General features: G+C 72.2%; 57 protein-coding genes and 1 tRNA gene (2 of these 58 running past the window's edge). 25 read left to right on the forward strand and 33 right to left on the reverse strand.

Going from position 1 to position 54,668, the window contains the following annotated elements; translation table 11 throughout:
* Both ABME02_RS04535 and ABME02_RS04540 read left to right on the forward strand, forming a co-directional pair.
* Positions 1–397, forward strand: the 3' end of a protein-coding gene (locus ABME02_RS04535; protein WP_353814090.1) for an MFS transporter. Its footprint begins 764 nt before the window's first position; 397 of the gene's 1,161 nt are visible here — the last part of the coding sequence; the start codon falls outside the window, past its left edge; it ends in the stop codon at positions 395–397.
* A 58-nt stretch (positions 398–455) separates the two neighbouring features.
* On the forward strand, positions 456–1,328 hold the full coding sequence (locus ABME02_RS04540) for a DUF3097 domain-containing protein (RefSeq protein WP_353814091.1): 873 nt from the start codon (positions 456–458) through the stop codon (positions 1,326–1,328).
* A gap of 9 nt (positions 1,329–1,337) precedes the next feature.
* Here the strand turns inward: ABME02_RS04540 and ABME02_RS04545 are convergent, their stop codons facing one another.
* The gene (locus ABME02_RS04545; RefSeq protein ID WP_353814092.1) at positions 1,338–2,456 is read right to left on the reverse strand and encodes a VIT1/CCC1 transporter family protein; all 1,119 of its coding nucleotides are present in this window, start codon (positions 2,454–2,456) and stop codon (positions 1,338–1,340) included.
* Between the two features lie 193 nt (positions 2,457–2,649).
* Positions 2,650–3,126 carry an Lrp/AsnC family transcriptional regulator gene (locus ABME02_RS04550; protein WP_353814093.1) on the reverse strand — a complete coding sequence of 159 codons (477 nt, stop codon included), beginning with the start codon at positions 3,124–3,126 and terminating at the stop codon, positions 2,650–2,652.
* A 108-nt stretch (positions 3,127–3,234) separates the two neighbouring features.
* Between ABME02_RS04550 and ABME02_RS04555 the strand changes: the two genes are divergently transcribed.
* A complete protein-coding gene (locus tag ABME02_RS04555; protein ID WP_353814094.1) occupies positions 3,235–4,470 on the forward strand; it encodes a trans-sulfuration enzyme family protein in 1,236 nt (411 codons plus the stop codon).
* Here ABME02_RS04555 and ABME02_RS04560 read toward each other — a convergent pair.
* The 3 genes from ABME02_RS04560 to ABME02_RS04570 are packed head-to-tail and all read right to left on the reverse strand — an operon-like array spanning position 4,416 to position 8,326.
* Complete coding sequence (locus tag ABME02_RS04560; RefSeq protein WP_353814095.1) at positions 4,416–5,816, reverse strand: MFS transporter; 1,401 nt, start codon at positions 5,814–5,816, stop codon at positions 4,416–4,418. The two genes, ABME02_RS04555 and ABME02_RS04560, sit on opposite strands and share 55 nt — an antisense overlap.
* A 43-nt stretch (positions 5,817–5,859) precedes the next feature.
* Entirely contained in the window at positions 5,860–7,692 is a 1,833-nt protein-coding gene (locus tag ABME02_RS04565) for a DEAD/DEAH box helicase (protein ID WP_353814096.1), read from the reverse strand.
* 52 nt (positions 7,693–7,744) lie between these two features.
* The gene (locus tag ABME02_RS04570) at positions 7,745–8,326 is read right to left on the reverse strand and encodes a TetR/AcrR family transcriptional regulator (protein WP_353814097.1); all 582 of its coding nucleotides are present in this window, start codon (positions 8,324–8,326) and stop codon (positions 7,745–7,747) included.
* Positions 8,327–8,460: 134 nt separating this feature from the next.
* Here ABME02_RS04570 and ABME02_RS04575 point away from each other — a divergent pair, with 134 nt between their 5' ends.
* Together ABME02_RS04575 and ABME02_RS04580 are read left to right on the forward strand one after the other, a co-directional pair.
* Positions 8,461–9,243 (forward strand): hypothetical protein, encoded by a 783-nt coding sequence (locus ABME02_RS04575; protein WP_353814098.1) that lies wholly within the window; start codon positions 8,461–8,463, stop codon positions 9,241–9,243.
* 43 nt (positions 9,244–9,286) lie between these two features.
* Positions 9,287–10,090, forward strand: coding sequence for an SGNH/GDSL hydrolase family protein (locus ABME02_RS04580; protein WP_353814099.1), 804 nt, complete (start codon positions 9,287–9,289; stop codon positions 10,088–10,090).
* Between the two features lie 30 nt (positions 10,091–10,120).
* Here the strand turns inward: ABME02_RS04580 and ABME02_RS04585 are convergent, their stop codons facing one another.
* Both ABME02_RS04585 and ABME02_RS04590 read right to left on the reverse strand, forming a co-directional pair.
* Positions 10,121–11,428 (reverse strand): D-alanyl-D-alanine carboxypeptidase family protein, encoded by a 1,308-nt coding sequence (locus ABME02_RS04585; protein ID WP_353814100.1) that lies wholly within the window; start codon positions 11,426–11,428, stop codon positions 10,121–10,123.
* Between the two features lie 23 nt (positions 11,429–11,451).
* Positions 11,452–12,249 carry a TrmH family RNA methyltransferase gene (locus ABME02_RS04590; protein ID WP_353814101.1) on the reverse strand — a complete coding sequence of 266 codons (798 nt, stop codon included), beginning with the start codon at positions 12,247–12,249 and terminating at the stop codon, positions 11,452–11,454.
* A 154-nt stretch (positions 12,250–12,403) separates the two neighbouring features.
* Here ABME02_RS04590 and ABME02_RS04595 point away from each other — a divergent pair, with 154 nt between their 5' ends.
* Complete coding sequence (locus tag ABME02_RS04595; RefSeq protein WP_353814399.1) at positions 12,404–13,183, forward strand: Sir2 family NAD-dependent protein deacetylase; 780 nt, start codon at positions 12,404–12,406, stop codon at positions 13,181–13,183.
* A gap of 29 nt (positions 13,184–13,212) precedes the next feature.
* Here the strand turns inward: ABME02_RS04595 and ABME02_RS04600 are convergent, their stop codons facing one another.
* Together ABME02_RS04600 and ABME02_RS04605 are read right to left on the reverse strand one after the other, a co-directional pair.
* On the reverse strand, positions 13,213–14,313 hold the full coding sequence (locus ABME02_RS04600; protein ID WP_353814102.1) for a glycosyltransferase family 4 protein: 1,101 nt from the start codon (positions 14,311–14,313) through the stop codon (positions 13,213–13,215).
* Positions 14,310–15,218 (reverse strand): alpha/beta fold hydrolase, encoded by a 909-nt coding sequence (locus ABME02_RS04605; protein ID WP_353814103.1) that lies wholly within the window; start codon positions 15,216–15,218, stop codon positions 14,310–14,312. Before ABME02_RS04605 ends, ABME02_RS04600 begins: the two co-directional genes overlap by 4 nt.
* A 61-nt stretch (positions 15,219–15,279) precedes the next feature.
* On the opposite strand from ABME02_RS04605, the gene ABME02_RS04610 reads away from it, so the two are divergent.
* The gene (locus tag ABME02_RS04610; protein WP_353814104.1) at positions 15,280–15,981 is read left to right on the forward strand and encodes an exonuclease domain-containing protein; all 702 of its coding nucleotides are present in this window, start codon (positions 15,280–15,282) and stop codon (positions 15,979–15,981) included.
* Positions 15,982–16,034: 53 nt separating this feature from the next.
* The gene (locus ABME02_RS04615; RefSeq protein WP_129233275.1) at positions 16,035–16,517 is read left to right on the forward strand and encodes a hypothetical protein; all 483 of its coding nucleotides are present in this window, start codon (positions 16,035–16,037) and stop codon (positions 16,515–16,517) included.
* A 46-nt stretch (positions 16,518–16,563) separates the two neighbouring features.
* Here the strand turns inward: ABME02_RS04615 and ABME02_RS04620 are convergent, their stop codons facing one another.
* The 3 genes from ABME02_RS04620 to glgA form a co-directional block, all read right to left on the reverse strand.
* Complete coding sequence (locus ABME02_RS04620; protein ID WP_129233276.1) at positions 16,564–16,812, reverse strand: type B 50S ribosomal protein L31; 249 nt, start codon at positions 16,810–16,812, stop codon at positions 16,564–16,566.
* A gap of 108 nt (positions 16,813–16,920) precedes the next feature.
* Positions 16,921–17,709: an ABC transporter ATP-binding protein gene (locus tag ABME02_RS04625; RefSeq protein ID WP_353814105.1), complete on the reverse strand. Its 789-nt coding sequence runs from the start codon at positions 17,707–17,709 to the stop codon at positions 16,921–16,923.
* A 51-nt stretch (positions 17,710–17,760) separates the two neighbouring features.
* Positions 17,761–18,951: a glycogen synthase gene (glgA, locus tag ABME02_RS04630; RefSeq protein WP_353814106.1), complete on the reverse strand. Its 1,191-nt coding sequence runs from the start codon at positions 18,949–18,951 to the stop codon at positions 17,761–17,763.
* Positions 18,952–19,052: 101 nt separating this feature from the next.
* On the opposite strand from glgA, the gene glgC reads away from it, so the two are divergent.
* The 3 genes from glgC to ABME02_RS04645 all read left to right on the forward strand — a co-directional run bounded on the left by glgC (position 19,053) and on the right by ABME02_RS04645 (position 21,996).
* On the forward strand, positions 19,053–20,300 hold the full coding sequence (glgC, locus tag ABME02_RS04635) for a glucose-1-phosphate adenylyltransferase (RefSeq protein ID WP_353814107.1): 1,248 nt from the start codon (positions 19,053–19,055) through the stop codon (positions 20,298–20,300).
* Positions 20,297–20,959, forward strand: coding sequence for a phosphoserine phosphatase SerB (gene serB / locus ABME02_RS04640; RefSeq protein ID WP_353814108.1), 663 nt, complete (start codon positions 20,297–20,299; stop codon positions 20,957–20,959). The genes glgC and serB overlap by 4 nt, the downstream gene beginning before the upstream one ends.
* A gap of 83 nt (positions 20,960–21,042) precedes the next feature.
* Complete coding sequence (locus ABME02_RS04645) at positions 21,043–21,996, forward strand: SMP-30/gluconolactonase/LRE family protein (protein ID WP_353814109.1); 954 nt, start codon at positions 21,043–21,045, stop codon at positions 21,994–21,996.
* A 16-nt stretch (positions 21,997–22,012) separates the two neighbouring features.
* Here the strand turns inward: ABME02_RS04645 and ABME02_RS04650 are convergent, their stop codons facing one another.
* Complete coding sequence (locus ABME02_RS04650; RefSeq protein ID WP_353814110.1) at positions 22,013–22,723, reverse strand: beta-ketoacyl-ACP reductase; 711 nt, start codon at positions 22,721–22,723, stop codon at positions 22,013–22,015.
* A 192-nt stretch (positions 22,724–22,915) separates the two neighbouring features.
* On the opposite strand from ABME02_RS04650, the gene ABME02_RS04655 reads away from it, so the two are divergent.
* The 3 genes from ABME02_RS04655 to ABME02_RS04665 are packed head-to-tail and all read left to right on the forward strand — an operon-like array spanning position 22,916 to position 24,482.
* Positions 22,916–23,314: a DUF3099 domain-containing protein gene (locus ABME02_RS04655; protein WP_353814111.1), complete on the forward strand. Its 399-nt coding sequence runs from the start codon at positions 22,916–22,918 to the stop codon at positions 23,312–23,314.
* Positions 23,311–23,583: a hypothetical protein gene (locus ABME02_RS04660; protein ID WP_436408237.1), complete on the forward strand. Its 273-nt coding sequence runs from the start codon at positions 23,311–23,313 to the stop codon at positions 23,581–23,583. The genes ABME02_RS04655 and ABME02_RS04660 overlap by 4 nt, the downstream gene beginning before the upstream one ends.
* Positions 23,580–24,482, forward strand: a complete 903-nt coding sequence (locus tag ABME02_RS04665) for an SURF1 family cytochrome oxidase biogenesis protein (protein WP_353814112.1) — start codon at positions 23,580–23,582, stop codon at positions 24,480–24,482. The genes ABME02_RS04660 and ABME02_RS04665 overlap by 4 nt, the downstream gene beginning before the upstream one ends.
* Here ABME02_RS04665 and ABME02_RS04670 read toward each other — a convergent pair.
* Positions 24,479–24,847, reverse strand: a complete 369-nt coding sequence (locus ABME02_RS04670) for a DUF2200 domain-containing protein (protein WP_353814113.1) — start codon at positions 24,845–24,847, stop codon at positions 24,479–24,481. The genes ABME02_RS04665 and ABME02_RS04670 overlap by 4 nt on opposite strands.
* Positions 24,848–24,941: 94 nt before the next feature.
* Between ABME02_RS04670 and ABME02_RS04675 the strand changes: the two genes are divergently transcribed.
* Positions 24,942–25,649, forward strand: coding sequence for a VOC family protein (locus ABME02_RS04675; protein ID WP_353814114.1), 708 nt, complete (start codon positions 24,942–24,944; stop codon positions 25,647–25,649).
* 168 nt (positions 25,650–25,817) lie between these two features.
* Entirely contained in the window at positions 25,818–27,581 is a 1,764-nt protein-coding gene (ggt, locus tag ABME02_RS04680; RefSeq protein ID WP_353814115.1) for a gamma-glutamyltransferase, read from the forward strand.
* 74 nt (positions 27,582–27,655) lie between these two features.
* Here the strand turns inward: ggt and ABME02_RS04685 are convergent, their stop codons facing one another.
* Entirely contained in the window at positions 27,656–29,254 is a 1,599-nt protein-coding gene (locus ABME02_RS04685) for an ABC-F family ATP-binding cassette domain-containing protein (protein WP_353814116.1), read from the reverse strand.
* A gap of 113 nt (positions 29,255–29,367) precedes the next feature.
* Between ABME02_RS04685 and ABME02_RS04690 the strand changes: the two genes are divergently transcribed.
* Entirely contained in the window at positions 29,368–30,486 is a 1,119-nt protein-coding gene (locus tag ABME02_RS04690; RefSeq protein WP_353814117.1) for a winged helix DNA-binding domain-containing protein, read from the forward strand.
* A gap of 170 nt (positions 30,487–30,656) precedes the next feature.
* Here the strand turns inward: ABME02_RS04690 and ABME02_RS04695 are convergent, their stop codons facing one another.
* Positions 30,657–31,223, reverse strand: a complete 567-nt coding sequence (locus tag ABME02_RS04695; protein WP_155843072.1) for a YceI family protein — start codon at positions 31,221–31,223, stop codon at positions 30,657–30,659.
* 74 nt (positions 31,224–31,297) lie between these two features.
* Complete coding sequence (locus ABME02_RS04700; protein WP_353814119.1) at positions 31,298–32,482, reverse strand: glycoside hydrolase family 3 N-terminal domain-containing protein; 1,185 nt, start codon at positions 32,480–32,482, stop codon at positions 31,298–31,300.
* 61 nt (positions 32,483–32,543) lie between these two features.
* Between ABME02_RS04700 and ABME02_RS04705 the strand changes: the two genes are divergently transcribed.
* From ABME02_RS04705 to ABME02_RS04725, 5 genes are all read left to right on the forward strand, one after another.
* Positions 32,544–33,386 (forward strand): oxygenase MpaB family protein, encoded by an 843-nt coding sequence (locus ABME02_RS04705; protein ID WP_353814120.1) that lies wholly within the window; start codon positions 32,544–32,546, stop codon positions 33,384–33,386.
* On the forward strand, positions 33,383–33,877 hold the full coding sequence (locus ABME02_RS04710) for an Lrp/AsnC family transcriptional regulator (protein WP_353814122.1): 495 nt from the start codon (positions 33,383–33,385) through the stop codon (positions 33,875–33,877). Before ABME02_RS04705 ends, ABME02_RS04710 begins: the two co-directional genes overlap by 4 nt.
* Positions 33,878–33,986: 109 nt before the next feature.
* The gene (gene pdhA / locus ABME02_RS04715) at positions 33,987–35,123 is read left to right on the forward strand and encodes a pyruvate dehydrogenase (acetyl-transferring) E1 component subunit alpha (RefSeq protein ID WP_353814123.1); all 1,137 of its coding nucleotides are present in this window, start codon (positions 33,987–33,989) and stop codon (positions 35,121–35,123) included.
* The gene (locus ABME02_RS04720; protein WP_353814124.1) at positions 35,120–36,148 is read left to right on the forward strand and encodes an alpha-ketoacid dehydrogenase subunit beta; all 1,029 of its coding nucleotides are present in this window, start codon (positions 35,120–35,122) and stop codon (positions 36,146–36,148) included. The genes pdhA and ABME02_RS04720 overlap by 4 nt, the downstream gene beginning before the upstream one ends.
* Entirely contained in the window at positions 36,145–37,692 is a 1,548-nt protein-coding gene (locus ABME02_RS04725) for a dihydrolipoamide acetyltransferase family protein (protein WP_353814125.1), read from the forward strand. The genes ABME02_RS04720 and ABME02_RS04725 overlap by 4 nt, the downstream gene beginning before the upstream one ends.
* An 87-nt stretch (positions 37,693–37,779) precedes the next feature.
* Here ABME02_RS04725 and ABME02_RS04730 read toward each other — a convergent pair whose 3' ends face one another.
* Positions 37,780–38,286, reverse strand: a complete 507-nt coding sequence (locus ABME02_RS04730) for a hypothetical protein (RefSeq protein WP_353814126.1) — start codon at positions 38,284–38,286, stop codon at positions 37,780–37,782.
* A 120-nt stretch (positions 38,287–38,406) separates the two neighbouring features.
* Between ABME02_RS04730 and ABME02_RS04735 the strand changes: the two genes are divergently transcribed.
* On the forward strand, positions 38,407–38,622 hold the full coding sequence (locus tag ABME02_RS04735) for a hypothetical protein (RefSeq protein WP_353814127.1): 216 nt from the start codon (positions 38,407–38,409) through the stop codon (positions 38,620–38,622).
* Between the two features lie 100 nt (positions 38,623–38,722).
* On the opposite strand, the gene ABME02_RS04740 is transcribed toward ABME02_RS04735, so the two are convergent.
* The 10 genes from ABME02_RS04740 to rplU all read right to left on the reverse strand — a co-directional run bounded on the left by ABME02_RS04740 (position 38,723) and on the right by rplU (position 45,853).
* A tRNA-Ala gene (locus ABME02_RS04740) sits at positions 38,723–38,795 on the reverse strand.
* Between the two features lie 92 nt (positions 38,796–38,887).
* The gene (gene rsfS, locus ABME02_RS04745; RefSeq protein WP_129235833.1) at positions 38,888–39,295 is read right to left on the reverse strand and encodes a ribosome silencing factor; all 408 of its coding nucleotides are present in this window, start codon (positions 39,293–39,295) and stop codon (positions 38,888–38,890) included.
* A gap of 53 nt (positions 39,296–39,348) precedes the next feature.
* On the reverse strand, positions 39,349–40,071 hold the full coding sequence (locus ABME02_RS04750; RefSeq protein WP_353814128.1) for a hypothetical protein: 723 nt from the start codon (positions 40,069–40,071) through the stop codon (positions 39,349–39,351).
* 569 nt (positions 40,072–40,640) lie between these two features.
* On the reverse strand, positions 40,641–41,240 hold the full coding sequence (gene nadD, locus ABME02_RS04755; RefSeq protein WP_353814129.1) for a nicotinate-nucleotide adenylyltransferase: 600 nt from the start codon (positions 41,238–41,240) through the stop codon (positions 40,641–40,643).
* A gap of 16 nt (positions 41,241–41,256) precedes the next feature.
* Entirely contained in the window at positions 41,257–41,478 is a 222-nt protein-coding gene (locus ABME02_RS04760; protein ID WP_353814130.1) for a hypothetical protein, read from the reverse strand.
* 69 nt (positions 41,479–41,547) lie between these two features.
* Positions 41,548–42,828, reverse strand: a complete 1,281-nt coding sequence (locus tag ABME02_RS04765) for a glutamate-5-semialdehyde dehydrogenase (RefSeq protein ID WP_353814131.1) — start codon at positions 42,826–42,828, stop codon at positions 41,548–41,550.
* A gap of 46 nt (positions 42,829–42,874) precedes the next feature.
* Positions 42,875–43,660 (reverse strand): glutamate 5-kinase, encoded by a 786-nt coding sequence (proB, locus tag ABME02_RS04770; RefSeq protein ID WP_353814132.1) that lies wholly within the window; start codon positions 43,658–43,660, stop codon positions 42,875–42,877.
* Positions 43,657–45,192: a GTPase ObgE gene (gene obgE / locus ABME02_RS04775; protein WP_353814133.1), complete on the reverse strand. Its 1,536-nt coding sequence runs from the start codon at positions 45,190–45,192 to the stop codon at positions 43,657–43,659. The genes proB and obgE overlap by 4 nt, the downstream gene beginning before the upstream one ends.
* 73 nt (positions 45,193–45,265) lie before the next feature.
* Entirely contained in the window at positions 45,266–45,523 is a 258-nt protein-coding gene (gene rpmA, locus ABME02_RS04780) for a 50S ribosomal protein L27 (RefSeq protein WP_353814134.1), read from the reverse strand.
* Positions 45,524–45,544: 21 nt separating this feature from the next.
* Entirely contained in the window at positions 45,545–45,853 is a 309-nt protein-coding gene (gene rplU / locus ABME02_RS04785) for a 50S ribosomal protein L21 (protein ID WP_166548834.1), read from the reverse strand.
* 238 nt (positions 45,854–46,091) lie between these two features.
* On the opposite strand from rplU, the gene ABME02_RS04790 reads away from it, so the two are divergent.
* Positions 46,092–46,373 carry a DUF4031 domain-containing protein gene (locus ABME02_RS04790; protein ID WP_353814135.1) on the forward strand — a complete coding sequence of 94 codons (282 nt, stop codon included), beginning with the start codon at positions 46,092–46,094 and terminating at the stop codon, positions 46,371–46,373.
* Here ABME02_RS04790 and ABME02_RS04795 read toward each other — a convergent pair.
* Positions 46,359–49,136 carry a ribonuclease E/G gene (locus tag ABME02_RS04795; RefSeq protein ID WP_353814136.1) on the reverse strand — a complete coding sequence of 926 codons (2,778 nt, stop codon included), beginning with the start codon at positions 49,134–49,136 and terminating at the stop codon, positions 46,359–46,361. The genes ABME02_RS04790 and ABME02_RS04795 overlap by 15 nt on opposite strands.
* A gap of 273 nt (positions 49,137–49,409) precedes the next feature.
* On the opposite strand from ABME02_RS04795, the gene ABME02_RS04800 reads away from it, so the two are divergent.
* Positions 49,410–50,033 (forward strand): vitamin K epoxide reductase family protein, encoded by a 624-nt coding sequence (locus ABME02_RS04800; protein ID WP_353814137.1) that lies wholly within the window; start codon positions 49,410–49,412, stop codon positions 50,031–50,033.
* 96 nt (positions 50,034–50,129) lie between these two features.
* Here the strand turns inward: ABME02_RS04800 and ndk are convergent, their stop codons facing one another.
* The 4 genes in view from ndk to ileS are tightly spaced (each overlapping or abutting the next) and all read right to left on the reverse strand, a layout consistent with a single transcriptional unit that may run on beyond the window.
* On the reverse strand, positions 50,130–50,552 hold the full coding sequence (gene ndk, locus ABME02_RS04805; RefSeq protein ID WP_353814138.1) for a nucleoside-diphosphate kinase: 423 nt from the start codon (positions 50,550–50,552) through the stop codon (positions 50,130–50,132).
* On the reverse strand, positions 50,549–51,034 hold the full coding sequence (locus tag ABME02_RS04810) for a DUF4233 domain-containing protein (protein WP_353814139.1): 486 nt from the start codon (positions 51,032–51,034) through the stop codon (positions 50,549–50,551). The genes ndk and ABME02_RS04810 overlap by 4 nt, the downstream gene beginning before the upstream one ends.
* Positions 51,031–52,404, reverse strand: coding sequence for a bifunctional folylpolyglutamate synthase/dihydrofolate synthase (locus ABME02_RS04815; protein ID WP_353814140.1), 1,374 nt, complete (start codon positions 52,402–52,404; stop codon positions 51,031–51,033). Before ABME02_RS04815 ends, ABME02_RS04810 begins: the two co-directional genes overlap by 4 nt.
* Positions 52,401–54,668, reverse strand: partial view of an isoleucine--tRNA ligase gene (gene ileS, locus ABME02_RS04820; protein ID WP_353814141.1) — the 3' portion only. Its footprint extends 1,059 nt past the window's final position; only the last 2,268 of its 3,327 coding nucleotides appear in the window; the start codon falls outside the window, past its right edge; it ends in the stop codon at positions 52,401–52,403. The genes ABME02_RS04815 and ileS overlap by 4 nt, the downstream gene beginning before the upstream one ends.

The raw sequence follows: 54,668 nt of genomic DNA on the forward strand, positions 1-54,668 counted from the left end.
CCGGATCGCGTTCGCCCGGGTCCCCGATCGACTCCCGTCGCTCCCGCTCGCCGCCGCATCGCTCGTCGTCATCGGGATCGGCCTCGTCATCGCGGCCGCATGGCAGGACTGGGTCGGGCTGCTCGTCGCCGTCGTCTTCATGGGAGTCGGCATCACCTTCACGACGCCAGCCTTCTTCGCCGCGGTCTTCGCCACCGCCACCCCGTCCGAACGCGGCATCGCGTCGGGCACCGCCAGCGCCGCGCTCGACCTCGGCCTCGGAATCGGTCCCATCGCCCTCGGTCTCGTCGCGGCGCCGTTCGGCATCCCGTGGGCGTTCGCGCTCGCCGCGGCCATCGCGTTCGCGGGCGCGGCGTGGACGGCGGGCCTCGTACGGCGGTCCCCGGCACGCACGTGAGTGGCGATCCCCGTCGTGTCGAGCCGGGTGGTCGCGATCGATTCGCTAGCCTCGCCGGGTGCCCCCAGCCTCGAACGACCGATTCAGCCCCGATCGCTACGGCCAGGACGTGCTCGCCGGTGACTGGCGTGCCGCCGGACGGCGCGCGATCCCGGAGGTCCCGGCGACGCGCGACCTGGTGGTCGAACTCGCGGCCGACGGGTACTGCGGAGCCGTGGTCGGCGTCGAGAAGCAGACGGTGACCCTCGAAGACCGCCATGGCCGCACGCGCATGTTCCCGCTCGGCCACGGCTTCCTCGTCGACGGCGAACCCGTGCGGCTCATCGCGCCGAAGGCGACCGCGCCGCAGGGGCGAGTCCGCACGGCGTCCGGGTCGTTCGCCGTCGAGCCCGGCCGGCCGGCGAAGGTGGCCCTGCCGAGCCGCATCTTCGTCGAGGGCCGGCACGACGCCGAGCTCGTCGAGAAGATCTGGGGCGCCGACCTGCGGGTCGAGGGCGTCGTCGTCGAGTACCTCGAGGGCATCGACGACCTGGCGGCGATCCTCGACGAGTTCGAGCCCGGACCGCGTCGGCGCGTCGGCGTGCTCGTCGACCACCTGGTCGCCGGGTCGAAGGAGCAGCGCATCGCCGACGCCGTCATGCGCGGGCGCCATCGCGGTCACGTGCTCGTGGTGGGTCATCCGTTCATCGACGTCTGGCAGGGTGTGAAGCCCGCCCGGGTCGGGCGCGAGGCGTGGCCCGTCATCCCCCGCGGGACGTCGTGGAAGCACGGCGTCTGCGCGGCGTTCGGCTGGCCGCACGAGGACCAGTCCGACATCGCCCGGGCGTGGCAGCGCATCCTCGGACGGGTGCGCGGCTACGGCGACCTGGAGCCCGCCCTCCTCGGCCGCGTCGAGGAGCTCATCGACTTCGTCACCGCCCCGGAGGGCTGACCACCGTCGCTACGCGATGGTGGCGCCGAACGCGAGGCCGAGCACATACGTGACGGCGGCCGCGCCCAGGCCGATCGCGAGCTGGCGCATCGCCCGCCGCAGCGGCGGCGCCCCGGAGAGCAGGCCGACGGTCGCTCCCGTCAGCAGCAGCGCGATGCTCACGAGCACGGTCGCCGTGATGGTGGCGGCGAGTCCGGACATCCCGAGCATCCACGGGACCACGGGGATGAGCGCGCCCGACGCGAAGAACAGGAAGCTCGAGATCGCCGCGCTCATGCCGGTGCCGACGGCCTCGTCGTCGTGTTCCATCGTGCCGATCGCATCGGTGGGCGCCGGCTGTCGCTCGGCGGCCTGCACGCGCGCGAGCACGAGTGCCGCCTGGTCGACGGCCTCGTCCTGGGCCATCCCCCTCGCCCGGTAGACGAGCGCGAGCTCGTTCGCATCGAGGTCGAGGTCGCCGAGCGCGTCGCGCGCGCCGGGGTCGGGAGCGGACGCCTCGAGCAGCTCGCGCTGCGAACGGACCGAGACGTACTCGCCCGCACCCATCGACAGTGCGCCGGCGAGGAGGCCGGCGATGCCCGTGAAGAGCACGACAGGCGCGGGGACCCCGGTCGCCCCGATGCCGAGGACCAGGGCGAGGTTGGAGACGAGCCCGTCGTTCGCGCCGAACACGGCCGCCCGGAACGTGCCGGCAAGGCGTCGGCGGCCCCGCGCGGCGAGACCCCGCACGACCTCGCCGTGGATGCGCTCGTCGGCGGCCATCGCCGCGGTCGCGTGCGGGTCGGTCGAGTAGGGCGATCGGGCCTCCGCGCGCTGCGCGAGCGCGAGCACGAAGATGGATCCGAACCGGCGGGCGAGCGCGCCGAGCATCCGGGTGCGGATGTCGGCGCGCGGCACACCCGTCTCGTCGCCGCCGAGGAGCCGCAGCCAGTGCGCCTCGTGGCGTCCCTCGGCGGCGGCGAGGGCGAGCAGGATCTCGCGCTCCTCGCCGTCGCGTCGCGCCGCGAGTTCGCGGTACACGGCGGCCTCGGCGCGCTCGTCGGCGAGGTACCGCCGCCATCGGTCGCGGTCGGCCGCGGTCCCTCGTGGCTCCCCGTCGGGCTGGCGCGCTGCGTCTTCGGCGGTCATGGTGTGTGCTCCATCGGTTCGCAGACCCCGTGCCGCGGTGCGTCGGCGGTGTCGGGCGCCTGCGTCGTCGCGTGTCTCGACCCGGAGTGGGTCGTGCGAAAGGCTAGCGGCGCGGATGCCCCGGGGTCGTGCCGCGGGACCGGATTGGCAGCATTTCGGACCGCCGAACGGCGACGGCGACGGCGACGCGAGCTCAGCCGACGAGCTTCTGCCAGCCGTCGCCCTCGGCGTGCTCGAAGATGAGGTTCGTCTCGGTGTGGGCGACGGCCGGGTGACCCGTGAGGTGGGCGAGCACGAACTCGCGCAGCTCCTCCGCGTCGCGGGCGGCGACGTGGAGCAGGTAGTCCTCGGCGCCGGCCATGTGGAACACGCCGATCACGCCGGGCAGGTGCGGCACCGCGTTGCGGAAGGCGTCGATCTCGCTGCGGTCGTGCTTGACCAGCCGGATCGCGATGAGCGCCTGCAACGACACGCCGAGTGAGACGAGGTCGACGTCGACCCGGTAGCCGCGGATGGTGCCGAGGCTCTGCAGCCGGCGCAGTCGCAGCGACACCGTGGACTCGGCCACGCCGACCTCGGCGGCGAGGGCCGCGCCCGACGCGCGCGCGTTCTTCGAGAGGGCGGTGAGCAGCGCCCGATCGACTCGGTCGAGTTCCGCTTTCTGCACCATGGTCGAGATCCTCTCGGTCGAGCACGAACCTTCTTCGCCGATTCTCTCGCTTTTGCAAGCTTCTTCGCAAGACACCCGAATGAGTGACAGATTCTGTAATCTGCTCGCATGCTGACACCGTCGTCGAACCTCGAGACCCGTGCCGTCCACGCTGGAATGGAAGGGGTGGGCGAGGAGGGTTCCCACGTTCCCACCATCGATCTTTCCACGACGAACCCGCTCGGCGACGTCGAGAACGGCGGAATGTCCTACGAGGAGCTCGCGACCGGCGGCTGCCTCACCGAGGGTCGCTCGGCGGTCTACCAGCGACTCTGGCAGCCCGGGGTCGCCCGCTTCGAGACCGCGCTCGCCGACCTCGAGGGGGCCGACGGCTCGGTCGCGTTCGCGAGCGGCATGGCCGCGCTCGCCGCGACGCTCATCGCCGCGACGACGGCCGGCACGCCCCACGTCGTCGCCGTGCGACCGCTCTACGGCGGAAGCGACCACGTCCTCGAGAGCGGGCTGCTCGGCACGAGCGTCACCTGGACCGACGTCGACGGCATCGCCGCGGCCATCCGCCCCGACACCGGCCTCGTGATCGTCGAGACCCCGGCGAACCCGACGCTCGAACTGCTCGACCTCCGACGGGTGGCGGATGCCGCGGGCCGCGTGCCGCTCCTGGTCGACAACACGTTCGCGACCCCGGTCCTGCAGCGTCCGCTCGAGCACGGAGCGACGCTCGTACTGCACAGCGCGACGAAGTACCTCGGCGGGCACGGGGACGCGATGGGCGGCGTCGTCGCCGGCCCGACCGAGTGGGTCGAGCGTCTCCGTCGTGTTCGCGCGCTCACGGGCGGCCTCCTGCACCCGATGGGCGCATACCTCCTGCACCGCGGCATCCGCACCCTTCCGATCCGCGTCCGGGCGCAGCAGGAGACGGCCGGCGAACTCGCACGTCGTCTCGAGGCGCACCCCGCCGTCGCGCGCGTGCGCTACCCCGGCCTCCCCGGCCAGGACCCGCAGGGCCTGATCGGCCGCCAGCTCGCCGGCGCCGGGTCGATCATCGCGATCGAACTCGCGGGCGGCTACGACGCGGCCTGCCGGTTCACCGAGGCATGCCGGCTCGTGACGCACGCCGTCTCGCTGGGCGGCGTCGACTCGCTCGTGCAGCACCCCGCATCACTCACGCACCGACCCGTCGCCGCCCACGCCAAGCCCGACGGCGGCGTCGTGCGGCTCTCGATCGGGCTCGAGCACGTCGACGACCTGACCGCCGACCTGATGGCCGCGCTCGACGCTGCGGCGGACGCTCAGGACCTCGGACGCTCGTCCGAGCTCGCCGCGTCGGCCGACGCGCTGGGCTGATCGGGCGCACCCGGGTTCCGGATCCCGATCCACGACACCAGGCCGCCGACGACGAGGAGCGCCGCGATCACGACCGCCGTGCGGCGGTAGCCGTCGACGTCGAGGTCGCCCGCGACGATGACGCCGATCGACGCGACTGAGACGAGACCCGCGATCCGGGCGACGGCGTTGTTCACCGCTGAGCCGATCCCGGCTCGCGACGGGTCGACGGCCCCGAGGATCGCGGAGGTCAGCGGCGCGACGGTCATCGCCATCCCGAGGCCGACCACCACCATGCCCGGGAAGACCTGCCACCAGTACTGCACGGGCACGTCGACGACCACCGTCAGCAGATAGCCGACGCCGACGACGATCGGTCCCGCCGTCATGAAGAACCGCGGACCGAACTTCCCGCCGAGCGTGCCGAACCAGGAGCCGAGGAGCACGAGCAGCACCATCGGCGGCAAGGTGGCGAGTCCGGCCAGCGTCGCCGGGAATCCGCCGACCTCCTGCAGGAAGATCGGCAGCGCGAACAGGCCCAGCATGAACGCGGCGTAGATGAACCAGGTGGCGAGGTTGCCCGCGGCGAAGTTGCGCGCCCGGAACAGCGACAGCGGCAGCATCGGCGTGGGCGCGCGCCGCTCCCACGTCACGAACGCGACGAGCGCGACGACGCCCGCCGCCGCCGGGACGAAGACCAGGGGGTCGGCCCAGCCGAGGCGGCCCTGCTCGATGAGTGCGAAGACCAGGCCGCCGAGGCCGACGACGCCGAGGGCCGCACCGAGCCAGTCGACGCGCGCGCGATCCGGGTTCGGCTCATCGCGGCCGAGCGGGCGCATCATGATCAGGGCGACGGCGATCGGCAGCACGTTGATCGCGAAGACGAGTCGCCAGGACACGAGGTCGACGAACGCGCCGCCGAGGATCGGACCGACCAGGAACGCGCTCGTGGTCCACGCCGTCCATCGGCCGATCGCCCGGCCCTGCTCGTCGGAGGAGAAGTTGGCGATGATGAGGGCGAGCGAGCTCGGGACGAGCAGCGCGCCGGCGGCACCCTGGAGCGCGCGCGCCACGATGAGCACCGTGCCGTCCATCGCGATCGCGCACGCGACCGAGGTGACGCCGAAGCCGTAGAGCCCGATCCGCAGGATCCGCAGCCGACCGAAGGAATCCGAGAGCGACCCCGCCAGCAGGATCAGCGAGCCGAGCGTGAGCAGGTACGCGTCCACGGCCCATTGTTGGAGGGTGAGCCCGCCGCCGAGGTCGGCCTCGATGGCGGGCAGCGCGATGTTGATGACAGCGCCGTCGAGGAACGCGATGAACGCGACGACGATCGCGATGACGAGCACGCGCGTGCGTCGGTCCATGCGCGCCATGCTACGCCCGGCCTCCGTCGACGTCGGCGGCCGGTCAGCGTCCGGAGAGCCGCTTCCGCAGCATCTCGATGCGCGACTGCAACTGCGTCACGGTGGCGTGGGCGACCTCGGGGCCGCCGCACGCTCGCCGCAGCTCGGCGTGCACGAGCGAGTGCGCCTGCCCCGTCTGGCGGGCGTAGAGCCCGACGAGGCTGTTGAGCAGCGAACGCTGCTCCTTGAGCGTGCGGTACAGCGCGACGGGCTCGGCGCGCTCCTCGCCGTCGGTGCCGTCCGCTTCGCCCGCGGCGAGCGCGTGCTTGCGCCGGTCCGATGCGCGGCGGGCCTGGCGCGCCTGGCGATGGCGGAGCAGCTCGTGGACCTGCTCGGGCTCGAGGATGCCGGGGATGCCGATGAAGTCGAGCTCCTCGTCGCTGCCGGGCTCGGCGAACGTGCCGAAGTCGGTGCCGTCGTACACGACGCGATCGAAGGTCGCGTCGGAGCCGAGGGCCTGCCAGGTGAACTCGTCCTGGAGCTCGTCGGACCCCTTCTCCTCGCGGTTGGCGGCCTCGAGCAGCCCGTCCTCGAGGCCGGGGTCGTCGTCGCCGTCGCCGCTCCGTCGGTCGAGGGCGTGGTCGCGCTGGCGCTCGAGCTCGCCGGCGAGCGACATCAGCACGGGCACGTTCGGGAGGAACACCGACGCCGTCTCGCCGCGTCGGCGGGCCCGCACGAAGCGCCCGATGGCCTGCGCGAAGAACAGCGGCGTCGACGAGCTGGTCGCATAGACGCCGACCGCGAGGCGCGGCACGTCGACGCCCTCGGACACCATGCGCACGGCGACCATCCAGCGGCTCGTGCCCTCCGAGAACTCCTCGATGCGGCTCGAGGCCTCCTTCTCGTCGGAGAGCACGACGGTGACCTTCTCGCCGCACACGCGCTCGAGGATCTCGGCGTAGGCGCGCGCGGTCGACTGGTCGGTCGCGATCACGAGGCCGCCGGCGTCGGGAATCGCGTGGCGTACCTCGGTGAGCCGCCGGTCGGCGGCCTGCAGGACCGATGGGATCCACTCCCCCGTCGGCTCGAGCGCGGTGCGCCAGGCCGCCGAGTGGATGTCCTTCGTCGCGTCCTCGCCGAGGCGCGCCTCCATCTCGTCGCCGGCCTTCGTGCGCCAGCGCATGCTGCCCGCGTAGACCATGAACAGCACGGGTCGGACGACGCCGTCCTGGAGGGCCCGGCCGTACCCGTAGTCGTAGTCGGTCCGGGAGAGGCGCACGCCCTGCTCGTCGGGCACGTAGTCGACGAACGGGATGGGCGCGGTGTCGCTGCGGAACGGCGTGCCCGTGAGCGAGAGCCGTCGCGTCGCGGGCTCGAAGGCCTCGCGGATCGCGTCGCCCCACGAGAGCGTGTCGCCGCCGTGGTGCACCTCGTCCAGGATCACGAGCGATCGCCCCGACATGGTGAGCTCCCGGTGCAGCGCCGGGCGCACGGCGACCTGCGCGTACGTGACTGCGACGCCGTGGAAGTGCCGGGCCGATCGCCCGTGGGCGTTCCGGAAGCCGGGGTCGAGCCGGATGCCGACTCGCGCCGCGGCATCCGCCCACTGGCGCTTCAGGTGGTCGGTGGGGGCGACGACCGTGATGCGGTCGACCGTGCGCCGGGCGCGCAGTTCGGCGGCGAGGCGGAGGGCGAAGGTCGTCTTGCCGGCGCCCGGCGTCGCGGCGGCGAGGAAGTCGCGCGGCTCGGAGGCGAAGTACTGCTCGAGCGCCTCGGCCTGCCAGGCGCGGAGCTTCGACGCGGTTCCCCACGGCGCGCGGGCCGGGAACGAGGGTGAGAGGTGTTCGGCGGCCGAGGTGCCGGGCAGGTGGCTGCCGGTGGGGGTCGCGTTACTCACTCTGCAGCACTGTAGTCGAGTCGACCGACACGGATGTCGCGTCCGCGGGCCGTCAGGCCACAGCGGCCGCCATCACCGGGCGCAGGATCCGATACGCCTCGCGCGGTGGGACTCGGGCGAACGGTTCGAGCCTCAGGATGTACCGGCTGAAGATCAGCCCGATGACGACCTGCACCGCGGCGTGGGCTCGAGTGCGGGCGCGATCGTCGGGAAGGTGGTCGGCCAGTGCATCCACGACCTCGTGTTCGATGTACTCGCGGAACGAGCGCAGGAGCTCCGGATCCGTCATCGCGGATTCGATGAACGTCCGCATCGACGAACTCAACGCGGGGTTCTCCCACGTCAGCAGCACCGCGCGAAGGAGACGATCGGCGATCCGAGCCGGGTCGTGGCCAGCCACGCCTCGTACGACGCGCGCAGGTCGGAGTTCGAGCGCGAGCGCAGCGGCGAACAGGTCGCGCTTCGAACCGAAGTAGTAGCTGACGAGAGCGACATCGACATCTGATGCGGTGGCGATCGCCCGCATCGTCGCCCCGTGGTACCCCCGATCGAGGAACGCGGTACGCGCTTCGCTCAGGATGCGCTCGCGTCGGCTCGGACCGCCCCCGATCGGGCGCCCCCTCGATCTATTCATCGGATCCACCGTACTGTGCGCTCGACCCCCGCCCGGCCGTGGAGCACGACCAGTCCCCGAATTTCAACGCAGTTGCAGCGAGTCGGCCGACGCATCCACGCTTGAGCCCTACCGAAGACGGAGAGGTACCCACGATGACCGCTGAGATCCCCACATCCTGGACGACTGCTCGCCTGGTCGAGCCATCCGCGAACGGCTTCCTGTATGTCGGGATCAGCTCCGGCCGATGGCCGATCCCGCCGGCACTGCCCTCGAAGCGACGTCTGGCGGCCCTGGCCCGATTGCACGAGCTGCGAGCGCTGTTCGCCACCGACGATCGCGTGCGACGCGCCGACGTGTTCCGCGCGACGCTGGTGCCGCCCGGAGCCAGTCGCGGGTTCGAGGGGCAGTACTCGGATCAGGCCGTGTACGACGCCGTGCTTCTCGTGGAGAGCGGCTCCGTCGATGACGCCGCTGCGCTCGCCGCCCACCCCGCCGTCGCCGCGCTCGGCGAGGCGTTCCCGACTCGGTTGACGTTCGCCGCGAGGAACGTGCGCCGGATCAACCCGGTGGACCACGAGCGGCCCGGGGTGTTCCTGTTCAACTACTTCACCGCGGACGACGTCGCCGGCAACCTGCACGCCTGGCAGTACACGGCGGGCTGGTTCCAGGACGAGACCGCCCTCGACAACTCGACCGTCCTGGAGCCGGTCGACGGGGCGAACTTCACGCTCGTGAACCATTGCCGGTGGGACCACTACCGGGACATCATTCCCGCACTCGTCACCCGACGCAGCTTCCGGAGCTTCGTTCTGCGGACGTTCGCCGACAGTCGAGTCGCGCCGAGGCCGGTGCTCTACGCACTCGACCGATCGCGGCACTCGCCCGCTCGGCCCACGGTCGATGGGGCGACACCCGCACGACCATCGCGTGGATGAGCGCCCGAGCGATCGCCGGTCGGCGCACGTGCAGAATGGGAGGATGGTCACCCAGCAGCATCCCTGGTCGAGATATGTCGCGATCGGCGACTCGTTCACGGAGGGCATCGGCGACCCCGAGCCCGGCGTCCCCGGCGGCCACCGCGGCTGGGCCGACCGTGTCGCCGAGGTGCTCTCGCAGGGCGCCGACGACTTCGCCTACGCGAACCTCGCGATCCGGGGCCGGCTCATCCAGCAGATCATCGACGAGCAGGTCGAGCCCGCGGTCGAGCTGCGGCCCGACCTCATCACGATCTCGGCCGGCGGCAACGACGTCATCCGTCCTCGGACGGACCCGGACGAGATCTCCGCCCGCTTCGAGTACGCGATCGAGCGCCTCGCACGCGACCGGGCGACGATCGTGATCTTCACCGGCGTCGACGTCGGCTTCTCCCCCGTGTTCCGCGGCATCCGCGGCAAGGTCGCGATCTACAACGAGAACCTTCGCGCGATCGCGCAGAAGCACGACTGCCTCGTGGCCGACCAGTGGGCGCTCGCGGAGATCCAGGACCAGCGCATGTGGGACCGCGACCGCCTGCACCTGAACGCGCTCGGCCACCACACCGTCGCCCGGATGGTGCTGCAGGCGCTCAACGTCGAGAACGACCTCGAGCCGATGAAGCCCGAGCCGCTGCCCGAGCGGTCGTGGCGCGAGGCGCGCACCGAGGACCTCTCGTGGGCGCGCGAGTACCTCGTGCCGTGGGTGATCCGTCGCATCCGGCACCAGTCGTCGGGCGACCTCGTGACACCGAAGCGACCGGCGGCCGGCCCGTATGCATCGCGTCCGGAGGCGACGCCGGGCGACTGAGCCCGGCGAGCCGGCCCGGCCGCGGCGGGCTCAGCCGGCGGGCGGCTCGGCGACGACGCCCTCGTCGAGCGCGCCCGGGTTCGACAGGCGCCACCAGGCGCCGGGGTCGCTGAGCGTGCCGTCGACCACGAGCGGCACCTCGATCACCTGCGAGCCGGCCGTGACGGTCGCGACGCCGACCTCCTCGCCGTCGCCGACGAGCCGGAGCGCGTCGGCCTCGACGGCGACGTCGACTGGCGTGTCCGACCACACGACGACGGTCGCGCCCTCGCTCGCCCTCGCCTCGGCCGAGTCGCCCCACGGCGTCGCGTAGGCGGCCAGCGGCCGGCCGGCCTCGAGGGCGACGACCTCGTGGAACCCTGGTCCGATCGAGTCGACGAGCCCGGCGACGGCCTCGCGCACGATCGCGTGCGTGTCGCCGCCGAGCACCACGCCGACGAGGGTGACGGATGCCTTGCCGACGGCGACGTCGGCGGAGAACAGCAGGTTCGCCGCGTCATCCGTCGTGCCCGTCTTGATGCCGTCGATCCCGTGCGTGCCGAGCAGGCGGTTGGAGTTCTCGATCGTGCCGAGTTCGGGGATGTCGACCGACTGCGTTGCGACGATCTCGGCGAGCATCGGGTTCTCGAGGGCGATCTCGCCGAGCCTGACGAGATCGGCGGCGGTGCTGACGTCGTCGAGGGAGAGCCCGCTCGTGTCGACGACACGGGTCTCGGTCAGGCCGTGCTCGTCGAGCCAGGCGGTCGCCCGCCCGACGTAGGCGTCGACCGAGCCGAACGCCCAGTTCGCGATCGAGATGCTGTAGTTGTTGCCCGACGGCAGCATCATCGCCTCGAGGCTCTCCTTCAGAGAGAGCTCGGAGCCCGCGACGACGGGCGCGACCGAGCCGTTCTGGGCGACCATGTCCCAGTAGATGTCGATGTCGGCGTCGGTGTAGGCGATCTGCGGGCCGCCCTCGCCCTCGGGGATCGGGTGCTCCTCGAGCACGACGAGCGCGGTGATGACCTTCGCGATGCTCGCCATCGGCATCGACGCGTCCTCGTCGCCCGCGGCCACGAGTCCGTCGAAGCCGACCGCGCCGACCGCCCACGTGCCGAACCCGGGCTGGTCGACGGCCTGCGCCTCGGCGACGACGGGCGCCGGGTCGTCGATCGCGGGCTCGGCGACCGGGATCGGCGCTCCGAGCGCCGACGAGGTGTAGATCCCGCCGCTGACGAACAGGCCGAGGAGGACCGCGAGGACGGCGACCGCGACGATCCGTCGACGTCGGTACACCGCGGCCGACGGTTTCGAGGGTCGGGTCGGAGTGGGCGGGGCCGGGTCGAGCGTGCGAGACATCCGTTGCAGGATACCCAGCCGGCCTATGCGAGTGCGTACAGCGCCACGGCGGCCGCGGCCGCGACGTTCAGCGAGTCGACGTCGTGCGCCATCGGGATCGTGACGATCGTGTCGGCGGCGGCGAGCGCCTGACGCGAGAGGCCGTCGCCCTCGGCGCCGAGCACGAGCGCGAGCCGCTCCGGCGGGTCGGCCGCGAGTTCCCGGAGCGTGACGGCGTCGTCGGCGAGGGCGAGGGCCGCGACCCGGAACCCCTGCGCCGTGAGGAGCTCGCGCGCCTCGGCCCATTCGGGCAGCCGAGTCCAGGGCACCTGGAAGACCGTGCCCATGCTCACGCGCACGCTCCGCCGGTAGAGCGGGTCGGCGCACCGCGGCGTCACGAGCACGGCGTCCGCACCGAGGGCCGCGACCGACCGCAGGATCGCGCCGACGTTCGTGTGGTCGACGATGTCCTCGAGGATGACGACCCGCCGGGCGTCCCCGAGGAGGTCCGCCGGGTCGGGCAGCTCGGGCCGCTCGAACGCGGCGAGCGCGCCCCGGTGCACCCGGTACCCGGTGATGGCCTCGAGCCCCGCGGGGTCGGCGAGGTGCACGGGGATGTCGAACGGCGCCAGGTGCGGTTCGAGGTCGGCGAGCCACTTCTCCTCCATGAGCACGGAGCGCGGCGTGCAGCCGGCCGCGATGGCGCGCCGGATGACCTTGGCGGACTCGGCGATGAACACGCCCCGCTCGGGCTCGGTGATGCTCCGGAGCGCGACGTCGGTGAGGCGGGCGTAGTCGGCGACGGCGTCGGATGCCGCGTCGGTGACGTGTTCGATGCGCATGGGGGTCCTTCCCGGGTCGGTCCGCGTCATCCGGAAACATTCCGGTAAAGCCGCATGTCTAGAATCGCAGCACCGTCGAAGGGAGACGCGCGTGGTCACTGGGCTCGAGGCACCGGCGCCGTCCGACGTGCTGCTCGACGAGGCGATCCGCCTCATGCACGGGTCGCGGGTCGCCGTGCTGACGGGCGCCGGCGTCAGCACCGACTCGGGCATCCCCGACTACCGGGGCCAGGGTGCGCCGGTGCGCACGCCGATGACGATGCAGACGTTCGTGGCCTCCGAGACGGCGCGCAAGCGCTACTGGGCCGGCAGCCACCTCGGCTGGCGCACCTTCGGCACGGCGCAGCCGAACGACGGGCATCGGGCCCTCGCCCGGCTCGAGGAGGCGGGCGTCGTCTCCGGGGTCGTGACGCAGAACGTCGACGGGCTGCACCGGCGCGCGGGGAGCTCCCACGTGGTCGAGCTGCACGGCGCGTCCGACCGCGTGGTCTGCCTGTCGTGCGGCCAGGTGTTCGCGCGGCAGTCCATCGCCGACCGCCTCGCCGACCTGAACCCGCACATCGACCTCGACGTCGCGATCCGGCCCGCCCCCGACGGCGACGTGGAGGTCGACGACGTCGAGTCGATGGTCATCCCCGCGTGCACCGTCTGCGGCGGCACGCTGAAACCCGACGTGGTGTTCTTCGGCGAGTTCGTGCCGACGCCGGTGTACCGGCAGGCCGCGGCGCTCGTGCAGCGGGCCGACGTGCTGCTCGTGGCCGGTTCGTCGCTCGTCGTCAACTCCGGGGTGCGCCTGCTCGAGATCGCCCGCCGCCGGCGCGTGCCGATCGTGGTCGTCAACCGCGGCATCACCAAGGGCGACAGCCGTGCGACGGTGAAGCTCGACGCGGGCGCGACCGAGACGCTCACCGCGATCGCGGCCGCGCTCGCCTGAGACGCAGCCGGGCCCCGGGTCGCGGTGCCTCAGCGCCGCCCGCGAGCGTGCGCCGCACGCCGATTGGTCCCGCCGACCTCGACGAGCACCTCGAGCAGTCGCTCCGCCGATGCGCTCCACGTGAATCGGCGTGCGACCTCGACGGATGCTGCCGACCGCCGCTCCCACTCCCCCGGCTCGTCGAGCGCGGCGATCGCGCGGGCCGCGGCATCCGCGTCGTCGACCGCGAAGTAGGTCGCCGCATCGCCGCCGATCTCGCGGAAGATCGGGATGTCGCTGACGACGACGGGCGTGCCGAGGCGCATGGCCTCGACGAGCGGGATCCCGAAGCCCTCCGCCTTGGAGGCCGTCACGAGCGCGGTCGCGCCGGCGAGCACCTCCGCGTACTCCTCGTCGGTGGCCCCGCCGTGGAAGACCAGGCGCGCCTCGGGCGCCACGCGGGTCAGGCGCCGCCGCTGCTCGTCGGACACGCGGCTCATGAGGTGCAGCTCGTGGTCGGGGAGCTGCGCGACGGCCCGCACGAGCGTCTCGACGCCCTTGTACGACATGAACGAGCCCATGTAGACGAGCCGGCCGCCCTCCGGACGGGCCCGCGGCAGGTCGGGCGTGCCGATCTCGTCGGCGGCATTCTGGACGACGGTGAGCGGCCGCTTCGTGAGGCGGTGCTTCCGGATCAGGCCGGCGCTGGTCTCGGAGACGGTGACGACGGCGTCGGCGCGATTCAGCAGCATCCGCTGCGGCCACCACATCAGGTGGTAGAGGCGCCACAGTACGCGCACGAAGGCCGGAAGGTCGCGAGGCGGGGTCCGGTTCTCGTAGTAGATGAGGTCGTGCAGGGTGAGCACGAGGCCGTAGTCGCGGCCCCACGAGCCCATGGTCTGCATGGGCGAGAAGACGACGTCGGGCCGCAGCTTGCGCACCTGGCGGGCGACCCACGGCTCGCGCACGCTCGTCGGGCCGCTGACAAGCTCCCACGGCAGGGCGGGCAGCTTGTCGAGCTGGCGGTGGTCGCTGATGAGCATCGTGAGCGGATGCCGCTTCGCGAGCTCGGCGACGATGCCAGCGGTGAACCGGCTGATGCCGTCGTGGTGGTCGACGCGGACGTACCGGCAGTCGACGACGAGCCTCACGCCCGCTCACCCTCGACGAAGACGCGGATGTGGCCCGCCGCCTCGCCGGGCGTCTCGTAGTGGATCAGGTGCCCGACATCGGGGATGACGGCGAGCGTCGCGTCCTCGAACAGCGGCCGCAGGCGGTACTGCGCCTCGAGCGGCGTGACGTCGTCCTCCTCGGCGACGACGAGCAGCGTCGGCGTCGCGATGGCCGGCGCGTACTCGCGCACGTCGTGGCCGACGGATGCCTCGAACGCCTGGAGCACGGCGTCGCGGTCGTCGAACGCGGAGAAGTACCGGTCGTGCTGGTCGTGGATGAACCGGCGCAGCTGCGGGTCTCGGGTCTTCGCCATGGTGACGCTCATGACCCGCACGATGGCGCGGTTGCGGAGCAGGGCGAAGCCCGCGCGATCGGGCAGCGCGGCGGCGGCGCGGTAGTAGGCGACGGCGAGCCGCGTCATGATCGCGCGCGGCCCCTCGAGGGCGGGTGCGCCGATCGGGTTCAGCAGGATGAGCCGGTCTGGCACGAGACCGGCTGCCGCCGCGGCGCTCGTGATGATCGACCCGAACGAGTGGCCGAGCAGCGTCCATTCGACGCCAGCGGCCGCGGCATCCGCCACGCCGACCTCGTCGATGAACGCGACCAGCCAGTCGGCGTACGCGTCGATGTCGTGGGGTCGGTCGGCGAACGTCGAGGATGCGCCGAACCCGGGCAGGTCGGGGATGATCACCCGGTAGCCGGGGAGCTTCGCCACGATCGGCTCGAGGCCGTGGTGGTCGCCCCGGAAGCCGTGCACGGCGACGATGACGGGGGCGTCCTCCGGTCCGTACTCCCACCAGGCGGTTTCGCTGCCCGTGACGAGGGCGCGGTGCTCGCGGACGGGGATCCGCTCGAGGTCGACGGCGTACGGTGAGGCGATCATCCCCAGCATCCTACGGCGCGCCACCTGGGCACTGTCGGAGGCCGTCGGTACCGTGACCGGCATGGAGCCCTCCCCCGTCGCATCCTGGGCCGACACTCTCGCGGTGTTCGACCTCGAGACCACCGGCATCGACATCGACACGTGCCGCATCGTCACCGCCCACGTCGGCGTGATCGGGTCCGACGGGGCCGTGCTCGAGCAACGCCAATGGCTCGTCGATCCCGGCGTCGAGATCCCGACGGCGGCGACCCTCATCCACGGCGTGACGACCGAGCGGGCGCGCCTCGAGGGGCAGCCGGCCGCGCAGGCGGTCGCCGAGATCATCGGTGCGCTGCGCGAGGCCGCGGCTCGCGGCTACCCGATCGTCGCGTACAACGCCGCCTACGACCTCTCGGTGCTCCACCGTGAGGCCGAGCGGTACGCGCACGAGGCGTTCCGCGGCCCCGGGTTCGTGATCGACCCGCTCGTGATCGACAAGGCCGTCGACCGCTTCCGGCGCGGCAAGCGCACGCTCACCGCGGCGTGCGAGCACTACGGCGTCGAGCTCACCGCGGCGCACGACGCCGGCGCCGACGCGATCGCCGCGGGTCGGGTGGCGCAGGCCATCGCCCGATCGTTCCCCGAGGTCGCCGCGACCGCGATCGCCGAGCTGCACGCGAGCCAGGTCGACTGGTCGCGCGAGCAGGCCGAGAGCTACCAGGAGTGGCGGCGGATGAACGGCGAGCCCGAGTTCACCACGTCCGGGGCGTGGCCCCTCCGCTGAATCCGGGCCGGAAGTCCGTCGCGCCGCAGCGCCCGAAGTGGGAGCCTTGAGCCATGGCGGAACGACTCCCCGAACGCCCAGCGACCGACGCGCTCGTCGAGTCGAGCGCCCTCTGGATCCTGGGCGACAGCCCGCCCGGCTTCCTCGTCGACGCGGCCGTCGAGGCGACCGTCGCCGGGCTCGACTCTCCCGCACTGCACGAGCTCGCCGGCATGTCCGACGCGGACTCGCCGTGGGACCTCAGGGAGGCACTCGGACGCGCGCTCTCCGAGCTCGGGACCGCCGTGCCCGACCCGCGGGACCCGGCCACGCTGCGGCTCGCTCTCCGCGAGCTCGCGGCGCAGTTCCTGCACGAGCGCATCTCGATCCGCGAACTCGTCGACCGCGCGCGCTCGGTGATCGACGAGGGCACGGGCACGCCCCACGAGGCGGCGGCACTGCTCGCCGCGGGCGAGGCGCTCGATGCCGGGCGCATCACCGCGCATCAGGCGCAGCTCGACGCGCTCGATTGGGCCGCGGGGCTCACCCGGGCATGACGAAGGGGCGGACGACCGGAGTCGCCCGCCCCTGTCGAGGAGCGTCTTACGCGCCGAAGCCCTTGAAGCGCTTGTTGAACTTCTCGACGCGACCCGCCGAGTCCATGATGCGCTGCTTGCCCGTGTAGAACGGGTGCGAGGCCGACGAGATCTCGACGTCGATCACCGGGTAGGTCTCGCCGTCGAGCTCGATGGTCTTGTCGCTCGTGACCGTCGAGCGGGTGAGGAACGTCTCGCCCGAGGCGAGGTCGCGGAAGACGACGGCGTTGTACTCGGGGTGGATGTCGGTCTTCATGAGAATCCTTGCTTGATCGGATGTTGGGGTCGCCCCGCCTCGAGGGCAGGGAAGCGTGTCGGCCTTTGGCCAAAACACGATTCTAGCAGAGCCGAGCGCTCCGGCGCGTCACCGGGCGGCGCGCGCCGTGTAGCGCCCGTCGCGCTCGGTCAGCTCGATCGGCATGCCGAACGTGTCGCTGAGCGTCTCCGAGGTGAGGGCCTCGGCGATCGGTCCGGCGGCGCGGATCGCGCCGTCGGCGAGGAGCAGCGCGTGCGTGAAGCCCTCGGGGATCTCCTCGACGTGGTGCGTGACCATGACGATCGCCGGTGACGACTTCGACGAGGCGTAGCCGCCGAGGAGCGCCACCAGCTCCTCGCGAGCGCCGAGGTCGAGGCTTGCGGCCGGCTCGTCGAGCAGCAGCAGCTCGGGGTCGGTCATGACCGAGCGCGCGATCTGCACGCGCTTCTGCTCGCCGTCGGAGAGGCTGCCGAAGCGGCGCTCTGCGAAGCCGTCGAGGCCCCACTCCTTGAGCACGCGCTGCGCGCGCCGGTCGTCGATCGACTCGTACTCCTCGTTCCATCGGCCGGTGACCGAGTACGCCGCGGTGAGCACGGTGTTCAGCACGCTCTCGTTCCGCGGGATGAGCCGGGCCATCGCCGTGGAGGCGAAGCCGATCATCGGACGCAGCTCGAAGACGTCGACCTTGCCGAGCGCCTCCTGCAGCACCTCGACGGACCCCTTCGTGGGGTGCATCGCGGCGGCCGCGATCTGCAGCAGCGTGGTCTTGCCGGCGCCGTTCGGCCCCAGGATCACCCAACGCTGGTCGGACGCCACGTCCCAGTCGATGCCGTCGAGGATCGTGTTGCCGTCGCGAACCACCGACACATGCTGGAACTGCAGAACCGTAGACGCCATGGTCTCCAGCCTAGTGGGACTCGATGGGCCGGCCCGCGCACGCGGAGGGCGTCAGCGCCCCGCGAGCACGCGCTCGTAGAGCGCCCTCGTGTCGGCCGCGATGGCGTCCCAGGCGAAGTGCTCCTCCGCGCGCCGGCGGCCGGCGGCCCCCATCTCGCGAGCCCGGGCGGGGTCTGCGACCACGCGGTCCAGCGCCGCGGCGAGGTCGGCGACGAAGCGGTCGGGATCGAGCGGCGTGCCGGTGCCGTCGTCGTGCTGCTCGATCGGGACGAGCACGCCCGTGACGCCGTCCTCGACGACCTCGGGGATGCCGCCCGTCGCCGTGCCGACGACGGCCGCACCGCACGCCATCGCCTCGAGGTTCACGATCCCGAGCGGCTCGTACACGGACGGGCAGACGAAGCAGGTCGCCGCGGTGAGGAGCGCGGTGAGCTCGCCCCGCGGCAGGTGCCGGTCGATCCAGACGACGCCCTGGCGGGTCGCCGCGAGCTCGTCGACGAGCCCCGAGACCTCGGCCATGATCTCCGGGGTGTCGGGGGCGCCGGCGCAGAGCACCAGTTGCACGTCCTCGGGCAGCGAGCGCGCTGCGCGGAGCAGGTACGGCAGGCCCTTCTGGCGGGTGATCCGGCCGACGAAGACGATCGAGGGGCGGTCGGGGTCGAGGCCGAGCGATCGCGCCAGGTCGGGGTCGTCGTTCGCGTGCCAGTCGGTCAGGTCGATGCCGTTGTAGACGACCGAGACCTTCGCGGGGTCGATGTCGGGGTACGAGCGGAGGATGTCGCGTCGCATCCCGTCGCTCACCGCGATCACCGCGTCCGCGTCCTCGAACGCGGTGCGCTCGACCCAGCTCGACACGCGGTAGCCGCCGCCGAGCTGCTCGGCCTTCCACGGCCGGAGCGGTTCGAGGCTGTGGGCGGTCACGACGTGCGGGATCCCGTGGAGCGCCTTGGCCGTGAAGCCCGCGAAGTTCGCGTACCAGGTGTGCGAGTGGACGAGGTCGGCGCCCGCGGCATCCTGCGCCATCAGGAGGTCGACGCCCATCGTCGAGAGGGCCGCGTTCGCGCCCGCGAACTCGGCGGGCGTCGCGTACGCGGTGGTGCCCGCCTCCTCGCGCGGCGCGCCGAAGCAGCGCACCTGCACGTCGATGTCGCGGCGGAGCGCGCGGACGAGCTCGGCGACGTGCACCCCGGCCCCTCCGTAGATCTCGGGCGGGTACTCGCGCGTGAGCAGGTCGACTCGCATGCGGCCACGTTAGTCCGAGTCGGTCGCGTGCCGTCAAGACTTCCGGTCACGCGCCGTCAACCACCTGTCGTCGGCGGCCCCCTGCTGACTACGCTGGGCACATGGCTACGCGGAAGATCTTCGGAATCGTGCTCGCGGGCGGCGAGGGCAAGCGCCTCATGCCCCTGACCGAGGACCGTGCCAAGCCGGCGGTGCCGTTCGGCGGGCAGTACCGCCTGATCGACTTCGCCCTGTCGAACCTCATCAATTCGGGCCTCCAGCAGATCGTGGTCCTCACCCAGTACAAGTCGCACAGCCTCGACCGGCACGTGTCGCAGACCTGGCGCCTCGACGGCATGCTCGGCTCGTACGTGGCCTCGGTGCCGGCGCAGCAGCGCCTCGGCAAGCGCTGGTTCTCGGGCTCGGCCGACGCGATCCTGCAGAGCCTCAACCTGATCTACGACGAGCAGCCCGACATCATCGTCGTGGTCGGCGCCGACCACGTCTACCGCATGGACTTCAGCCAGATGATCCAGGCGCACATCGAGTCCGGGGCCGAGGCGACGGTCGCCGCCATCCGCCAGCCCATCTCGCTCGCGAACCAGTTCGGGGTCATCGAGGTCGACGCGACCGCGCCCGACCGCATCCACCGCTTCCTCGAGAAGCCGAGCGACCCCGAGGGCCTGCCCGACTCCCCGAGCGAGGTGCTCGCCTCGATGGGCAACTACGTCTTCAACGCCGACGCGCTGATCGACGCCGTACTCCGCGACGGCGAGCGCACCGACTCGAGCCACGACATGGGCGGCGACATCATTCCCGCGTTCGTCGCGCAGGGCAAGGCCGGCGTCTACGACCTCAAGGGCAACGACGTGCCCGGCTCGACCGACCGCGACCGCTACTACTGGCGCGACGTGGGAACGATCGACTCGTTCTTCGAGGCCCACCAGGACCTCATCTCGGTGCTGCCCGTGTTCAACCTGTACAACCAGGAATGGCCGATCTTCAGCCAGCAGGTCAACTCGCCGCCCGCGAAGTTCACGCGCGACGCGCGCGGTTCGCTCGGCACCGTGATCGACTCGATCGTCTCGCTCGGCTCGGTCATCTCGGGCGCGCACGTGGAGCGCAGCGTGCTCGGGCCGTGGGCGATCGTCGGCTCGGGCGCGAACGTGTCCGACTCGATCCTGTTCGACCGCGCCCGCATCGAGGCGGGCGCCACCGTGCGTCGCGCCATCCTCGACAAGGAAGTCGTCGTCGAGGCGGGCGCGCACATCGGCGTCGACCGAGCCGAGGACCGCGCGCGCGGCTTCGTCGTCACCGACAGCGGCATCACCGTCGTGGGCAAGGGGTCCCACGTGCGGAAGCACGCGTGACGCGCGGCACCACCGGCCGCGAGGGCGGCCTCCTCGTCGTGCTCGACGCCGATTCGACCCTGATCCGCGAGGAGGCGATCGAACTGCTCGCCGAGGCGGCCGGCAGCCTCGACCACGTCGCCGCGGTCACCGAGCGCGCGATGCGCGGTGAACTCGACTTCGCGGCGAGCCTGCGCGAGCGCGTGGCGACGCTCGCTGGGCTGCCGGTCGCCGACGTGCTCGCCGCACGCGAGCGACTGACGCCCACGCCGGGCGTGCAGGAGCTCATCGACGGCGTGCACGCCGCGGGTGGGCGCGTCGGAGTGGTCTCGGGCGGCTTCCACGAACTGCTCGACCCGCTCGCCGAGCGACTCGGACTCGACTTCTGCCGGGCGAACCGCCTCGAGGTCGAGGGCGACCGGCTCACCGGGCGCGTGCTCGGCGACATCGTCGACGCCGAGGCGAAGCGGCGCGCGCTCGAGGAGTGGGCCGCGGCATCCGGCACGCCGCTCTCGCGCACGATCGCGGTCGGCGACGGCGCCAACGACCTGCGCATGCTCGACCGCGCGGCACTCGGCGTCGCGTTCTGCGCGAAGCCCGTGGTGCGAGCGCAGGCCGATGTCGCGATCGACCGCGTCGACCTCGGCGGGGTGCTCGCGCTCGCGGGCCTGCGCGGCTGATCGCGGACACGGCGCCCGGGGCGGGGCTGGGAGTCGCATCCGAACCCCTCGCGGCATCCGCCGGATGTGCCTAGCCTGACCCCATGGCCAGCCGCAACGTCGCACGCTCGTCCGCCGTCGGCGCGTTCGCCGCGCTCCTCCTCGTCTCGGTCGCCTCGCCGGCCGTTGCGGGGCCGCAGTCCTCGGCGGGCGGTGGTGCCGTCGAATCGATCATCGAGCTGCCCGACGGCTTCCGGCCGGAGGGCATCGCGATCGGCCCGGGTGGCACCGCGTACTTCGGTTCGCTCGCCGACGGCGACATCTACGCGGCCGACCTCCGGAGCGGCCAGGGCGCCGTGGTCAGCGAGGGGCCGGGCACGCCGTCGGTCGGACTCGACCTCGACGCGCACGGGCGGCTGTTCGTCTCGGGCGGCACCGCCGGCGATGCGCGGGTGATCGACCCGGCGACCGGCGACGTGCTGGCCTCGTACCAACTCACGGCCGGACCCGCGTTCATCAACGACGTCATCGTGACGAGGGATGCCGCGTGGTTCACGAACAGCTTCGCCGGCGAGCTCTACCGGCTTCCGCTCGGGCCCGGCGGGGTGCTCCCCGACCCGTCCGAGGTCGAGACCGTCCCACTCGGCGGCGACTGGGTGCAGCAGGGCGGCTTCGATGCGAACGGCATCGTGGAGACGCCCGACCATCGGGCGCTGCTGGTGATGCAGAGCTCGACGGCGACGGTGTATCGGGTCGACCCGGCCACCGGCGACGCGACCGCGGTCGATCTCGGCGGCGCCAGCCTGCCGAACGGCGACGGGATGCTCGTCATCGGCCGCACGCTCTACGTCGTGCAGAACCAGCTCAACCAGGTCGCCGAGGTCCGGCTCGACCCGTCGGCGACCTCGGGTGAGCTCGTCGACACGCTCACGAGCCCCGACTTCGACGTGCCGACCACCGTCGACTCGTTCGGCGACGGCCTGTACCTGCCGAACGCGCGCTTCTCGACGCCGCCGACGCCGACGACGACCTACCAGGCCGTGCGGATCGACCGCTGAGGCGACCCCGTGGTGGTCAGTGCCCCATTCCGAGGCCGCCGTCGACCGGGATGACGGCGCCGGAGATGTAACCGGCGTCGTCGCCCGCGACCCAGGCGACGACCTTGGCGACCTCCGACGGCGTCGCGAAGCGCCCGGCGGGGATGCTCTTCTTGTACTCCGCCTGCTGCGCCTCGGGCAGCGCGTCGGTCATGTCTGTCTCGATGAAGCCCGGGGCGATGACGTTCGCGGTGATGTTGCGGGCGCCGAGTTCGCGCGTGATCGAGCGGGCCATGCCGACGAGGGCGGCCTTCGACGACGAGTAGTTGACCTGGCCGGCGCCGCCGTAGAGTCCCACGACGCTCGAGATGAGCACGATGCGGCCGAAGCGCGACTTGAGCATGCCCTTCGAGGCGCGCTTGACGACGCGGAACGCGCCGGTGAGGTTGGTGTCGACGACGCTCGTGAACTCCTCTTCGCTCATCCGCATGAGGAGCGTGTCGCGCGTGATGCCCGCGTTCGCGACGAGCACCTCGACCGGCCCGAGCTCGGCCTCGATCTCGGTGAACGCCCGGTCGATCGACTCGGCGTCGGTCACGTCGGCACGCACCGTGAGCGTGCCCGCGGGGCCCTCGCCGGAACGCGCCGTCACGGCCACGCGGTGGCCCTGCGCGACGAACTCCTCGGCGATCGCGTAGCCGATCCCCCGGTTGCCTCCGGTCACCAGCACCGTGCGGCTCGTGGTCATGGCGGGACTCCGTCTCTGTCGGGGGAAGTGGCGGCCGACGCGCGGGATTCCGGCGTGCTCATCTGGCCAGGCGCGCGACAGGGGGTGCGCGCGACCCGTCCCAGCATAGAGGTTGCCGAGTTCGCGGCATCCGTCGCCCGCAGCGGACGTAGGCTTGAGGTGAGGAGTGCGCCGCAGTCCACGGCGACCACCATGAAGCACCAACCCCTGCAGTCGATCACGTCGCTGCCTCCGTCGCCCGAGGCGGAACGGCGTTCGCGCATGGTCAAGTACACCGTCATGATGTCGATCCGTGTCGCCTGCATCGTCGCCCTGCTGTTCGTGCAGGGCTGGTGGCTGCTGGTGTTCGCGCTCGGCGCGGTGTTCCTGCCGTACTTCGCGGTCGTCGTCGCGAACGTGGCGACCACGAGGCGGTCCGAGGTCGAGAGCCCCGGAGGAATCGTGCCGCTCCCTCGCGCGGACGGCGGGACGGACTGGACCACGGCGGACGACGCCGGCGGCGCGCAGTCGCCGGCATCCGACGACTCCGGCTCGACGGCCGCGCCCGGCCCGGCCGAGCGCCCGACCGACGACCGGGAGGGCGACCGGTGATCGGCCTCTCCTCCGCCGCCCCGCAGGGCGGCTGCTCCCGCGCGGGATGCCGCGAGTCGGCGACCTGGCGCATCGACTGGCGGAACCCGAAGATCCACTCGGAGGGCCGCGTGAAGACCTGGCTCGCGTGCGACGAGCACGTCGAGTACCTGCGCGACTTCCTCGCGTCGCGTTCGTTCCCGGTGCGAGTCGAGGCGTTCGACCGGGCGGATGCCTCGCCCGCCGCCCCGATCGGACGTGACGCCGGATCGGGCGGTGACGGCGCATGAACCGGTGGCGGTTCCTCGCATCACCCCGCTGGGCGGGCTACCTCGCGCTCGTCATCGTGTTCGCGATCGCATGCTCGGCGCTCGGCACGTGGCAGCTCAACCGTCGCGCGGAAGCGCTCGCCGAGGTCGCCCGCATCGACGCGAACTACGACGCCGACCCGGTCCCGCTCGCCGAGGCGCTCCCGGAGCTCGACGGGTTCGACATCGACCAGCGCTGGCAGGTCGTCGCCGCGACCGGCGAGTACCTTCCGTCGGAGGAGGTCGTCGTGCGCAATCGCCCGTACGGCGGCAGCACGGGTTTCGAGGTGATCACCCCGTTCCTCCTCGCCGATGGGACCGTGTTCATGGTCGACCGCGGCTGGATCCCGCAGGACTCCGACGGCCGTCCGTCGGAGGTCGCGGCGCCGCCCGCCGGCGAGGTCGAGATCACGGCGCGCCTGAAGGCGGGCGAGGGGCGGATCGCCGGCCGCACGTCTTCGGGCGCGGAACTCGCGACCATCGACCTCGACGAGCTCGCCGATCGAGTCGGCGCGCCGTCGTACACGGGCGCCTACGGCATCCTCATCCAATCGGGCGCCGCCGTGAGCGAGCCGCCCGTCGCCCTCCCCCGGCCGGTCCGCGATGAGGGCCCGCACCTCTCGTACGCGCTGCAGTGGTTCGTGTTCGCGCTGCTCGCGTTCATCGCGCTGGCCTGGTTCGCGAACCAGGAGCGCAAGGTGCTCGAGGCGGATGCCGCGGGCGCCGGCGCGGCGGAGGCGGAGGCCGGTCGCGTGGCCGCCGCGCCCTCCGCTCGTGACGCGGACCGAGCGCGTCGACCGGCACCGGGACGACGCCCCGCGAAGGCGGACCGCCCCAGGTCCGACGCCGACGTCGAGGACGAGATCCTCGACCGGAGCTAGACGCCCGCGACCTGCGAACCGCGCAGGATCGACGTCATCTTCTTGCCGCGCGCGACCTCGTCGACGAGCTTGTCCATGTACCGGATCTTCTGCATCAACGGCTCCTCGATCTCCTCGACCCGGACGCCGCAGATCACCCCCGTGATGAGTGCCGCGTTCGGGTTGAAGGCCGGGGCATCGGCGAAGAACGCCTCGAGGCTGCGCCCGTCGGCGATCGCCTCGTCGAGGCCTGCGTCGTCGTAGCCGGTGAGCCACGTGAGGACCCGGTCGAGTTCGGCCTTCGTGTGGTCCTTCCGCTCGACCTTCTGCACGTACAGCGGGTAGATGCTGCCGAAGCTCATCCCGTAGATCCGGTGTCCGGCCACGCGCATCTCCTCTGATCGAAGCGGATCGTACTCCTCGGTTCCAGCCTATGTGACCCCTCCCCTCGCCCGACGTCCGCGTCTAGGGTCGGCGGGTATGGACATGCTGAGGGGCCACGAGATCGCCGAGGCCGGCCTGGCCGACTGGCGCAAGCTGGCGCAGGGGCTGCACGCCCGCTACCTGGTCGACGACTTCGGGACCGGCGCACGGTTCGTGGTCGCGGTCGGCGAGGCGGGCGACTCGATCGGTCACCACCCGACCGTGTCGATCGGCGACGGCCACGTCGACCTCGAGCTGGTCAGCGACGACGCCGTCTACCGTGACGACGAGGGCACCGAGCACGTCGTCGAATGGGTGACCCGGCAGGACGTGGACCTCGCGCGACGGATCACCGAGATCGCCGCCGACCACGGGCTCGTCGCCGACCCGGCGGCGGTCAGCGTCATCGAGCTCGGCCTCGACACGGCGCGCTCCGCGACCATCGCCCCGGTGTGGGCCGCGCTGCTGACGGGGACGGCCGAGGCCCAGGGCCACGGCTCCCCCAGCGACGAGATCCGCGATCCCGCGGGCCGGGTTCCGAACCTGTGGTTCGGCGACGCCGACGACGACGCGGCGCCGCGTCAGCGGTTCCACGTCGAGGTCTACGTGGCGCCCGAGGTGGCCGAGGCGCGCATCGCCGCGGCACTCGCCGCAGGCGGGACCGTCGTCGACGATCGTGAGGCGCCGTCGCTCACCGTGATCGCCGACCAGGACGGCAACACGGGAGTCATCTGCATCGATGCCTCCGTCGCATCCGAGCGCTGATCCTCGGCGGGTCGGGGGTGCCGGCGCGACTGCGCCGAGTCGGCCGCCCTGCACCATGCCGCTGCTGCCGCGGGCTCACCGACGCTCTGGTCTCGCGGGCTCGAGTCTGCAAGACTCGCCCCGGGGGAAGGTGCAGCGACGAGGCTGCGCGGCGACAGGGGGTCTGCCATGTTCCGGAAGGTGTTCGCATCGATCGCCGCGGTAGGTGCGGCGACCCTGGTGGTGGCGGGTGCGGCGTCCGCCGACGTGCCGGCCTTCGAGTCGACCGCGACCTCACGCGAGATGGTCGTCACCGCGAATCCGCTCGCGACGGAGGCCGGCGAACGGGTCCTCCGATCCGGCGGCAGCGCGGTCGACGCGATGATCGCGGCGCAGACCGTGCTCGGCCTCGTCGAACCCCAGTCCAGCGGCATCGGCGGCGGTGCCTTCGTGGTCTACCACGATGCGGCGACCGGAACGACGACCACCTTCGACGCCCGCGAGAAGGCCCCGTCGGCCGCGACCGAGGACCGCTTCCTCGGCCTGGGATTCTTCGCCGCCTGGCAGAGCGGGCTCTCGGTGGGCGTGCCCGGCGTGCCACGGCTCCTCGAGGACCTGCACGAACGGTACGGCGAGCGGCCGTGGCAGACGCTGTTCAACCCGGCCAAGGCCCTCGCCCAGGACGGCTTCGCGCTCACTCAGCGGACCTCGTCCCAGGCGGCGAGCCTGCTCGCGCTCAACGCGTCCTGCTCCGACCGGCTCTTCTTCCGCGACCCCGCCGCGCTCGCCTACTTCGCCGACCCGGCGACCTGCGAGGCGAAGCCGGCCGGCACGATCGTCACCAACCCCGAGTACGCCGACGTGATGAAGGCCCTCGCCAAGGACGGCGCCGACGCCTTCTACGAGGGGCCGATCGCCACGGCGATCGCCGACGCGGTCCAGTCCGACCCGGCAATCCCCGGCGACATGACGACCGCGGATCTCGCGGCCTACGACGTGATCGAGCGCGACCCGGTGTGCCTGGACTACCGCGGCCACGAGGTCTGCGGGATGGGCCCGCCCTCGTCCGGCGGCCTCGCCGTCGGCCAGATCCTCGGGATCCTCGAGGGCTTCGACCTGGCCGGCGCCGGCGCTGGCGACCCGCTCGACGACGAGGTCGTCCACCTGTTCACGCAGGCGGGCCGACTCGCCTTCGCCGACCGCAACCTGTATGTCGGCGACCCCGACTTCGTGACCGTGCCCTCGGCCGGAATGCTCGACGAGGCCTACCTCGCCTCGCGAGCCGCGCTCATCTCCGCCCTGGACATGGGTATCGCCGCCCCAGGCACACCGCCGGGCGAGTTCGACCCCACCGCACCCGACACGACCACCGCGTCGAGCGGCACGAGCCACATCTCGATCATCGACCGCTGGGGCAACGCCCTCTCGATGACGACGAGCGTCGAGAGTTCGTTCGGCAACGGCGTCATGGTCCACGGGTTCCTGCTCAACAACCAGCTCACGGACTTCTCGTTCGCTCCGACCGCGGCTGACGGCACGCCGATCGCCAACCGCGTCCAGCCCGAGAAGCGCCCGCGCAGCTCGATGTCGCCCACCATCGTGTTCGACGACACGGGCGCCGTCGAGCTGGTCACCGGATCGCCCGGCGGCTCGCGGATCATCGGCTACACCGCCCAGTCCATCGTCAACCACGTCGACTTCGACCTCGACCCGCAGTACTCGATCGCCGTCCCGCACTACCAGAACCGCAACGGGGTGACCGAGATCGAGCTGCCGGTGCCCGGCATCACGCTGGACTACGACGCGGCGGCGCTCGCCGCGGAACTCGAGGCCCGCGGCCACCCCGTGTCGATCGCGACGATGGAGAGCGGACTCTCGGTCATCGAGGTGACCCCTGAGGGCCTCCTGGGCGGCGCCGACCTCCGGCGTGACGGGACGGTCGGCGGCCGCTGAGCCTCCGACCGGTGTGTGAGGACGTTCCCTGCGCCACACGCAGCACTGCGCGCGGTCGCACCCGCGCCCTCGCGCTACGCGAGCTCGATGAGCTCCTGATACTCGCGGCTCCAGTGGTCCTCGACGCCGTCGGGCATGATGAGCACGCGCTCGGGGTTCAGCGACTCGACCGCACCGGGGTCGTGCGAGACGAGCACGACGGCGCCCTCGTAGTGCGCGAGCGCGTCGAGGATCTCCTCGCGGCTCGCGGGGTCGAGGTTGTTCGTCGGCTCGTCGAGGAGGAGCACGTTCGCGCCGGAGACGACGATCGTCGCGAGTGCGAGGCGGGTCTTCTCGCCGCCGGAGAGCACGCCGGCGGGCTTGTGCACGTCGTCGCCGGTGAAGAGGAACGAGCCGAGGACCTTGCGCGCTTCGGTCTCGGTGAGGTTCGGTGAGGCGCTGACCATGTTCTGCAGCACCGTCCGCGAGACGTCGAGCGTCTCGTGCTCCTGCGCGTAGTAGCCGATCCGCAGACCGTGACCGGCGTCGACGACACCCGTGTCGGGTCGGTCGACGCCCGCGAGGATGCGGAGCAGCGTGGTCTTGCCGGCGCCGTTCAGGCCGATGATGACGACCTTCGAGCCGCGGTCGATCGCGAGGTCGACGGCCGTGAAGATCTCGAGCGAGCCGTAGCTCTTCGACAGGTCGGCCGCGGTCAACGGGGTGCGTCCGCAGGGCGCGGGGGTCGGGAACCGCAGCTTCGCGACGCGGTCGACCGTGCGCACCTCCTCGAGCCCGGAGAGGAGCTTCTCGGCGCGGGCGACCATCTGGTGCGCGGCGGCGGCCTTCGAGGCCTTCGCCCCGAAGCGCGCGGCCTGCTGCTGCAGGGCGGATGCCTTCTTCTCGGCGTTCGCGCGCTCCTTCTTGCGGCGCTCCTCGTCGGCGGCGCGCTGGCGGAGGTAGTGCTTCCAGCCCATGTTGTAGACGTCGATGATCGACCGGTTCGCGTCGAGGTAGAAGACGCGGTTCACGACCTCGCCGACGAGTTCGACGTCGTGGCTGATGACGATGACGCCGCCCTTGTAGTTCTTCAGGAACTCGCGGAGCCACACGACGGAGTCGGCGTCGAGGTGGTTCGTGGGCTCGTCGAGGATCATCGTGTCGGCGTCGGAGAACAGGATGCGCGCGAGCTCGATGCGTCGCCGCTGGCCGCCGGAGAGGGTCTTCAGCGGCTGGTCGAGGATCCGGTCGGGCAGGTTCAGGTTCGACGCGATCGACGCCGCCTCGGCCTCGGCCGCGTACCCGCCGAGCGCCGTGAACCGGTCGGTGAGCGTGCCGAAGCGCTTCATCGCCTTCTCGGCGACGACCGGGTCGTTCGAGCCCATCCGCTCGGACGCTTCCCGCATGCCGACGACCAGCGAGCCGAGCCCGCGCGCATCGAGGATGCGCGTGCGCGCCAGCATCTCGGGGTCGCCCGAGCGTGGGTCCTGCGGCAGGTACCCGATCTCGCCGGAGCGGTCGATGCGGCCGCCGGTGGGCAGCGTCTCCCCCGCCAGCGTCTTCGTCAGCGTCGTCTTGCCGGCGCCGTTGCGCCCGACGAGGCCGATCTTGTCGCCCGAGGAGACGCGGAAGCTCACGTCCTCCATGAGCAGGCGCGCGCCGACGCGGATCTCGAGGTCGTGGACGGCGAGCACGGTGACCTCCGGGGCCGGGAACGGGGTGGGTGGGCGTGCCGAGCGGCACAGCCCTCCAGTCTAGCCTCGGGCGACGGATGCCGCGTGTCGGCGGTGCGCGGCAGACTGGCCTCATGCCGACCGGTTCGTCCCAGCTCGCGCGCGCGGTGCGCCTGCACTCGCATGGATTCCGCGCGCCGGCCGACGACGTCGTGAGCGTGGTCGAGCGTCTCGGTGCGATCCAGGCGCAAGACCTGAGCGCCGCGAAGTGGGTCATCGGGTCGCGGATGTCGCGGCCGACGCCCGACGCGGTCGATGCGGCGCTGGCCGAGCGCGAGGTCGTGCGCTCCTGGCCGATGCGCGGCACGCTGCACATGCTCCCGGCGCGGCTGCTGCGCCCGACGCTCCGACTCACCTCCCCGCGCGTGCTGGCGGGCGCACGGCGGCGACACGAGGCGCTCGAGCTCGGCGAGACGGAGTATCGCCTCGCGCGTGACGCGGTCGAGCGCGAACTCGCCGGCGGCGGCACAGCCACGCGCGACGAGCTCTCCGAGCTGTGGCGCGTGGCCGGGATCGAGGCGAACGGGCCCCGCACCTACCACCTGATCTGGTGGCTCGCGCTCGACGGCGTGCTCTGCGGCGGTCCGGTCGACGGGCGCCTCCAGCACTTCGCGCTCCTCGACGAGTGGGCGCCGCCCTCAGCCGACGAACCCGACTCGGCGGAGGCGACGCTCGCCGAACTGTTCACGGCCTACGTGCGCGGGCACGGCCCGGTCACGCTCGCCGACTTCGCCTGGTGGAGCGGGCTCACGATGCGCGACACCCGCACCGCGCTCGACGGAGCCGGCGACCGCGTCGAGCGGTTCGAGGATCGCCCGGCCGACGACGGGCCCGACCGGTACGTCGCGGCCGGTGCGACGGATGCCGCGGCGTCCCGTCCGAGCGGCGCGCTCGCGCTCGCCGGGTTCGACGAGTACTACCTCGGCTACGCCGACCGCTCCCCCGTGTGCGATCCGCGGTTCGGCGACCTGGTGATCCCCGGCGGCAACGGGGTGTTCCAGCCGACGCTCGTGCTCGACGGACGCGTCGTCGGCACGTGGAAGCGCTCGGGCACCGCGGCCAAGCCGCGCGTCGAGCTGCGGTGGTTCGAGTCGAAGCACGCCGCGGCGGCATCCCGCTTCGACCGACCGGTCCGGGCGTGGGCGAGGTTCCAGGGCCTCGAACTGCAGGGCATCGACTCGACGGTTCCGTGAACCGGTGACGCGGTGCTCCGGCCGGCAGATCGACCATGGCGCACCGGGCACGTGGCCGCACGCCCCGGACGAACCGGTGCGGACGGACGAGGGGCCGCACCGGCATCCGCCGGCACGACCCCTCGCACATCATCCGTCCGTCCACGCGACGCGGCCGGACGGGAACGCGCTCAGTCCTGGACGAGCGCCGCCTGCAGCTCGAGCGTGATGGTGACCTGCTCGCCGAGGAGCACGCCGCCGGTCTCGAGGGCCGCGTTGTAGGTGAGGCCGAAGTCCTCGCGGTTCACGACGGCCTTCGCCGTGGCGCCGCCCTTGTAGTTGCCGTAGGGGTCGCCGCCGAAGCCGCCGAAGTCGAAGTCGAAGGTGACGGGCTTGGTGACGCCACGCATGGTGAGCTCGCCGTCGACCTTGAACTCGCCGCCCTCGACGCGGACGCCGGTCGAGACGAAGTCGATGGTCGGGTGCTGCTCGGCCTCGAAGAAGTCGCCCGTGCGCAGGTGCGCGTCGCGGTTGGGCTCGTTGGTGGTGATCGAGGCGACCTCGGCCGACGCGGTCACGCGCGACTCCAGCGGGTCCTCGGCGGTGATGAACGTGGCGTCGAAGCGCTCGAACTTGCCCTTGACCTTGCTGATCATGAGGTGGCGGATGCTGAAGCCCACCTCGCTGTGCGTGGGGTCGATCTTCCAGGTGCCGGCGCGGTAGCCGGGGATCTCGAGGGTCGTCGCGGTCGTCGTCATTCGGGTCTCTCTCCCAGTCGTTGCGTTCCGGGCCGGATGGCCACGGTGAATGCAAACGCATGGACCCGCGCGATCTATTCCCCGATTCCCGACGCGAGTTCGCGACGCAGCTCCAGAACGCGGATCGCCGCCTCCTCCAGACGGTCCGACGGGATGCGGCCCTCGGCCACCGCCTCGGCGATCGACGCGGCCAGGCCGTCGACGCTGATACCGAACTCCGAGGGGTCGGCGGGCAGCACGTAGAGCAGCAGGTCGCTGCCGGCGGCGACGGCGCGGATCGCGTTCTCGCCCGGGTCGGCGTACTCGGCGAGCCCGTTGTGCTGCAGCATCAGCATGTCGTCCGTGACGAGCACGCCGTCGAAGCCGAGCTCGTCCCTGAGGATCCGGTGCCATTCCGGCGAGAGGGAGGCCGGCGCGGCGTCGACCGCCGGGTAGCTGAGGTGACCGGTCATGACGAGCTCGACGTCGGCGTCGATCGCGGCCTCGAAGGGCACGGCCGGACCGGCGCGCCACTCCTCCAGCGAGAGCGGCGCCGACGGCACCGAGACGTGCGAGTCGCCCGGCGCGGCGCCGTGGCCCGGGAAGTGCTTGACCGTGCTGGCGACGGCGCCGCGCTCCCCGTCGACCGCGGCGGCGACGTGCTCGGCGGACGCCTGGGGCGAGGTCCCGAGGATGCGGTCGTAGATGAACGAGGACGGGTCGTCCGTGACATCCGCCACGATGCCGAAGTTGATGTTCACCCCGGATGCCTCGAGCGCCGCCGCACGGGCGGCGAACGCGTCGCGCGTCGCCGCGGCGGGCTGGTCGCGGAGCTCGTAGGGACCGGGCGCCGGGTCCCACGCGATGCGGCTGACGATGCCGCCCTCCTGGTCGATGCCGATGAGCGTCGCCGCCTCGGGGTCGGCCTGCAGGTCGCCGGTCAGCGCGGCCAGTTCGGCCTCCGACCCCGGCATGTTGTCGCCCATGAGGATGACGCCCGCGATGCCCTGGTCGATGAGCGCGCGCATCGCCGCAGGGTCGGTACCTGGCGCGTGCAGCATCAGCAGGGACGCGGCCCGCTCCTCGTCGCTCATCGCGGCGACGCGTTCGGCCGCCCATTCGGCAGGCGTGGGCGGGGTCGGCGTCGGCGTGGCCGACGGGCTCGGGGCGGCCTCGGCCGTGGTGGGCGGCGTCGATGCACCCGGGCTCGCGCAGCCGGCGAGCACCGCCGCGCCGAGGACGATCGCGGCGACCGACAGCGAACCAGCACTCCGACGCACCCGGGGAGTCTACGCGGCACGGCTGGGCGGATCCCGACGCCGTCCGGTGGAGACTGGTGGGATGAGCGACGAGCGTTGCCCCGAGGCCGAGCTGGCCGTCCTCCGGCGGCACGCCGCGGACGCCTCCCTGATGGCCGGCGGCGCCGCGGCGATCCTGCTGCAGCTCGCCGATCCGAGGGTCGCCGCCGGCGTCGCGCGACACAGCCGGTTCCGGGACCGTCCGCTCGACCGGCTCGTCGGCACGCACGCCTACCTCACGGCGCTCGTGTTCGGCGACGACCGCGACATCCGCCACGTCTCCCGGATCGTCGACGCCCGCCACGCGACCGTCCGCGGCGACGGCGACCATCCGCACCGACCGGCGTACGACGCGCGCGACGCCGACGCCCAGCGATGGGTCGCGGCGACGCTCCTCGCGGTCGCGCTCGACCTCGAGGAGCGCCTCAGCGGCTCACGACTCGACACCGCGACCGCCGACGCGCTCGTGCGCGGCTACGCGCCGATCGCGGCGCGCCTCCAGGGCGGCCCGGCCGGCTGGCCCGAGACGCGGGCCGAGTTCGAGTCGTGGTGGGAGGCCCGGCTCGTGGACGTGCGGGTGGGCGAGGACGCACGGTCGGTCGCGCGCGACCTGCTCGCGGGCACCGGGCTGCCGCGGGTCCTCGTTCCGCTCATGGTGCCCGTCAGGCTGGTCACGGCGGCGCTGCTGCCGCCGAGCCTGCGCACCGCGTACGGGATGCGGTGGACCCCCCGCATCCGACGTGCGGCGGACGGATGGCTCACGGCGCTCGCCGTCCTCCGCCGACTCGTCCCGGCGCGCATCCGCGCCATCCCGACGAGGGCCTCCCTCCGACGGCTCCGACGCCGCAGCCGGTACGCTGAGGGTGACCTGCGAGGACGAGGATGACCCAGCACGCACCGAACCACGCCGAGCCGCTCGACGCGATCGACCGGCGGATCGTCGCGGAGCTCAGCCGCGACGGCCGGCTCTCGGTTCGCACCCTCGCGGAGCGCGTGCACATCTCGCGGACCGCCGCCCACAACCGCGTCCTCGCACTGCAGCAGCGCGGGGTGATCACCGGGTTCGGGGCGCAGATCGACCGCAAGTCGATCGGCCTGAACATCTCCGCCCTCGTCGTCGTCAGGATCGGCGACGTGTCGTGGGAGTCGATCGCCGCGAAGCTCGCCACCCTGCCGTTCGTCGAGAAGGTGCAGGCCGTCTCGGGCGACATCGACATCATCCTCACCGTGAGCGCGCCTGACCACGAGCAGCTCAGCCAGGCGATCCTGCGCGACATCCACGACATGCCCGGGGTGGTCTCCACGCGCTCGCACCTGATCCTCGAGGAGATCGACGGCCGACCACCGGCGCAGTCGCTGGACATCTGGCGTCCCTGACCGACCCCGGACGGGACGAACGGTTCGACTTCGGCCCCCCGCGAGCCGATCGTTCACGGTTGACTCGTACCCCGAGCGGGGGGCGTGCAGACTGTCGCACCATGGCCACATGAGCCTCAACGTCGAGCATCACGAGCCACGCGTCCTCCCCTCCGAGAAGCCGATCCGGCTCCTCGACAATGCGGGCCATGCGCTGCGCGGCCGCGAGACCGGCGGGTTCGAACTGCCGCCCGTCGAACGCCTTCTCGACCTCTACCGCCGCATGGTGATCGCGCGCCGCTTCGACGTGCAGGTGACTGCGCTCACCAAGCAGGGTCGCCTCGCGACGTATCCTTCTGCCTACGGCCAGGAGGCGTGCGAGATCGGCGTCGTGTCGGCGATCACGGCCGACGACTGGCTGTTCCCCACCTACCGCGACAGCATCGCGCTGCTCACCCGCGGCCTCGAGCCCGGCGAGATCCTCCAGTCCTTCCGCGGCGACTGGCACAACGGGTGGGACCAGCACGCGCACCGCACCGCCGCGATGGCGACGCCGCTTGCGACGCAGGCGCTGCACGCCGTGGGCCTCGCGCACGCCGCCCGGCTCCGCAACGACCCGATCGTCACCCTCACCTACCTCGGCGACGGCGCCACGAGCGAGGGCGACGCGCACGAGGCGTTCAACTTCGCCGCGGTGTGGCAGACGCCGACGGTCTTCCTCGTCCAGAACAACCAGTTCGCCATCAGCACGCCGATCGCCCGCCAGACGCACGCCACGACCCTCGCCGACAAGGCCGTCGGCTACGGGATGCCCGGCTACCACGTCGACGGCAACGACGTCGCGGCGATGTTCGCCGTCGCGACCGCCGCGGTCGACCGCGCACGCTCCGGCGGCGGCCCCACCCTCATCGAGGGGCTCACCTACCGCATCGAGTCGCACACGAACTCCGACGACCCCACCCGCTACCGCGCGGCCCGCGACGTCGAGCACTGGAAGCGCCGCGACCCGATCGAGCGGCTCGAGAAGTACCTCGTGTCCGAGGGGGCGCTGACCGACGAGATCCGCGCCGAGATCACCGAGGCCGGTGAAGCGCTCGCCGGCCGCACGCGCGACGCGATGAGCGAGTCCCCCGAGCTCGACCCGCTCGAACTCTTCGACCACGTCTACGCGACGCCGCGCACGGCGCTCGCCGAGCAGCGCGCCGCGCTCGAGGCCGACCTCGCCGCCCACGCCGGGCACGCACGCGAGGAGGTGGCCGCCCGATGAGCACGCCCGTCACCGAACCCGCGACGGATGCCGCGGCATCCGCCCCTCGCCCCCTGACGATGGCGGGCGCGTTGAACGCCGCCCTCCGCGACGCGATGGCCGACGACGACCGCGTCGTCGTCTACGGCGAGGATGTCGGACCGCTCGGCGGCGTCTTCCGCGTGACCGACGGCCTGCAGGCCGCGTTCGGCGAGGATCGCGTGTGGGACTCGCCGCTCGCCGAGGCGGGCATCGTCGGCACCGCGGTCGGCATGGCGATGTACGGACTGCGCCCGGTGGTCGAGATGCAGTTCGACGCGTTCAGCTACCCGGCCTTCGAGCAGATCGTCTCGCACGTCGCGAAGATGCGGAACCGCACCAAGGGTCACGTGAGCCTTCCGATGGTGATCCGCATCCCCTGCGCCGGCGCGATCGGCGGCGTCGAGCACCACTCGGACTCGTCAGAGGCCTACTGGGCGGCGACGCCGGGCCTCACCGTCGTCATGCCCTCGAACCCGGCCGACGCGTACTCGATGCTCCGCGAGGCCATCGACAGCGACGACCCGGTCGTCTTCATGGAGCCGAAGAGCCGCTACTGGTCGAAGGCCGAGCTGGCGCTGCCGGTGCGCACCGCGCCGATGAACCGCGCCGAGGTGGTCCGCGAGGGCACCGACGTGACCCTCATCGGCTACGGCCCGACAGTGCGCACGGCACTGGATGCCGCGGCCGCCGCCGAGGCGGAGGGCCTCTCGATCGAGGTGGTCGACCTCCGGAGCCTCTCGCCGTTCGACGACGAGACGGTGGGCGCGTCGCTGCGCAAGACCTCGCGCGCGGCCGTCATCCACGAGGCCGCGCAGTTCGGCGGCTACGGCGCCGAGGTCGCCGCGCGACTGACCGAGCGGAACTTCTTCCACCTCGCCGCCCCGATCCTCCGCATCACCGGCTACGACATCCCCTACCCGTCGCCGAAGCTCGAGGAGCACTACCTGCCCACGCCCGACCGCGTGCTCGAAGCGCTCGCCTCCTGGGAATGGGACCTCGCATGAGCGCGCGCGAGTTCATCCTGCCCGACCTCGGCGAAGGGCTCACCGAGGCCGAGGTCGTCGCCTGGCTCGTCGCCCCCGGCGACGAGGTCGCCGTCGACCAGCCCGTCGTCGAGCTCGAGTCCGCGAAGTCGGTCGTGCAGTTGCCCACGCCGTTCGCCGGCGTCGTCGAGTCGCTCGGCGGCGAGGTCGGCCAGGTGCTGCACGCCGGCGAGGTGCTGATGCGGCTGGCACCCGTGGGCGCCGACGTCCGGTCCGAGGCGACGGATGCCGCGGAGCCGTCCACCGCGGCCGAGCCCACGACCGCCGACGCCACGTCCGCGGACTCGGGGCCGATCGCAGCCGAACCCGGTATCGCCGTGCCGACCGAGGCGGCCTCGGAGGAGTCGGGGGCCGTGCTCATCGGCTACGGCACGCGCGCGAGCGCGGCCACCGCCCGATCGGCGTCCGCGCCGTCGCGGTTCGGCCGACGTCGCGACGCCGATCCGACGCCTGCTGCGACGACCGGCCCGGAGGCACCCTCCGAGCCCGTCGCCGGCACCGCCGACTCGGCCGTCGCCTCGGGGCCCGACTCCTCGCACGAGGTCGACGAGGCGACCCTCGCCGAGGCGCACGCCGCGCACACGCTCGAGCACGGCCGCCACTCCCCCGTCATCTCGCCGATCGTGCGCCGACTCGCCCGCGAGCACGGGTTCGACGCGAGCGAGCTGCTCGGCAGCGGCCCGGACGGCCTCGTGGTGCGCGCCGACGTCGAGGCGTTCATCGCCGAGCTCGACGACGCGCGCGCCGGCCGCGGCACCCCGCCCGCGATGCCCGTCGCGCCGAGCGCTCCGACCGCGCCAGCCGCGCCGCGCGCGGGCGAGCAGCGTGTCCCCCTCGACCGCATGCAGCGGGCCGCCGCGGCGCACTTCACGCGCTCGCGACGGGAGATCCCCGAGGCGACGGTCTGGATGGACGTCGACGCGACCGAGCTCCTCGCCGCGCGCCGCCAGCTGAACGCCGCGACGGGCGAGAAGTTCGGCATCACGGCGCTCGTCGCCCGGTTCGCGATCGCCGGGCTCCGGCGGCATCCGTCGCTGAACGCGAGCTTCGACGCCGACCGCAACGAGCTCGTGCTGCACTCCGGGATCAACTTGGGGCTCGCCGCGCAGACCCCGCGGGGCCTCCTCGTGCCCGTCGTGCACGGCGTCGAGCGGATGTCGCTCCGCGACCTGCGCGACGCGATCCAGGCTCGAACCGACCAGGCGTCGACGGGCGCCTTCCCGCACGATGCGCTCACGGGCGGCACCTTCACGCTGAACAACTACGGCACGCTCGGCGTCGACGGCTCCGCGGCGATCATCAACCACCCCGAGGCCGCGATGCTCGGCATCGGACGGCTCGTGGAGCGACCGTGGGTGGTCGACGGCGCGATCGTCGTGCGAACGGTCACCGAGCTCACGATCTCGTTCGACCACCGCGTGTGCGACGGCGCCGAGGCGGCCGCGTTCCTCACGTTCATCGCCGGCTGCATCGAGCGTCCGATCTCGCTGCTCGCCGACCTCTGATCGACCCGGGCCCGCGAGCGACACCCGAGACGAGGCGAAGGCGCATCCGGAGGGATGCGCCTTCGCCGTTTCCGGGCTCCAGCCGGTCTAGAAGAAGTCGTCGGGCGTGCCGGCGGCGCGCTGGACGTCGCGGGTCTCGATGCGGGCCGCCTCGAGCTTCGCGACCGCGACGCGCAGGCCGGACTCCATCTGCGCGGCCCACGCGTCGGACTCCCGCGCGCTCGTCTCCGCGGCACGTGCACGGGCCTCGGCCGCATCCGCAGAACGCCGCGCGTCGGCCACCTGCCGCAGCGCCAGCGAGATGCCGTAGTACGCGGCGACCATGGTCGCGACCGGTGCCGCGACGATCGCGAGCGCAGCGATGCCGGAGGCGTCAGGGCTGAACGCGACGACGAGCGCGAACGCCAGGAAGAGCGCCGCGATCGCGACGAGCACGACGAGCATGAAGCGGAGGTCCCGGCTCCACGATGCGCGCTTGGCCGTCGCGTCGGCCTGCGTGTCGGTGGGCTCCGGCTCGGTCTGGAAGACGACGGTGTCGCCGTAGGCGCCGTCGCCGCCCGAGTGGTCCACGGGACGGGTGGTCGTGTCGCTCATGTCGCGCAATCCCCCAGTGTTGGCATGTCCCCCAATTGTGGGCCGGGCCGGTGTAGCGGTCAAGCAAGCGCGCCGGATCGCGACGGCCCCGATGTCGGTGGGTCATGAGAACCTCTCGACATGGGAATCGTCGAATTGATGCAGGCCAGGGAGCTCGCCGTGGGCGACGTCCTCGTCAGCGCGACCGGCGCCTCGTACGAGATCACCAGGGTCGCGCGGGTCGGGCGCGGCATCCGCGTGCAGTACGTGACCGAAGAGGGGCGTCCGGGGCGGCTCACGGCCGCGCCCGAGTCGATCATCCGCGCGCGTCGCTCCCGCGCCACGCACGCCGCCTGACCGGTTCGCGATCGCGGGCGATGGCCGCGGCGCGTCCCCTGCCACGAGCGAACCAGTGAACGACGAAGCCCCCGAGCGATTCGCTCGGGGGCTTCTTCGGTGGATCTGAGGGGACTCGAACCCCTGACCCCCTGCATGCCATGCAGGTGCGCTACCAGCTGCGCCACAGACCCGTTCTACACCGACTCGGTCGGTGTGCCGCCCCCTTCGGGGCAACGGATTCAGATTACACCAGCCCTCGGGAGGATGCGAAATCGAGCCGGGCTCAGCCCTGCGACGACGTCCCCGGGCCGGTCGACGACCCGTCACGCTCGAGCAGTGGTCCCACCGGAATGGCCGGGCAGTCACGCCAGAGACGCTCCAGCCCGTAGTACATGCGCTCCTCGCGGTGGAAGACGTGAACGACGAGGTCGCCGAAGTCGAGCAGGGCCCAGCGCCCCCCGTCGCGTCCCTCGCGGCGCGAGATGTCCTGGCCCTCTTCGCGGAGCGCTTCGACGACCGCATCGGCGATCGCGACGACGTTGCGCTCGGCGGTGCCGGTGACGAGCAGGAAGACGTCCGCGAACGGCAACGGCTCGGACACGTCGAGCGCGACGAGATCCTCACCGCCCTTCGCGTCCGCTGCGCGCGCGGCGATGGCGAGCAGGCGGTGTGCGTGGTCGGTTGCGGTCATGTCCTCGACTTCCCGGAAGCCGGCATGCGGCCCGCCCCCCATCATGTCCTCGATCAGAAGAGCCCTGCCATCGCGCCGACGACGAGCGTCGCCACCACTCCGAGTGCGAGCACGCCCGCGGTGACCGCGAGCACGAGGGGCACGTTCATGCCCTCCTTGCTCGGAGGCGCCATCATCGCCTTGCTCGGCTGCTGCGTGCTGATCGCCCGTGTCGCCGAGACCGGCGCGACGCCGGGGCCGGCGACGTCCTCCACCGAGTCGAACAGGCGATCCACGTCGCTCGAGTCGACCTGGCTCGGATGCACCCCGGTCGCGCCGTAGCTTCGCGGCAGGTCGATCGATCCCGTCACGATGATCTCGCCGCTCGGGGCGAGCTGCTGACCGAGCGGACCCTGGTCGGGCAGCGACGGCAGGATGAGCGCGTTCGTCGTCGTCGGGACGCCGCGCGCCGAGCCGCCCCGGGACAGGAGCTGGTCGTACGGCTCCGAGTGGTCGTCGGGAAGGTTCAGCTGCGAGGTCCAGTGCCCGACCGGCTTCGGTGCCACGACGGGCTCGTCCAGGCCGGCGTCGACCGTCGTGTGCGGTGCTGCCGCCCGCGTCGGCGCGGACTGGTGGGGGTGCCGCGACGGCTGCCCCTCGTCGTGCGGGCGCCCGGCGACCGGCGCGTTCGGTCGGCGTTGCGGACCGACGCCCGCGGGCGTCGGATGCGGCGGCGCGGCCTCGGGCTCGAGGTCGTCGACGTCGTCGAAGCCGTCGCCCGAGTGCGATTCGAGCATCGCACGGAGCTCCCGACGCGTGAGCGTGCGCTCGGGCGTGGTCTGCGGTGCGGGCGCGCTTCGCGGCGGCCCCTGTGGGGGTCGCGGCGGAGCGGCGCCGGGCGTGGCCTGCCTCTGACCGGGATACCGCCGGTCGTCGACGGGCACGGGCATCGGTCCCGACGTCGTCGCGGAACGCGGTGGTTGCGCCGCCCGCTGCGGCGCCTGGGTCGGCGCGCCGGGCGCAGGCGGTCCCTGCTGCCTGCGCGGGTCGTTCCAGCCCTGCGGCGGGCGCTGCGCCGGCGGGGCCTGAAGCGGATCCGCCTGACGGGGGTCGGCCCGGCGCTCCGGAGGCATGCCGGACGGCCCGCCTGCCGCCGGCCGGGCGGGTTGCGCCGACCGCGGGTCCTGCCCCTGCGGGTACGCGGGCTGAGCCTGCTGCTGCGGATACTGCTGGGGACGCGGCGGCGACTGCTGCGCGGGTGCAGGTGCGGCGGCGTCCGGCGCCGACGACGCGGCGCGCTGCTGTTCCAGCATGCGCTCGCGCTCGCGCATCTCACGGCGCGTGAGCGGCGGTTCCTGCGACGACGTCATTCGACTCTCCGGTAGAGGTGGTGCTTGGAGATGTACTGGACGACCCCATCAGGCACCAGGTACCACACCGGTGATCCCCGGTGCACTCGGTCCCGGCAATCGGTCGACGAGATCGCCAACGCCGGGACTTCCAGCAAGCTTACGTCCTGCTCGGGCAGTCCCGAAACGGACAGTACATGTCCCGGTCGACTCACAGCCACGAAATGCGCGAGGCTCCAGAGCTCCTCGACGTCCTTCCAGGAGAGGATCTGCGCGATCGCATCGGAGCCCGAGATGAAGAACAGGTCGGCGTCGGGCCGCTGCCGGCGGATGTCGCGCAGCGTGTCGATCGTGTAGGTCGGCTTCTCCCGGTCGATGTCGACCCGGCTGACCGTGAACCTCGGATTGGAGGCGGTCGCGATCACCGTCATGAGGTAACGGTGCTCCGCCGGGGTCACGACCTCCTTGTAGTAGGGCCGCCCCGTCGGGACGAACACCACCTCGTCGAGGTCGAACTCCTGCGCGACCTCGCTCGCCGCCACGAGGTGCCCGTGGTGGATGGGGTCGAAGGTTCCGCCCATCACGCCGAGGCGCGGGCGCCGCGCTGCCGAGCTCATGGCCGGATCGACGGGGTCAGTGACCGCCGTGCTCGCCTCCCGCGTGGCGGGCGGCGTACGCCTCGGCCTTGCTGCGGTGGCGGTTCGCCACGTCGCGGTACGAGTAGACGACGACGCCGAGCGCCGCGAAGATCCCGAAGACGATCACGCCGTACCAGATCGGGTCGAACGGGAGTTCCCTCGCGAACTCGGTCTCGGTCAGGACCGTGATCGTCTGCAGTGCGGTCGCCAAGCTCATCAGCCGTTCCTCCAGGTGTTTCGGGTGACGCTCGGGACAGTCTATCGGTGCGCGCGGGCCGCCCGCGGCTCAGCCGCGCACGTGGCCGGAACCGCGCACGATCCACTTCGTGCTGGTCAGCTCCGGCAGGCCCATCGGACCGCGCGCGTGCAGCTTCTGCGTCGAGATGCCCACCTCCGCGCCGAAGCCGAACTCCGCACCGTCGGTGAAGCGCGTCGACGCGTTCACCATGACCGCCGCGGCGTCCACCTCGTCGAGGAAGCGCTCGGCGTTGCCGAGGTCGTTCGTGACGATCGACTCGGTGTGCTTCGTCGAGTAGCGCCGGATGTGCGCGAGCGCGTCGTCGAGCGAGTCGACCACGCCCACGTTGAGGTCGAGGCTCATGTGCTCGGTGGCCCAGTCCTCCTCCGTCGTCGGCAGCGCGCCGGGGTGCAGCGCCCGGACGCGATCGTCGCCGTGCACCGTGACCCCGGATGCCTCGAGCCGGGCGAGCACGGGCGGCAGAAGCCGGTCGGCGGCGTCGGCGTGCACGAGCAGCGTCTCGAGCGCGTTGCAGACGCTGGGTCGCTGCACCTTGGCGTTGTGCACGAGGTCGACCGCCCAGTCCTCGCGCGCACTCGCGTCGAGGAACATGTGGACGACGCCCGCTCCGGTCTCGATGACCGGCACGGTCGCCTCGTCGACGACGGCACGGATCAGCGCCGCGCTCCCCCGTGGGATGAGGACGTCGACGTGGTCGCGCGCACGCATGAGGTGACGTGCTCCCTCGCGGCCGTAGTCGTCGACGGTCTGGACGACGTCGCCCGGGAGACCGGTGCCCGCGATCGCCTCGCGGAGCACATCGACGAGCACGGCGTTGGTGCGCTCCGCGGCGGAGCCGCCGCGGAGGGCGACCGCGTTGCCGCTCTTCAGCGCGAGCGCCGCGATGTCGACGGTGACGTTCGGCCGGGCCTCGTAGATGGCCCCGACGACGCCGAGCGGCACGCGCACCTGCTCGATGCGCACCCCGTTCGGGAGCGTGCGGCCGCTCACGGTCTCGCCCACCGGGTCTCCGAGCCGGACCACGTCGAGCACGGCGTCGGCGATGGCGCCGATGCGTGCTTCGTCGAGCGTGAGGCGGTCCAGGAGGCCGGTGCCGAGGCCCGACTCCCGGCCCCGTTCGAGGTCCTCGCGGTTCGCCGCGACGATGTCGTCGACCCGCGCTCGGAGCCGCTCCGCGATCGCCGCGAGCGCGGCATCCTTCTCGGCGGTGGTCGCGCGGGCGAGGCGCCGCGACGCCTCCTTGGCGGCGGCGAGGCGCGCGTCGAGCACCTCGGCGAGGTCTGCGGGGGCGGTGCGGACGTCGGTCATGCGTCCAGCCTAGTTCCGCGCCGAGGGCCGGATGCCGCGTGTGACGTCAGTCCGTCGCGGGCTCGAACCAGGTGCCCACGGGCTCCCCCGCGAGCGCCTCGTCGACGAGCGAGGTCGCCGTCACGAGCACGCCGGTGCCGGATGCCGCGGCGATCCGTGCGGCCGAGACCTTGGTCTCCGCACCGCCGGTGCCGACGCCGGCGCGGCCGATGGAGCCGATCTCGATGCCCGCGAGCTCGTCGCCGAAGGGCACGTGCGTGATGCGCTCGGCACCCGGCAGGTGCGGCGGCCGCGTGTAGAGCGCGTCGACGTCGGAGAGCAGGACGAGCAGGTCGGCACCCGTGAGCTCGGCGACCATCGCGGCGAGCCGGTCGTTGTCGCCGAACCGGATCTCGTGCGTCGCGACCGTGTCGTTCTCGTTCACGATGGGCAGGATCCGCAGGCCGAGCAGACGTTCCATGGCGCGCTGGGCGTTCAGCCGGTGGGTCGAGTTCTCGAGGTCGCCCGCTGTGAGCAGGACCTGGCCGGCGACGATCCGGTAGCGCCGCAGCGACTCCTGGTACCGGTAGATGAGGATGTTCTGGCCGACGGATGCCGCGGCCTGCTGGGTCGCGAGGTCATCGGGTCGAGCGTCCAGCGCCAGGTACGGCATCCCGGTCGCGATCGCACCCGAGGAGACGAGCACGACCTCGGCGCCGCGCGCGTGCGCGCCCGCGAGGGCGTCGACGAGCGGGGCGATCTGGCCGACGTTCTCCCCGGAGATCGAGGAGGATCCGACCTTCACGACGATGCGCCGTGCGGAGGCGATCCCGTCGCGGGTCAGACCGGTCATCCCCGCCCCTCGTCGTCGGTGCCGGCGGCGTCCTGGTCGCCGGCCCAGATGCCGGCCTCCCGCTCGCGCTCGAGTTCGGCGCGGGCCTCGGCCTTCGCGTCCATGCGCTCGTGGTAGCCGCTGCGTCGTTCCGCGCGAGTGGCGCGGCGGCGCTCGTCGAGTCGGTCGTCGGTGCCGCGGGGGGACGACATCAGCTCGGCCGTCGAGGTGAGCGTCGGCTCCCAGTCGAAGACGACGCCGGCACCCGGTCCGATGACCACGGTCGAGCCGGCCACCGCACCGGCGCGGACGAGTTCGTCCTCGACGCCGAGGCGGGCGAGCCGGTCGGCGAGGTAGCCGACGGCCTCGTCGTTCTGGAAGTCGGTCTGCGCGACCCAGCGCTCGGGCTTGGTGCCGAGCACGCGGTAGATCGTGCCGTAGCTGCCGCCCTCGGGCTTGACCACGAACTCGGGCTCGCGGACCGCCCTGGGCCGGAGCACGATGCGGGGCGCCTCGGGCTCCTGCGCCGCCTGGGCTCGGGCACGGTCGACCTCCTCGCCGAGCGCGAAGCCGAGCTGGCGGAGGCCCTCGTGGCTCACCGTGGAGATCTCGAACACGCGGTAGCCGCGCGACTCGAGCTCCGGGCGGACGAAGTCCGCGAGTTCGCGGGCCTCCGGGACGTCGATCTTGTTGAGCGCGACGAGCTGCGGACGTTCGAGGAGCGGCACCTGCCCTTCGGGCACCTCGTACGCCTCGAGTTCGCGGAGGATCACCTCGAGGTCGGTGATGGGGTCGCGGCCCGGCTCGAGCGTGGCGCAGTCGAGCACGTGGAGCAGCGCCGAGCAGCGCTCGACGTGGCGGAGGAACTCGAGCCCGAGGCCCTTGCCCTCGCTCGCGCCCTCGATGAGCCCGGGGACGTCGGCGACGGTGAACCTGTGGTCGCCGGCCTGCACGACGCCGAGGTTCGGGTGCAGCGTGGTGAACGGGTAGTCGGCGATCTTGGGCCGCGCCGCGGACAGCGCGGCGATGAGGCTCGACTTGCCGGCCGACGGGAAGCCGACGAGCGCGACATCAGCGATGGTCTTCAGCTCGAGCGTGACCTCGCCCTCGTAGCCGGGCGTGCCGAGCAGCGCGAAGCCGGGGGCCTTCCGCTTCGGGGAGGCGAGCGCCGCGTTGCCGAGTCCACCCTGGCCGCCGGGCGCGACGACGAACCGCATGCCGGCCTCGGTCAGGTCGACGAGCTCGGTGCCGGCGTCGTCCTTGACGACCGTGCCGACGGGCACGGGCAGCTCCAGGAGCTCGCCCGCGGCGCCCGAGCGGTTGTCGCCCGCTCCGGGCTGGCCGTTCTCGGACGAGCGGTGCGGGCGGCCGTGGTAGGCGAGGAGGGTCGTGACCTGCGGGTCGGCCACGAGGACGATGTCGCCGCCGTCGCCGCCGTTCCCGCCGTCGGGGCCGGCGAGCGGCTTGAACTTCTCACGGCGCACCGACACGCAGCCGTTGCCGCCGTGGCCGGCGCGCAGGAACAGGCGCACCTGGTCGACGAAGCTCACCATCGCCGCATCACTACTCCTTCTGGAAACACGTGAGGGCGAGCCGAAGCCCGCCCTCACGAAAACCGGTCGCTGCTTACGCGTCGACCGAGACGATGTTCACGACCTTGCGGCCGCCCTTGTTGCCGAACTCGACAGCGCCCGCCTCGAGGGCGAACAGCGTGTCGTCTCCGCCACGACCCACACCCGAACCGGGGTGGAAGTGCGTGCCGCGCTGGCGGACGAGGATCTCGCCGGCCGAGACGACCTGGCCGCCGAAGCGCTTCACGCCGAGGCGCTTGGCGTTCGAGTCACGACCGTTGCGAGTGGAGCTCGCACCCTTCTTGTGTGCCATTGTCCCTGTCTCCTCTGGCCGTTACTTGATGCCGGTGATCTTGACGCGCGTGAGCTCCTGACGGTGGCCCTGGCGCTTCTTGTAGCCGGTCTTGTTCTTGAACTTCTGGATCACGATCTTCGGACCGCGCAGGTCGTTCAGGACCTCGGCCGTGACCGTGACCTTGGCGAGCGACTTCGCGTCGGAGGTGATCTTGTCGCCGTCCACGAGGAGGACGGGCGTGAGCTGGACGTTGCCGTCCTTGTCGGCCGCGATCCGGTCCATCGTCACGATGGTGCCGACCTCGACCTTCTCCTGCCGGCCACCGGCGCGCACTACTGCGTAAACCACTTCTCGTACCTATCTCCAGGGAGCCTCGCGACTCCTACGAATTTGATGGGATGTCACTGCGCGGATGACCCCAGCGGGAAGGAGGGTCGTCACTGCCAGAAAACTGTGCGTGCCGGCCGGGATAAGCGGCGGCACCAACGGTCGAGTTTACCGGATGCCCGCAGGGCGGTCAAACGGGCTCCGACCGCGTGTCGCCGAGCCACGAGCGGATGCCGCGGGCGCGGCGTACACTCGGCCCATGGCCGTGCTGATCGACCCGCCGCTCTGGCCGAAGCACGGCACCGTCTGGTCGCACCTGGTGAGCGACACGTCGATCGAGGAACTCGTCGCGTTCGCAGATCGCACGGGCATCCCGCGACGCGGCTTCGACCTCGACCACTACGACGTGCCCGCCGAACGCTACGACGAGCTCGTCGCGGCGGGAGCGGAACCCGTCCCGCCGCGCGACCTCGTCCGCCGGCTCGCGGCGAGCGGGCTGCGGGTCACGCCGCGCGAGCGGCGCGCCTCACTCGGACGCTGAGTCCGGCGACGAGCCGTCCGGCCGCGTGATGACCGGCGGTGCGCCCGCCGGGCTGAGCGCGGCGGTGGAGACGCGACGGCTGCGCGAACGCGACCGTCCCTCCCCGGCCGCCTTCGGCGCGGGCAGCGAGTCGAGCACCGAGTCGAGGAGCGTCTCCGCCTCGGCCGCCCGGGACGGACGGTCACGGCGCGAGGGCGCCTCTGGCAGGTCGATCAGCGTCGCGGGCCGTGATGTCGACTCGTCGACACGGCCCGGCGACTCCTCGGCGGGTCGGTCGCCGGAGGCCTCGGACCGTCGCTCGTCGCGCGGCTCGCGGTCGCCCGAGGGCGCGCGGTCGCCCGACGACTGCTGCGACCCCGAGCCGCGCGACGAACGGCGACGACCGCGCCGCCGCTCGCTCCGCTGGCCGGGCTCGGTGCCGGCTGGCGCTGCAGCCGTCGACTCGGACTCCGGCCCGGACGCCTGAGCCGCACCCTCCGGCGCTTCCTCGGCGGGCGCCGACGCCTCCGGATTCGCGGTCGGACGCTGCTCCTGGTGGGCGACGGTCGATGCCGCGATCTGCGCGAGGGCGTTCTTGACGTCCTCGGTGATCGCGTGCGTGCCCTGGTGCGCCTTGTCGGTCGTCGGCTGCTGCGGCTGGCCGCCGCCGCCGTTGCCGCCGCCGCGATTGCGACGACGCTCGACCTGCTGCTGCGGCGCGCGGTGCTTCGCCACCGGCTCGTGGTGCACGATGATGCCGCGGCCCGCGCAGACCTCGCACGGCTCGCTGAAGGTCTCGAGCAGGCCGAGGCCGAGCTTCTTGCGCGTCATCTGCACGAGGCCGAGCGAGGTGACCTCGGCGACCTGGTGCTTCGTCCGGTCGCGCGACAGGCACTCGACGAGGCGTCGCAGCACGAGGTCGCGGTTGGACTCGAGCACCATGTCGATGAAGTCGACGACGATGATGCCGCCGATGTCCCGGAGGCGGAGCTGCCGGACGATCTCCTCGGCGGCCTCGAGGTTGTTCTTGGTGACCGTCTCCTCGAGGTTGCCGCCGGAGCCGACGAACTTGCCCGTGTTGACGTCGACGACGGTCATCGCCTCCGTGCGGTCGATGATGAGCGAGCCGCCCGAGGGCAGCCACACCTTGCGCTCGAGGGCCTTCTCGATCTGCTCGGTGATGCGGAACTCGTCGAACGCGTCGCGCTCGCCCTCGTAGGCCTCGACGCGCTCGAGCAGGTCGGGCGCGACCTGGCCGAGGTACTTCTCGATGGTCCGACGGGCGTCGTCGCCCGAGATGATCATCTTCTGGAAGTCCTCGTTGAAGACGTCGCGGACGATCTTGATGAGCAGGTCGGGCTCGGAGTGCAGCAGGGCCGGCGCCTGGACCTTCTCGACGGTCGCCGAGATGTCCTGCCACTGCGAGATCAGGCGGTTCACGTCGCGCGTGAGCTGCTCCTCGGTGGCGCCCTCCGCGGCCGTGCGGACGATGACGCCCTGGTTCTCCGGGAGCACCTCCTTCAGGATCTTCTTGAGGCGCGCGCGCTCGGTGTCGGGCAGCTTGCGGCTGATGCCGTTCATCGAGCCGTTCGGCACGTACACGAGGTAGCGGCCGGGCAGCGAGATCTGGCTCGTCAGGCGGGCGCCCTTGTGGCCGACCGGGTCCTTCGTGACCTGGACGAGCACGCGGTCGCCGGGCTTCAGCGCGAGCTCGATGCGGCGCGGCTGGTTCTTCTCGCCGTTCTCGGCGGCAGCCTCCCAGTCGACCTCGCCCGAGTAGAGCACGGCGTTCCGGCCGCGGCCGATGTCGACGAACGCGGCCTCCATCGAGGGCAGCACGTTCTGGACCCGACCGAGGTACACGTTGCCGATGAGCGACGCGTCCTGGTTGCGTGCGACGTAGTGCTCGACGAGCACGTTGTCCTCGATCACGCCGATCTGGATGCGCCCGCCCTTCTGGCGCACGACCATCTGGCGATCGACCGACTCGCGCCGGGCCAGGAACTCCGCCTCGGTGATGACCGCACGGCGCCGGCCGGCATCGCGGCCGTCGCGACGGCGCTGCTTCTTCGCCTCGAGGCGGGTCGACCCCTTGACCTTCTGGGGCTCGGTGATGAGCTCGGGCTCGCGCGGCTTGCGGACCTTGACGACCGTGTTGGCGGGATCGTCGTCGTTCGTGCGCGATTCGTCGCCGCTCCGGCGACGTGAGCGGCGGCGCACGCTCGAGCCCTCGCGATCGGCGGCCTCGCGTCCCGCCGCGCGGTCGTCGTCGCGCTCGGGACCGGACCCGGCGGGCGGCGCGTACACGGGCGGCGCGTGGAAGATGAGCGAGGTCGTCGAGAGCACCGACGGGATCGGCGAATCGGCCTCGGCCTCGGCCTCTTGGGCCTCGGCCGGCTCGGTCCCTTCGGCCGCGGATGCGTCGTCGGTCGCGCCGTCGGCTGGGGCATCCGCCTCGACGGCGTCGGGTGCGGCCGGGGTGTCCCCGGCCTCGTCGCCCTCGGGGGCCTGAGCAGCCTCGACCGCGGGCTCGTCGGACGCGGGGGTCTCGGCGACGGTCTGGTCGGCGTCGGCTGCCTCGGCCGACGTGGTCGCGGACTCGTCGGTCGACGCCGATTCGGCCGACCCCTCGGCCGGTGCGTCCTCGGCGGCGGACGAATCGGCAGCGACCCGCGGCACGACCTGCGCCCGACGTCCCGTTCGCCGTCCCCCGAAGATGCCGCCCCGTCGGCGGGGCTCATCGCCCCCGGGTTCGGTCGGCGGTGTTGCGTTGTCTTCCACCATCTCTGGTGCACTCCTACACCGGGTGCGACGGCCGCGCCATCGTTCCCGTACTCCTCGGAGCGGACCAGCGCGTTTCGCGCTGTTCCGCCAATCCTTCAACTGCTGCGCCCGGCGGGTGCCGGTGACGCCAAATCTCGCGGTTCCTCCGCGGATGGGATGCGGTGCATCCTCGAAGCCCTCGTTGGCGTCGCACCGGGCGCGGCCCGGGCGACTGCATCGATTATCGCACGCTCTCCCAGCGACCCGGCGAATCGCCGTGCCAGAATCGGGGTCATGCCCGACTCCCCCCGCGCATCCCGTCCGATCGGCTTCGCCGTCTTCCTCCTCGTGGCGGGGGCGCTGGGACTGCTCGCGGCCTTCGAGCTCTCGCTCGAGAAGGTCCTCACGCTCGCCGATCCGAGCCACATCCCCAACTGCAACGTCGGCGTCCTCGTCGGCTGCAGCACGAACCTCGCGTCGTGGCAGGGCAGCCTGTTCGGCTTCCCGAACCCCTTCATCGGCCTCATGGCGTGGCCCGTCGTCATCACGATCGCGATGACCCTCCTCGCCGGCGCGCGGTTCGCACGCTGGTTCTGGATCGGGCTGAACATCGGCGTCACTGGCGCCGTCGTCTTCGTCGGATGGCTGATCTACCAGAGCATCTACGCGCTCGACGTGCTGTGCCCCTGGTGCATGCTCACCTGGGCGGTGACGATTCCCACCTTCCTCGTCGTGACGCTGCGGAACCTCCGCGAGGGCGTCTTCGGCGACTCGCCCGGCCTCCGGAGGTTCGGGGCATCCGCGATGGGCTGGATCGTGGTGATCACGGCGGCGTGCTACGCGATCGTGATCGTCCTCGCGCAGGCGCAGATGAACGCCATCCCGCGCGTCATCATCGACCTGCAGAACCTGTTCTGAGGCCGACGGCCGCACGCGGAACAGTCGGCCGCCGTGACGACGGCGGGGCCGGGGCATCCGCTCTACGGATGCCGCGGCCCAGCGACGCGGATCAGGTCAGGCGAACCAGAGCGACAGCTCGCGCTCGGCGGACTCGACCGAGTCGGAGCCGTGCACGAGGTTCTGCTGCACCCTGAGGCCCCAGTCGCGGCCGAAGTCGCCGCGGATGGTCCCAGGCAGCGCCGTCGTCGGGTCGGTGGCCCCCGCGAGCACGCGGAAGCCCTCGATCACGCGGTTGCCGGCGACGCGCATCGCGACGACCGGGCCCGACTCCATGAACTCCATGAGCGGCTCGTAGAAGGGCTTGCCCTCGTGCTCGGCGTAGTGCTGCGCGAGCAGGTCCCGGTCGGCCTGCAGCATGCGGATGTCGACGAGCGAGTAGCCCTTCGCCTCGATGCGGCGCAGGATCTCGCCGGTGAGGTTGCGCGCGACGCCGTCGGGCTTGACGAGGACGAGGGTCTCTTCGATGGCGGTGGTCATGCGGATTCCTTTCCAGGGTCGGCGACCGAGGCGGCCTCTGCCGCCCGGGCACGATCGATGCGCGCGCCGACGATCATGCAGTACGCCCACATGCCGCCGAACAGCGCGCCGACGACAAACATCGCCGGGTTGAGGAGCCCCGAGGCGAGCAGCAGCACCTGCAGGGCCCAGCCCAGCACGTACGCCCACTCGTAGCGGAGCAGCGGGATGGTGATGAGGAGGCCGAGGATCACGACGCCGCCCGCGGCGAGCGGCGCCCATGTCGGCAGGCCGAATGCGCCGCCGTCCTCCCGCGAGAGCCCCCAGATCACGAGGGCGGCGAGGAAGACGACGACGATCTCGAACGTGAGCACGATCGACGCGAGGCTCTCGCGAACGGATCGCGCACGTCGCGCGGGCCGGGCGAGGCGGGTGTCGGCACCGTCGACCGGTTCCTCCGCTCCCGTCGGCTCGTCGCCCGGGCTCGGCGCAGCGGCGGTCATCGGTCGCTCCAACCGCGGTCGTCGGCGATCGCGAGGACGTCGCCCACGAGCGTGATCGACCCGGTCACGACGACGGCGCGCTTCTCGGCGCGGCCCGCCCAGTCGCGGGCCTCGTCGAGCGCGTCGTCGAGCCGCTCGGCGACGTCGACCCGCTCCGGCCCGACGACGCCGGCCACGACCGCGGCGAGCTCCTCGGGCGGCAGGGCACGGTCGGATTCCGATCGCGTGACGATGAAGTGCGCCCCGGTCGGCTCGAGCGCGCGCACGATGCCCGCGGCGTCCTTGTCGCCGAGCACGCCGAGCACGATCACGAGTTCGTCGAAGTCGAACACCTCGCCGAGGGCCGCGACGAGCGCCGTCGCGCCGTGCGGGTTGTGCGCGGCGTCGACCAGGATCGTCGGGTCCGTCGAGACGAGCTGGAGTCGGCCGGGCGAGGTCACGGCGCCGAGGCCGGCCTCGAGCACCTCGTCGGCGAGGCGGACGGCGCGGCCGAGGAACGCCTCGACGGCGGCGATCGCGACGGCCGCGTTCTCGGCCTGGTGGCGGCCGTGCAGCGGCAGCGCGAGGTCGCGGTACTCCCCCGCCAGGCCCCGGACGGACACCAGCTGCCCGCCGACCGCCACGCGCGAGTCGAGCACGGCGAACCCGCCCCCCTCGACGGCGAGGTCCGCCTCGTTCCGCTCGGCGACCTCGCTCAGCACCGTGAGCGCCGCCGGATCCTGGAACGCCGTCACGACCTCGGCGCCCGGCTTGATGATCCCGGCCTTGGTCCGCGCGATCTCCTCGATCGTCCGGCCGAGCCGCTGCTCGTGGTCGATCGCGATCGGCGTGATGACGGCCACCTGGCCATCCGCCACGTTCGTGGAATCCCACTCGCCGCCCATGCCGACCTCGAGCACGACGACGTCGACGGGTGCGTCGGCGAACGCCGCGAACGCGAGCACGGTGAGCGCCTCGAAGTAGGTCAGCGCCTCGTCGTCGCGGGACCGGAGCTCGTCGTCGACGATCGCGACGACGGGAGCGATCTCGTCCCAGATCCGGGCGACGGCCTCGTCGGCGATCGGCTCGCCGTCGATGCGGATGCGCTCGGTGAACCGCACGAGGTGCGGGCTCGTGAGGAGCCCGGTGCGGAGCCCCTGCGCGCGAAGGATCGACTCGATCATCCGGCTCGTCGACGTCTTGCCGTTGGTGCCGGTCAGGTGGATGACGGGTGCGGCCCGGTGCGGGTCGCCGAGGAGCTCGACGGCGCGCCGGGTCGCGTCGAGGCGCGGCTGCGGGGCCGACTCGCCGACGCGGGCGAGGAGGTCGGCGTAGACCACGTCGGCCGCGTCGCGCTCCTCGGGGGTCGACTCGGGGATCGCGTCGGTCATCGGGCGGCCTCCGTCAGCTTCGAGACGGCGACGAGCAGCTTCGAGCCGTCGCCGAGCTTGTGGGCGACCTCGCCGTCGACCTCGCGCACCGTGACGAGCACCTCGGGCGCGAGCGTCTCACGCCCGATCAGGTCGCGATGCGCCTCGGCGGCCGCCGCGCCGGCGGCGTCGAGCGTGAGGTCGAGGCGGATGCGATCGCCGACCTCGAGGCCGGCGGCCTTCCGCGACTCCTGCACGGCACGCACGATGTCGCGCGCGAGGCCCTCGGCCTCGAGTTCGGGCGTCGTGCGCACGTCGAGGATCGCGAAGCCGCCGTCGGCGAGGAGCCCGAGCGCGTCGCCGCCGTCGGCACCGCCGCTCGCCTCGAGCACGAGGTCGTACTCGCCCGGCTCGAGCACGATGCCCCCGGCCACGACCGCGTCGCCGTCGACCGACCAGTCGCCGCCGCGCGCCGCCTGGATGGCCTGCTGCACCTGCTTGCCGAGCCGCGGACCGGCGGCGCGAGCGTTCACCGTGAGCCGCTTGGTCACGCCGTAGGCCGCGGCGCTCGAGTCGTCGAGCTCGACGAGGTCGACGCGCTTGACGTTCAGCTCGTCGCGCAGGATCGCCTCGAACGGCGCGAGGTTCGCGGCATCCGTCGTCACGACCGTGAGCGACGCGAGCGGCAGGCGCACGCGGCGACCGGCCTGCTTGCGGAGCGCGAGCACGGCGCCGGTGACCTCGCGCACGGCGTCCATCGCCGCGACGAGCTCGGGGTCGGCCGGGAACTCGTCGGCGACCGGCCAGTCGGCCAGGTGCACGCTGCGACCGCCGGTGAGGCCGCGCCAGACCTTCTCGGTCACGAGCGGCAGCATGGGCGCCGCGAGGCGCGAGAGCGTCTCGAGCACGGTGTACAGCGTGTCGAACGCCTCGGCACCGGCGCCGTCGTCGCCCACGCCCTGCCAGAACCGGTCGCGCGAGCGACGCACGTACCAGTTGGTGAGCACGTCGCCGAAGTCGCGGAGCTTCTGCGACGCGAGCGTCGTGTCGAAGTCCTCGTAGTCGGCGGTCACGGCTTCGACGAGGTCGCGGAGCTTGGCGAGCAGGTACCGGTCGAGCACGTCGGTCGACGCCGTCGAGCGGGATGCCTCGTAGCCGCCAACCTTCGCCGTGTTGGCGTACAGCGAGAAGAAGTACCAGGTGCTCCAGAGCGGCAGCATGAGCTGGCGCACGCCCTCGCGGATGCCCTCCTCGGTCACGACGAGGTTGCCGCCGCGCAGCACCGGGCTCGACATGAGGAACCAGCGCATCGCGTCGGAGCCGTCGCGCTCGAAGACCTCGGAGACGTCCGGGTAGTTGCGCAACGACTTCGACATCTTCTGCCCGTCGCTGCCGAGCACGATGCCGTGGCTCACGACGTTCTTGAACGCCGGCCGGTCGAACAGCGCGGTCGCGAGCACGTGCATGACGTAGAACCAGCCGCGCGTCTGACCGATGTACTCGACGATGAAGTCGGCGGGGTTGTGCGTGTCGAACCAGTCCTGGTTCTCGAACGGGTAGTGCACCTGCGCGAAGGGCATCGAACCCGAGTCGAACCACACGTCGAACACGTCGGAGATGCGGCGCATCGTCGACTTCCCGGTCGGGTCGTCGGGGTTCGGCCGCGTGAGCTCGTCGATGTACGGGCGGTGCAGGTCGGGCTCGCCCTCGGGGTTCGTGGGCACGCGGCCGAAGTCGCGCTCGAGCTCCTCGAGCGAGCCGTACACGTCGACGCGCGGGTACTCGGGGTCGTCGCTCTTCCACACCGGGATCGGCGAGCCGAAGTAGCGGTTGCGGCTGATCGACCAGTCGCGGGCGTTGCCCACCCACTTGCCGAACTGGCCGTACTTGACGTTCTCGGGAACCCAGGTGATGTCCTCGTTGAGCTCGCTCATGCGGTCGCGGAACTCGGGGACGCGCACGAACCAGCTGGACACCGCCTTGTAGATCAGCGGGTTCCGGCAGCGCCAGCAGTGCGGGTACGAGTGCTCGTAGCTCGCCTGCCGGAGCAGGCGCCCTTCGGCCTTGAGCAGTTGCGTGAGCGGCTTGTTCGCGTCGGACCAGAGCAGGCCCGCGACATCCGTCACCTCGGGGAGGAACCGGCCCGAGTCGTCGACCGAGATCACGACGGGGATGCCGTGCGCCTCGCAGACCTTCTGGTCCTCCTCGCCGTAGGCGGGCGCCTGGTGGACGATGCCCGTGCCGTCCTCGGTCGTGACGTAGTCGGCCAGGAGCACGCGCCAGGC

Source organism: Agromyces zhanjiangensis, from assembly GCF_040496055.1.
In the GTDB taxonomy this organism is placed as follows: Bacteria; Actinomycetota; Actinomycetes; order Actinomycetales; family Microbacteriaceae; genus Agromyces; species Agromyces zhanjiangensis.

Bases quoted from the DNA above. Each gene is read 5' to 3' on its own strand.
- ABME02_RS04610 (WP_353814104.1), top strand. From the start codon at position 15,280: ATGGAGCCCTCCCCCGTCGCATCCTGGGCCGACACTCTCGCGGTGTTC.
- ABME02_RS04570 (WP_353814097.1), bottom strand. From the start codon at position 8,326: ATGAATAGATCGAGGGGGCGCCCGATCGGGGGCGGTCCGAGCCGACGC.
- ABME02_RS04625 (WP_353814105.1), bottom strand. From the start codon at position 17,709: ATGGCGTCTACGGTTCTGCAGTTCCAGCATGTGTCGGTGGTTCGCGAC.
- ABME02_RS04545 (WP_353814092.1), bottom strand. From the start codon at position 2,456: ATGACCGCCGAAGACGCAGCGCGCCAGCCCGACGGGGAGCCACGAGGG.
- ABME02_RS04645 (WP_353814109.1), top strand. From the start codon at position 21,043: ATGGCCAGCCGCAACGTCGCACGCTCGTCCGCCGTCGGCGCGTTCGCC.
- ABME02_RS04605 (WP_353814103.1), bottom strand. From the start codon at position 15,218: ATGATCGCCTCACCGTACGCCGTCGACCTCGAGCGGATCCCCGTCCGC.
- obgE (WP_353814133.1), bottom strand. From the start codon at position 45,192: ATGGTGAGCTTCGTCGACCAGGTGCGCCTGTTCCTGCGCGCCGGCCAC.
- rsfS (WP_129235833.1), bottom strand. From the start codon at position 39,295: ATGACCGCAACCGACCACGCACACCGCCTGCTCGCCATCGCCGCGCGC.
- nadD (WP_353814129.1), bottom strand. From the start codon at position 41,240: ATGAGCTCGGCAGCGCGGCGCCCGCGCCTCGGCGTGATGGGCGGAACC.
- proB (WP_353814132.1), bottom strand. From the start codon at position 43,660: ATGACCGGTCTGACCCGCGACGGGATCGCCTCCGCACGGCGCATCGTC.
- ABME02_RS04735 (WP_353814127.1), top strand. From the start codon at position 38,407: ATGGGAATCGTCGAATTGATGCAGGCCAGGGAGCTCGCCGTGGGCGAC.
- ABME02_RS04705 (WP_353814120.1), top strand. From the start codon at position 32,544: ATGAGCGACGAGCGTTGCCCCGAGGCCGAGCTGGCCGTCCTCCGGCGG.
- ndk (WP_353814138.1), bottom strand. From the start codon at position 50,552: ATGACCACCGCCATCGAAGAGACCCTCGTCCTCGTCAAGCCCGACGGC.
- ABME02_RS04725 (WP_353814125.1), top strand. From the start codon at position 36,145: ATGAGCGCGCGCGAGTTCATCCTGCCCGACCTCGGCGAAGGGCTCACC.
- ABME02_RS04720 (WP_353814124.1), top strand. From the start codon at position 35,120: ATGAGCACGCCCGTCACCGAACCCGCGACGGATGCCGCGGCATCCGCC.
- ABME02_RS04795 (WP_353814136.1), bottom strand. From the start codon at position 49,136: ATGGTGGAAGACAACGCAACACCGCCGACCGAACCCGGGGGCGATGAG.
- ABME02_RS04750 (WP_353814128.1), bottom strand. From the start codon at position 40,071: ATGCTCGAATCGCACTCGGGCGACGGCTTCGACGACGTCGACGACCTC.
- ABME02_RS04810 (WP_353814139.1), bottom strand. From the start codon at position 51,034: ATGACCGCCGCTGCGCCGAGCCCGGGCGACGAGCCGACGGGAGCGGAG.
- ABME02_RS04675 (WP_353814114.1), top strand. From the start codon at position 24,942: ATGGACATGCTGAGGGGCCACGAGATCGCCGAGGCCGGCCTGGCCGAC.
- ggt (WP_353814115.1), top strand. From the start codon at position 25,818: ATGTTCCGGAAGGTGTTCGCATCGATCGCCGCGGTAGGTGCGGCGACC.
- ABME02_RS04800 (WP_353814137.1), top strand. From the start codon at position 49,410: ATGCCCGACTCCCCCCGCGCATCCCGTCCGATCGGCTTCGCCGTCTTC.
- ABME02_RS04665 (WP_353814112.1), top strand. From the start codon at position 23,580: ATGAACCGGTGGCGGTTCCTCGCATCACCCCGCTGGGCGGGCTACCTC.
- ABME02_RS04690 (WP_353814117.1), top strand. From the start codon at position 29,368: ATGCCGACCGGTTCGTCCCAGCTCGCGCGCGCGGTGCGCCTGCACTCG.
- ABME02_RS04555 (WP_353814094.1), top strand. From the start codon at position 3,235: ATGCTGACACCGTCGTCGAACCTCGAGACCCGTGCCGTCCACGCTGGA.
- ABME02_RS04590 (WP_353814101.1), bottom strand. From the start codon at position 12,249: ATGCGCATCGAACACGTCACCGACGCGGCATCCGACGCCGTCGCCGAC.
- ABME02_RS04815 (WP_353814140.1), bottom strand. From the start codon at position 52,404: ATGACCGACGCGATCCCCGAGTCGACCCCCGAGGAGCGCGACGCGGCC.
- ABME02_RS04560 (WP_353814095.1), bottom strand. From the start codon at position 5,816: ATGGACCGACGCACGCGCGTGCTCGTCATCGCGATCGTCGTCGCGTTC.
- ABME02_RS04580 (WP_353814099.1), top strand. From the start codon at position 9,287: ATGGTCACCCAGCAGCATCCCTGGTCGAGATATGTCGCGATCGGCGAC.
- glgA (WP_353814106.1), bottom strand. From the start codon at position 18,951: ATGCGAGTCGACCTGCTCACGCGCGAGTACCCGCCCGAGATCTACGGA.
- ABME02_RS04760 (WP_353814130.1), bottom strand. From the start codon at position 41,478: ATGAGCTTGGCGACCGCACTGCAGACGATCACGGTCCTGACCGAGACC.
- ABME02_RS04765 (WP_353814131.1), bottom strand. From the start codon at position 42,828: ATGACCGACGTCCGCACCGCCCCCGCAGACCTCGCCGAGGTGCTCGAC.
- ABME02_RS04695 (WP_155843072.1), bottom strand. From the start codon at position 31,223: ATGACGACGACCGCGACGACCCTCGAGATCCCCGGCTACCGCGCCGGC.
- ABME02_RS04655 (WP_353814111.1), top strand. From the start codon at position 22,916: ATGAAGCACCAACCCCTGCAGTCGATCACGTCGCTGCCTCCGTCGCCC.
- ABME02_RS04585 (WP_353814100.1), bottom strand. From the start codon at position 11,428: ATGTCTCGCACGCTCGACCCGGCCCCGCCCACTCCGACCCGACCCTCG.
- ABME02_RS04650 (WP_353814110.1), bottom strand. From the start codon at position 22,723: ATGACCACGAGCCGCACGGTGCTGGTGACCGGAGGCAACCGGGGGATC.
- ABME02_RS04615 (WP_129233275.1), top strand. From the start codon at position 16,035: ATGGCGGAACGACTCCCCGAACGCCCAGCGACCGACGCGCTCGTCGAG.
- ABME02_RS04730 (WP_353814126.1), bottom strand. From the start codon at position 38,286: ATGAGCGACACGACCACCCGTCCCGTGGACCACTCGGGCGGCGACGGC.
- ABME02_RS04710 (WP_353814122.1), top strand. From the start codon at position 33,383: ATGACCCAGCACGCACCGAACCACGCCGAGCCGCTCGACGCGATCGAC.
- rpmA (WP_353814134.1), bottom strand. From the start codon at position 45,523: ATGGCACACAAGAAGGGTGCGAGCTCCACTCGCAACGGTCGTGACTCG.
- ABME02_RS04620 (WP_129233276.1), bottom strand. From the start codon at position 16,812: ATGAAGACCGACATCCACCCCGAGTACAACGCCGTCGTCTTCCGCGAC.
- ABME02_RS04575 (WP_353814098.1), top strand. From the start codon at position 8,461: ATGACCGCTGAGATCCCCACATCCTGGACGACTGCTCGCCTGGTCGAG.
- pdhA (WP_353814123.1), top strand. From the start codon at position 33,987: ATGAGCCTCAACGTCGAGCATCACGAGCCACGCGTCCTCCCCTCCGAG.
- ABME02_RS04790 (WP_353814135.1), top strand. From the start codon at position 46,092: ATGGCCGTGCTGATCGACCCGCCGCTCTGGCCGAAGCACGGCACCGTC.
- ABME02_RS04595 (WP_353814399.1), top strand. From the start codon at position 12,404: ATGCACGGGTCGCGGGTCGCCGTGCTGACGGGCGCCGGCGTCAGCACC.
- glgC (WP_353814107.1), top strand. From the start codon at position 19,053: ATGGCTACGCGGAAGATCTTCGGAATCGTGCTCGCGGGCGGCGAGGGC.
- ABME02_RS04550 (WP_353814093.1), bottom strand. From the start codon at position 3,126: ATGGTGCAGAAAGCGGAACTCGACCGAGTCGATCGGGCGCTGCTCACC.